The sequence below is a fragment of the Pontimicrobium sp. MEBiC06410 genome, from assembly GCF_053601615.1.
Genome location: NZ_JBSHNT010000142.1, coordinates 1 through 57478, shown reverse-complemented (window position 1 = coordinate 57478; position 57478 = coordinate 1). Strand labels below are relative to the sequence as shown.

At 30.5% G+C, this 57478-nt stretch carries 46 protein-coding genes and 6 tRNA genes; 25 read left to right on the top strand and 27 right to left on the bottom strand.

The window, feature by feature from the left end; translation table 11 throughout:
- The first annotated feature begins 485 nt into the window (after window positions 1-485).
- From ACVC08_RS04655 to ACVC08_RS04590, 14 genes are all read left to right on the top strand, one after another.
- Entirely contained in the window at window positions 486-1169 is a 684-nt protein-coding gene (locus tag ACVC08_RS04655) for a hypothetical protein (protein WP_452601169.1), read from the top strand.
- A complete protein-coding gene (locus ACVC08_RS04650; RefSeq protein WP_452601168.1) occupies window positions 1166-1717 on the top strand; it encodes an exonuclease domain-containing protein in 552 nt (183 codons plus the stop codon). The genes ACVC08_RS04655 and ACVC08_RS04650 overlap by 4 nt, the downstream gene beginning before the upstream one ends.
- Window positions 1718-1865: 148 nt before the next feature.
- Window positions 1866-2615 (top strand): nucleotidyltransferase domain-containing protein, encoded by a 750-nt coding sequence (locus ACVC08_RS04645; RefSeq protein ID WP_452601167.1) that lies wholly within the window; start codon window positions 1866-1868, stop codon window positions 2613-2615.
- On the top strand, window positions 2616-3686 hold the full coding sequence (locus ACVC08_RS04640) for a nucleotidyltransferase domain-containing protein (RefSeq protein ID WP_452601166.1): 1071 nt from the start codon (window positions 2616-2618) through the stop codon (window positions 3684-3686).
- Window positions 3687-4361: 675 nt separating this feature from the next.
- Window positions 4362-4435, top strand: a tRNA-Leu gene (locus ACVC08_RS04635).
- A 206-nt stretch (window positions 4436-4641) separates the two neighbouring features.
- Window positions 4642-4709 (top strand) — tRNA-His (locus ACVC08_RS04630).
- 40 nt (window positions 4710-4749) lie between these two features.
- Entirely contained in the window at window positions 4750-5748 is a 999-nt protein-coding gene (locus tag ACVC08_RS04625) for an RNA ligase, Rnl2 family (RefSeq protein WP_452601165.1), read from the top strand.
- Between the two features lie 169 nt (window positions 5749-5917).
- Window positions 5918-6622 (top strand): hypothetical protein, encoded by a 705-nt coding sequence (locus ACVC08_RS04620; RefSeq protein WP_452601164.1) that lies wholly within the window; start codon window positions 5918-5920, stop codon window positions 6620-6622.
- Between the two features lie 8 nt (window positions 6623-6630).
- Window positions 6631-8046 carry an SDR family oxidoreductase gene (locus tag ACVC08_RS04615; RefSeq protein ID WP_452601163.1) on the top strand — a complete coding sequence of 472 codons (1416 nt, stop codon included), beginning with the start codon at window positions 6631-6633 and terminating at the stop codon, window positions 8044-8046.
- Between the two features lie 10 nt (window positions 8047-8056).
- Window positions 8057-8130 (top strand) — tRNA-OTHER (locus tag ACVC08_RS04610).
- Between the two features lie 21 nt (window positions 8131-8151).
- Window positions 8152-8224: transfer RNA gene (locus ACVC08_RS04605), tRNA-Cys, on the top strand.
- 95 nt (window positions 8225-8319) lie between these two features.
- Window positions 8320-8391 (top strand) — tRNA-Asp (locus ACVC08_RS04600).
- Between the two features lie 11 nt (window positions 8392-8402).
- Window positions 8403-8474, top strand: a tRNA-Asp gene (locus tag ACVC08_RS04595).
- 26 nt (window positions 8475-8500) lie between these two features.
- Window positions 8501-9217 (top strand): DUF434 domain-containing protein, encoded by a 717-nt coding sequence (locus ACVC08_RS04590; protein ID WP_452601162.1) that lies wholly within the window; start codon window positions 8501-8503, stop codon window positions 9215-9217.
- 1 nt (window position 9218) lies between these two features.
- Here ACVC08_RS04590 and ACVC08_RS04585 read toward each other — a convergent pair whose 3' ends face one another.
- The 12 genes from ACVC08_RS04585 to pdxA all read right to left on the bottom strand — a co-directional run bounded on the left by ACVC08_RS04585 (window position 9219) and on the right by pdxA (window position 22694).
- Window positions 9219-10709, bottom strand: coding sequence for a hypothetical protein (locus ACVC08_RS04585; protein WP_452601161.1), 1491 nt, complete (start codon window positions 10707-10709; stop codon window positions 9219-9221).
- Window positions 10710-10727: 18 nt separating this feature from the next.
- The gene (locus ACVC08_RS04580) at window positions 10728-11186 is read right to left on the bottom strand and encodes a 3-oxoacyl-ACP synthase (protein WP_452601160.1); all 459 of its coding nucleotides are present in this window, start codon (window positions 11184-11186) and stop codon (window positions 10728-10730) included.
- Entirely contained in the window at window positions 11183-11860 is a 678-nt protein-coding gene (gene mtgA, locus ACVC08_RS04575) for a monofunctional biosynthetic peptidoglycan transglycosylase (protein ID WP_452601159.1), read from the bottom strand. The genes ACVC08_RS04580 and mtgA overlap by 4 nt, the downstream gene beginning before the upstream one ends.
- Window positions 11860-12972 carry an NAD(P)/FAD-dependent oxidoreductase gene (locus ACVC08_RS04570; protein ID WP_452601158.1) on the bottom strand — a complete coding sequence of 371 codons (1113 nt, stop codon included), beginning with the start codon at window positions 12970-12972 and terminating at the stop codon, window positions 11860-11862. Before ACVC08_RS04570 ends, mtgA begins: the two co-directional genes overlap by 1 nt.
- A gap of 325 nt (window positions 12973-13297) precedes the next feature.
- Window positions 13298-16117: a M4 family metallopeptidase gene (locus ACVC08_RS04565; protein WP_452601157.1), complete on the bottom strand. Its 2820-nt coding sequence runs from the start codon at window positions 16115-16117 to the stop codon at window positions 13298-13300.
- Between the two features lie 134 nt (window positions 16118-16251).
- On the bottom strand, window positions 16252-16752 hold the full coding sequence (locus tag ACVC08_RS04560) for a helix-turn-helix domain-containing protein (protein WP_452597417.1): 501 nt from the start codon (window positions 16750-16752) through the stop codon (window positions 16252-16254).
- A 902-nt stretch (window positions 16753-17654) separates the two neighbouring features.
- Window positions 17655-19010 (bottom strand): acetyl-CoA carboxylase biotin carboxylase subunit, encoded by a 1356-nt coding sequence (gene accC, locus ACVC08_RS04555; RefSeq protein ID WP_452597418.1) that lies wholly within the window; start codon window positions 19008-19010, stop codon window positions 17655-17657.
- Between the two features lie 95 nt (window positions 19011-19105).
- Window positions 19106-19588, bottom strand: coding sequence for an acetyl-CoA carboxylase biotin carboxyl carrier protein (gene accB, locus ACVC08_RS04550; protein ID WP_452601156.1), 483 nt, complete (start codon window positions 19586-19588; stop codon window positions 19106-19108).
- Window positions 19589-19624: 36 nt separating this feature from the next.
- Window positions 19625-20620: a beta-ketoacyl-ACP synthase III gene (locus ACVC08_RS04545; protein WP_452597420.1), complete on the bottom strand. Its 996-nt coding sequence runs from the start codon at window positions 20618-20620 to the stop codon at window positions 19625-19627.
- Window positions 20621-20798: 178 nt separating this feature from the next.
- Complete coding sequence (rpmF, locus tag ACVC08_RS04540; protein WP_452597421.1) at window positions 20799-21002, bottom strand: 50S ribosomal protein L32; 204 nt, start codon at window positions 21000-21002, stop codon at window positions 20799-20801.
- Between the two features lie 9 nt (window positions 21003-21011).
- Window positions 21012-21551, bottom strand: coding sequence for a YceD family protein (locus ACVC08_RS04535; RefSeq protein WP_452601155.1), 540 nt, complete (start codon window positions 21549-21551; stop codon window positions 21012-21014).
- Window positions 21552-21638: 87 nt separating this feature from the next.
- Entirely contained in the window at window positions 21639-22694 is a 1056-nt protein-coding gene (pdxA, locus tag ACVC08_RS04530; RefSeq protein ID WP_452597423.1) for a 4-hydroxythreonine-4-phosphate dehydrogenase PdxA, read from the bottom strand.
- A 66-nt stretch (window positions 22695-22760) separates the two neighbouring features.
- Between pdxA and ACVC08_RS04525 the strand changes: the two genes are divergently transcribed.
- Window positions 22761-23351, top strand: a complete 591-nt coding sequence (locus tag ACVC08_RS04525) for a riboflavin synthase (protein ID WP_452597424.1) — start codon at window positions 22761-22763, stop codon at window positions 23349-23351.
- On the opposite strand, the gene ACVC08_RS04520 is transcribed toward ACVC08_RS04525, so the two are convergent.
- From ACVC08_RS04520 to ACVC08_RS04510, 3 genes are all read right to left on the bottom strand, one after another.
- A complete protein-coding gene (locus tag ACVC08_RS04520; protein WP_452597425.1) occupies window positions 23348-23554 on the bottom strand; it encodes a hypothetical protein in 207 nt (68 codons plus the stop codon). The two genes, ACVC08_RS04525 and ACVC08_RS04520, sit on opposite strands and share 4 nt — an antisense overlap.
- A gap of 261 nt (window positions 23555-23815) precedes the next feature.
- Window positions 23816-24268, bottom strand: coding sequence for a 6-pyruvoyl trahydropterin synthase family protein (locus ACVC08_RS04515; RefSeq protein WP_452597426.1), 453 nt, complete (start codon window positions 24266-24268; stop codon window positions 23816-23818).
- 135 nt (window positions 24269-24403) lie between these two features.
- The gene (locus tag ACVC08_RS04510; RefSeq protein WP_452601154.1) at window positions 24404-25738 is read right to left on the bottom strand and encodes an MATE family efflux transporter; all 1335 of its coding nucleotides are present in this window, start codon (window positions 25736-25738) and stop codon (window positions 24404-24406) included.
- Between the two features lie 130 nt (window positions 25739-25868).
- Here ACVC08_RS04510 and ACVC08_RS04505 point away from each other — a divergent pair, with 130 nt between their 5' ends.
- Both ACVC08_RS04505 and ACVC08_RS04500 read left to right on the top strand, forming a co-directional pair.
- Complete coding sequence (locus tag ACVC08_RS04505; RefSeq protein WP_452601153.1) at window positions 25869-26666, top strand: universal stress protein; 798 nt, start codon at window positions 25869-25871, stop codon at window positions 26664-26666.
- Window positions 26667-26848: 182 nt separating this feature from the next.
- The gene (locus ACVC08_RS04500) at window positions 26849-29185 is read left to right on the top strand and encodes a 7TM diverse intracellular signaling domain-containing protein (RefSeq protein ID WP_452601152.1); all 2337 of its coding nucleotides are present in this window, start codon (window positions 26849-26851) and stop codon (window positions 29183-29185) included.
- 7 nt (window positions 29186-29192) lie between these two features.
- On the opposite strand, the gene ACVC08_RS04495 is transcribed toward ACVC08_RS04500, so the two are convergent.
- From ACVC08_RS04495 to ACVC08_RS04475, 5 genes are all read right to left on the bottom strand, one after another.
- Window positions 29193-30029, bottom strand: a complete 837-nt coding sequence (locus ACVC08_RS04495) for an alpha/beta hydrolase family protein (protein WP_452601151.1) — start codon at window positions 30027-30029, stop codon at window positions 29193-29195.
- A 2-nt stretch (window positions 30030-30031) separates the two neighbouring features.
- The gene (locus tag ACVC08_RS04490; RefSeq protein WP_452601150.1) at window positions 30032-32788 is read right to left on the bottom strand and encodes a PD-(D/E)XK nuclease family protein; all 2757 of its coding nucleotides are present in this window, start codon (window positions 32786-32788) and stop codon (window positions 30032-30034) included.
- A 72-nt stretch (window positions 32789-32860) separates the two neighbouring features.
- Window positions 32861-34294, bottom strand: coding sequence for an OmpA family protein (locus ACVC08_RS04485; RefSeq protein ID WP_452601149.1), 1434 nt, complete (start codon window positions 34292-34294; stop codon window positions 32861-32863).
- Window positions 34295-34417: 123 nt separating this feature from the next.
- Entirely contained in the window at window positions 34418-35611 is a 1194-nt protein-coding gene (gene kbl / locus ACVC08_RS04480; RefSeq protein WP_452601148.1) for a glycine C-acetyltransferase, read from the bottom strand.
- A gap of 87 nt (window positions 35612-35698) precedes the next feature.
- The gene (locus ACVC08_RS04475; RefSeq protein ID WP_452601147.1) at window positions 35699-38848 is read right to left on the bottom strand and encodes a UvrD-helicase domain-containing protein; all 3150 of its coding nucleotides are present in this window, start codon (window positions 38846-38848) and stop codon (window positions 35699-35701) included.
- A 125-nt stretch (window positions 38849-38973) separates the two neighbouring features.
- Here ACVC08_RS04475 and ACVC08_RS04470 point away from each other — a divergent pair, with 125 nt between their 5' ends.
- Window positions 38974-39582: a superoxide dismutase gene (locus ACVC08_RS04470; protein ID WP_452597435.1), complete on the top strand. Its 609-nt coding sequence runs from the start codon at window positions 38974-38976 to the stop codon at window positions 39580-39582.
- A 510-nt stretch (window positions 39583-40092) separates the two neighbouring features.
- Here the strand turns inward: ACVC08_RS04470 and ACVC08_RS04465 are convergent.
- Window positions 40093-41991, bottom strand: coding sequence for an amidophosphoribosyltransferase (locus ACVC08_RS04465; protein ID WP_452597436.1), 1899 nt, complete (start codon window positions 41989-41991; stop codon window positions 40093-40095).
- Window positions 41992-42092: 101 nt separating this feature from the next.
- Window positions 42093-43019: a PfkB family carbohydrate kinase gene (locus ACVC08_RS04460; protein ID WP_452597437.1), complete on the bottom strand. Its 927-nt coding sequence runs from the start codon at window positions 43017-43019 to the stop codon at window positions 42093-42095.
- Window positions 43020-43189: 170 nt separating this feature from the next.
- On the opposite strand from ACVC08_RS04460, the gene ACVC08_RS04455 reads away from it, so the two are divergent.
- The 3 genes from ACVC08_RS04455 to ACVC08_RS04445 all read left to right on the top strand — a co-directional run bounded on the left by ACVC08_RS04455 (window position 43190) and on the right by ACVC08_RS04445 (window position 45701).
- A complete protein-coding gene (locus tag ACVC08_RS04455) occupies window positions 43190-44161 on the top strand; it encodes a sensor histidine kinase (protein WP_452601146.1) in 972 nt (323 codons plus the stop codon).
- 114 nt (window positions 44162-44275) lie between these two features.
- Complete coding sequence (locus ACVC08_RS04450) at window positions 44276-44968, top strand: LytR/AlgR family response regulator transcription factor (RefSeq protein WP_452601145.1); 693 nt, start codon at window positions 44276-44278, stop codon at window positions 44966-44968.
- A 34-nt stretch (window positions 44969-45002) separates the two neighbouring features.
- Window positions 45003-45701: a hypothetical protein gene (locus ACVC08_RS04445; protein WP_452601144.1), complete on the top strand. Its 699-nt coding sequence runs from the start codon at window positions 45003-45005 to the stop codon at window positions 45699-45701.
- A 102-nt stretch (window positions 45702-45803) separates the two neighbouring features.
- Here the strand turns inward: ACVC08_RS04445 and ACVC08_RS04440 are convergent, their stop codons facing one another.
- A complete protein-coding gene (locus ACVC08_RS04440) occupies window positions 45804-47897 on the bottom strand; it encodes a S46 family peptidase (protein WP_452601143.1) in 2094 nt (697 codons plus the stop codon).
- Between the two features lie 205 nt (window positions 47898-48102).
- On the opposite strand from ACVC08_RS04440, the gene ACVC08_RS04435 reads away from it, so the two are divergent.
- Together ACVC08_RS04435 and ACVC08_RS04430 are read left to right on the top strand one after the other, a co-directional pair.
- Window positions 48103-49251 carry a methionine aminotransferase gene (locus ACVC08_RS04435; RefSeq protein ID WP_452601142.1) on the top strand — a complete coding sequence of 383 codons (1149 nt, stop codon included), beginning with the start codon at window positions 48103-48105 and terminating at the stop codon, window positions 49249-49251.
- Between the two features lie 17 nt (window positions 49252-49268).
- A complete protein-coding gene (locus ACVC08_RS04430; RefSeq protein WP_452601141.1) occupies window positions 49269-50051 on the top strand; it encodes a nitrilase family protein in 783 nt (260 codons plus the stop codon).
- Here ACVC08_RS04430 and ACVC08_RS04425 read toward each other — a convergent pair.
- Window positions 50035-51651: an Ig-like domain-containing domain gene (locus ACVC08_RS04425; protein WP_452601140.1), complete on the bottom strand. Its 1617-nt coding sequence runs from the start codon at window positions 51649-51651 to the stop codon at window positions 50035-50037. The genes ACVC08_RS04430 and ACVC08_RS04425 overlap by 17 nt on opposite strands.
- 114 nt (window positions 51652-51765) lie before the next feature.
- Complete coding sequence (locus ACVC08_RS04420; RefSeq protein ID WP_452601139.1) at window positions 51766-52443, bottom strand: ComF family protein; 678 nt, start codon at window positions 52441-52443, stop codon at window positions 51766-51768.
- Between the two features lie 170 nt (window positions 52444-52613).
- Here ACVC08_RS04420 and ACVC08_RS04415 point away from each other — a divergent pair, with 170 nt between their 5' ends.
- Both ACVC08_RS04415 and ACVC08_RS04410 read left to right on the top strand, forming a co-directional pair.
- Window positions 52614-53477 carry a hypothetical protein gene (locus ACVC08_RS04415; protein WP_452601138.1) on the top strand — a complete coding sequence of 288 codons (864 nt, stop codon included), beginning with the start codon at window positions 52614-52616 and terminating at the stop codon, window positions 53475-53477.
- Between the two features lie 64 nt (window positions 53478-53541).
- Window positions 53542-55083 carry a glycine--tRNA ligase gene (locus ACVC08_RS04410; RefSeq protein WP_452601137.1) on the top strand — a complete coding sequence of 514 codons (1542 nt, stop codon included), beginning with the start codon at window positions 53542-53544 and terminating at the stop codon, window positions 55081-55083.
- Between the two features lie 92 nt (window positions 55084-55175).
- Here ACVC08_RS04410 and ACVC08_RS04405 read toward each other — a convergent pair whose 3' ends face one another.
- Window positions 55176-57065, bottom strand: coding sequence for an OmpA family protein (locus tag ACVC08_RS04405; protein WP_452601136.1), 1890 nt, complete (start codon window positions 57063-57065; stop codon window positions 55176-55178).
- Between the two features lie 13 nt (window positions 57066-57078).
- A partial coding sequence (locus ACVC08_RS04400; RefSeq protein WP_452600935.1) for a type IX secretion system membrane protein PorP/SprF occupies window positions 57079-57478 on the bottom strand: 400 nt, incomplete at its 5' end.

The window sequence follows — 57478 nt, the reverse complement described above, 5'->3', positions numbered from 1 at the left end:
ATTGAAACTTGGTATAATAGAAAAAGATTACACACGGCTTTAGGCTTAAAATCTATTGAAGAATTTGAAACAGAAATGAACAATCAAAAATTAGCAGCATAATCTCTCTTCTTTTTGTCCAGTTTTTTGTTGCAAGTCCATCGGAACTTGATAGAATTAAATCTAACAAAAAGTTAAAGGAATTAATTAAGATTAATAATGGAAAACTCTACTTTATTTATGCTGAATATAATAACTATGATTTTTTAGAATATTTTGAAAACAATTATAAAGAAGTTGAGTGCATAAAAATAAACAGCCAAAGAGCTCAAAATGCTTTAATAGAATACTTAATTAAAAGTAGTAGTAATAAAAGTTATCCAAGACTAGCTAAAATTCAAGATGATAATGTAATTTCTAAAGAGCATTATAATTCATTTAAGCATCATTATAAAAGAAATAATTTCTTTCATTGCTTAACCAATCAATTAATAATTTAAATAGAAATGACTTCTATATTAACGAGAACGACTGAAAACCTATATAGTGTTTTTAAATCCTATGTTGTTAAAGAAGGTTTAAGAGAACGAGCTTGCGATTGTTGTGTCACTAATGAAGAAATAAGATTGTTGCTATCTAAGCCTTTAAAAGAATTAAGTTATAATGAAATAGGTCCTTTTTTTCGTTCAGCGATCTCAACTTTTGGCTATGTAGAAGATTTTAAACATTTTTTGCCTAGAATTTTAGAGTTAATGCAAGACCCTAATTGTTATGTGTTAGGCGATTTTTCAACCTTCGAAAAATTAAACTATAGCGAATGGAAAAATTGGAATATAGATGAAATTGAAGCCATTGAAGCCTATTTTCAAGAATTATTAATAGATGTTTTAAATAATAATTTAGATACAATAGAAGATTATATCGAATTAAATTTAAAGTATACAAATTTTAATAAGCTATGTAAAATACTGGCAAATACCAATTCAAAAAAGTTAATCGATAGCATAGTAGAAGCTACATTAAACAGTCATTATTATAAGGTAGATGATAGACTTTTTAACTTTTTTTCAAGTCAAACAATGTTAGATAAATTAGAAAATGAGTTTTTTAAAGAAAAAGACAAGGCCTATGCTAGTAGAATATCTATTGCACATAACATATTAGAAACTCATCAAAATAAAAACAAATGAATTACAATAAATATATAATAGTCATAGACTTAGAAGCTACCTGTTGGAACGGGAAAGTCCCTAAAGGGCAAGTTAGCGAAATTATAGAAATAGGAATCTGTATATTAAATACAGAAACAGGAGACATTACTAAAAACGAGGGTATATTAATAAAACCAGAACGCTCAGAAGTGAGTCCGTTTTGTACAGAATTAACAACGATAACACAAACATTATTAGATAAAGAAGGAGTTACGTTTAGTGAAGCTTGCACTCAATTAAGAGAAAATTATCAAGCGCATCATTACATATGGGCAAGTTACGGAGCATACGATTTAAATGTTATGAAACAACAGTGTAAAGTTCGTAATATAGATTATCCTTTATCTCAAAATCATATAAACGTAAAAACATTATTTTCTGAAGTTAAAGCATTAAGAGGTAAAGTAGGAATGAAAGGTGCTTTAGGCATTTTAAATATTCCTTTAAAAGGCACTCACCATAGAGGTGTTGATGATGCAAATAATATTGCTAAAATTTTATATTGGTGTATAAAAAATAAAGAATAATAACAGAAGGTTTTTACCCTAGTTAATTAATAGAGTTGTAAATTGTTGTTTTCTTTGTTACTTTTAGCCTAAGATTATTCCTTCATTGTAGTGTGAAATTACAATTTAATAAGAAGGCAAATCTTTTTTAATCATAGTCAGTCCCCAAATGATGAAAACTAAAATTATAGAAAAACTTTCGGAAATAGAGAAAGAAAAAAACATAGAAATACTATTCGCAATAGAATCTGGAAGTAGAGCCTGGGGTTTTGCTTCACCAGATTCCGACTACGATGTACGTTTTGTTTACAGACATCCTAAAGATTGGTATTTAAATTTATGGGAAGGTAAAGATACTATAGAATTTACTACAGAAGATAACCTTGATGGAGCAGGCTGGGACTTAAAAAAAGCCATAAAGTTAATGACTAAGTCTAATGCTTCAATTATAGAATGGCTCTTTTCTCCTATAGTTTATCGTGCAAATGATGCTTTTTTAAAAGATATGCAAACATTGGCAGAACATAGTTTTAATCCAATAGCAGGGTTTTATCACTACCATAGTATGAGCAAAAGTTTCTTAGAAAAAGTATCTCGAGAAAATGTAAGCTTAAAAAGTTTTTTCTATGCATTACGAGCAGCATTATCTGCAATGTGGATTGTAAAGCGTAAAACCGCTCCGCCAGTTTTGTTTTCAGAATTACTAGATTTAATAGATAATAATACTATAAAAGAAATAGAAGCTTTAATAGAATTGAAATCGCAATACAGTGAAGCCTTTCAGGTAAAGCAAAACCAAAGACTTTTTATCTTTTTAAAATACACTATTTTAGATAATGACGAAAAAGGAAAAAAACTAATTAATTGCCAGTACAATCCAGAAGATTTTAATAATTTATTTCTTAAATACCTTAAGTAATTGACATTAGAAGAACTTAAAACGTCTGGGCATATTATTTTTGAATGCATTGGCGGTAGTCGTGCTTATGGACTAGAAACAGAAACATCAGATACAGATATTAGAGGTGTTTTTATATTGCCAAAAGCACAATTTTATAGCTTAGATTATATAGGGCAAATTAATAATGAAACAAATGATATTGCTTATTATGAGCTACGAAAGTTTATAGAATTACTAGCAAAGAATAATCCTAATATTTTAGAGTTATTGAATATGCCAGAAGCATGTATTTTATACAAACACCCTATATATGATGAAATTAAACAAAGTGTTTTTTTATCTAAACTATGTAAAAATAGTTTTGCTAATTATGCATTTACGCAAATAAAGAAAGCAAGAGGGTTAAATAAAAAAATTGTAAACCCCGTAGAAAAAGAACGAAAAACTATTGAAGACTTTTGCTATGTAAGAACAGAAAAACAATCAATTTCTTTAAAAGAGTTTTTAAAGGATAATCAATTAGAAGCTTCAAAATGCGGGTTGGTTAAAATACCACATATGAAAAATTGTTATAATATTTTTTATAGCCTATCCATACGTTATAATGGAATATCTAGAGAACAAGCAAATGAAGTATGTTTAAGTTCTGTACCTAAAGCAGAGAAACCTATAGCCTTATTATATTTTAATGTAGAAGGGTATTCTAGCTATTGTAAAAAATATAAAGACTATTGGGCCTGGGTTAACAATAGAAATGAGGAACGATATAAAAATAATATCTCACACAGTAAAAACTACGATGCTAAGAACATGATGCATACATTTAGGCAATTGCATATGGCAAAAGAGATAGGAGAAACAAAAACGATTAATGTAAAACGAAATGATCGTGATTTTCTGTTATCTATTAAAAAAGCAGATTTCGAATATGATACATTAGTAAGCAAAGCAGAAGCAATGAAGGTAGAATTAGAGACTATTTACAATACTTCAACCTTACAAGAATATCCAAGCTTAGAAACTGTAAATGCCTTATTAGTAGGTTTAAGAGAACAATTTTATAAGGAAAAAGAGTTGCAATTAAAATAATAATAGCATATTTGTAACACCAAATAAATGGTATAAAATAAAATGACAATACAAAAATTACATAGTATTAATATAAAAGGAGCTGGACTCTATACTTTTGTTCAAGATTTAAGGGACGAAACAGGATGCTGTATAATTTTTAGAAGGAATAAAATGTAATAAAAACCTTAAATAACTATAATATATAAGCGTCCAATTAAAATTGGACGCTTTTTTTATGAAAATTTTTTTGAAAACATGTCAAGTATTTAAAAACAGTAGAATAGAATAATTAAAACAAGAAACAATTGAGAGACAGTCTATTGTGAAAAATGTTAAATCCCTGCGTAAAGCGGACAGGAATTGTAGTATCTATTTTTAAATATAAATAACTAATAATCAATATATTAAATAGTTTTTTTCTTGCGTAATTAAAAAAACAAATACATCTTTGCATCGTTGAAAAAACAATAATAAATTAAAAATAATGAAACATTTAATAAGACATAATCAAAAACTTAATAGTAGTCATGATCTGTTTAGAATTACAGGGCAGTTAAGTAAGGATGTACAATTATTTTTGAAACAATGGGAGGATGAGTATATATAATTAAAATAATATATAACGTTTTAAACGTAGCACCTCCCCAAAGAGGTGCTTTTTTTATGAAATAGATTTTATAAAAACTACAAAATGCAGAAATGGCGGAACTGGCATACGCGCTTGATTTAGAGTCAAGATTTTGAGAGTTCGAATCTCTCTTTCTGTACTATAATCCACTAGCCCAATTGCAAGAGATTGGTAAGAAAAAACAATTGTTTTTTCGAAGGTACCGAACGAAGTTCTGGTTTATGCCCCGTTCAGTCTTGGTTCTAAACACGAAGTATTCACGAGTACAACTTTAAAATAATAAAAAGAAGCGAGCTAATCCTATCAGGTCATCAAAATTTAATAATGAATTAATAAAACAATATGATGGCTTTAGCTTATTTGGTAAAGTACTTCACTGTGAATGAAGAGAACAGGGTTCGAGCCCCGAAGTCACCCTGAAAGTAAATTAGTAATTAATAAAAATTAGAAATCATGTTTAAAAAATACAATACTATAGAAAACACGTACCGTGAAAAAGAAATAGAGCAAATCTACCTACATGGATATGATAAAGAAACCTATGTGGTACAAGAAAAAGTACATGGAGCCAACTTTTCTTTTATTACTAATGGTAAAACAATACAAGTAGCAAAACGAAGTGGTTTAATTGTAGAAGGAGAAAATTTTAGTAATTACGAGCATGTATTAGACACGTATTCCGAAGCTATAAAAACATTATTTGGATTGGTAAAAATAGATTACCCAGAAACAGAAATAGTTACCATTTTCGGGGAATTGTATGGAGGTAGTTATGAGCATCCAGATGTTGAAAAAATAAAAGGAATGGTAAGAGTACAAAAAGGTGTGTTTTACAGTCCAGAAAACGACTTTTATGCGTTTGATATCTGTATTAATCAAATAAAATACCTAGATGTACCTATAGCCAATACATATTTTGAAGCAGTAGAATTATTTTATGCAAAAACGCTATTTCAAGGCACGTTACAAAAATGTTTAGACTACCCTAATATTTTTCAGTCTAAAATTCCAACATGGTTAAAGCTACCAGAGATTAAAGGTAATATTTGTGAAGGTGTAATTATTAAACCTCGAGTAAGTAAGCATTTTAGAAATGGACAACGTGTTATTTTTAAAAATAAAAATGAAAAATGGTCCGAACGCTCACATTCAAAAAATAAAGTTGCTAGAGAAGTAAAAGTATTTTCAGAATTAGAAAAAGAAACTGTTAATTACCTTTTAAGTTATGTAAGTGAAAATAGATTAATGAATGTGCAAAGCAAACTAGGAGAATTTTCATTAAAACAAATGGGGAAAACAATCGGGCTATTTGCACAAGATGCACTTGTAGATTTTAAAAAAGATTACGAGTCGCAATGGGAAGTTATAGAAAAAGAAAGTCAAAAACGAATGACTAAAATGCTTAATAAAGAAGCAGCGAATATGGTCAAGCAAATTTTTCTATACAGATAATAGAAGTAATATTTGTTATTGAGTACAGTCGAAAAGAACTTTAATATAGTATAATTTTCGGCTGTATTTAAATAAAAATAATTATTACGCAAAAAGAATGCGTAATAGAATGTAATATTTGTGCTGTAATTAATTAATGATTACTTTGTTTATAATAAATACTGGGTTAATGCATAATATTAAAACAATACTTTTAACACAAATATTAATAGATTCAGAACCTCACTACTCTCTAGATTGGTTAGCTATACATAGTCCATTCTTTCAAAAAGAATATTTGGAAAAGTTGGCAATAAACCTTGTTAAATGCCATGTTGAAGGTGTATTAGAAACATTGCCACATCCTCATTTTAATGAAGAAGTAACACCATTACTACATGATACCTTTTCAAGATTCATACCTTCATTAAAACAAATACAAGAGCATGATTATAATTCAAATGCTATAACTCAAAAAGCAATAGCAAAAACAATAGAAACAATAGCATTTAAAGATGTTTTATTACTAATGGGACAACGCATAACCTCTGCAACTGTGCAAACAATACAAGGGTTACCATTATTAAGAGAAGAAGTATTAGCTAGTTGTTTCAAACCCTATAATAAACATATAAGTGTAGCGGTAAGAGCTTGGGAAAAACATATAGATAGAACCGAAGATTCCTTTTGGGGTGAAATACAAGGTAAGCCCGAAGAAAAAGAAGAAAAAGCAAGAGTATTAATTAATACACTAATAGACAAACATACGTGGTGGAATGTATTTTACCATTACAAACACGAATTAGTATACGAAATTAGAGTAGCAACTGGACACGGCATGCGCTGGAGTATTAAAGACAAGACATTAATAGGTTTTTTAGAACCCTTTTTATAATATTAAAAATGAATACATTTAAATCATATAATTTCACTCAAGAAGAATGGGAGCATTGTATAAAGGTTTTAACCGAACTTAAAAAAGATCCGTTTCAAAATCCAGACAACCCATTATTATCTGGGTTAATAACTAAAATATATAAAACAGCAAAAAAGAGTAAATCTAAAGAATTATACAGAGTACATAGAAATCTAAAAGCAAATGACCCTAAAGAAATTTTTGACACCCCAAAAGCTGAGGATATAAAGGCTGTTAAAAATACTATGATTTCTAAAAATGCATTAGAAAACATAACGCTTTATGCCGATGATGATAAGAAAAATGGAGGTAGTTATAAAACGTTAAACAAAGCTAAAGGCTGTTATTGTTGTAATGTAAAGTTTAATAAGTTACATTTTTTTTATAACCGATTGTGTCCTAGCTGCGCAGAAGCCAATTACGAGCAACGTTTTAAAACTTTAGATTTAAAAAATAGAAACGTAATATTAACAGGAGGGCGTGTAAAAGTAGGATATGCAACAGCCTTAAAGCTATTAAGAGCAGAAGCTAATGTTATGTTGACTACTCGTTTTCCTGCATCGGCATTAGACAACTTTAAAAAAGAGACCGATTATAATTTATGGAAACATAAACTTACTATTTATGGATTAGACTTAAGAAATTTAAAAGCCGTAGAACGTTTTATAGTGTATTATAAGTCTAAATACAATACACTAGATATTTTAATAAATAATGCAGCGCAAACCATAAAGTACGATGATAATTATTATTTGCCAATAGTAGAGAAAGAGAAACAATTAGTTTTACAGTATACAAACGAAAAATGCTTAATACCTAATGAAACGTCTGTAATTGAAGACGTAAAACTATTAGCTAATACGTCTCAAAATAATCATTTCGAGATGAATAGATTTGGGCAACCAATAGATGTAAGAACCAAAACAAGTTGGAACTCTACATTAGAAGAAGTATCTATGTATGAGTTGTTAGAGGTTAATTTAATCAATCAAATATCCCCTTATTTTATGATTAAAGAATTTACACCGTTATTTAAAAACTCAAGTTTTAATAAGCGTTTTATAATAAATGTAACCTCTTCAGAAGGTATTTTTAGTTATAGTAAAAAAACAATTTTTCACCCGCATACTAATATGACAAAAGCAGCATTAAATATGCTAACAAAAACATCTGGAGCAGATTACGAAAAAGACGCTATTTATATGTATGCAGTAGATGTAGGTTGGATTTCTACTGGAGCAAAAGAAGTATTACGTAAAAAACAGTTTGAAGAAGGCTATATACCACCTTTAGATTCTGTAGATGGAGCAGCAAGAATAATACACCCTATTATTGAAGCTATAAATGGAAATACTATATTAGTTGGAACTTTATTAAAGAATTATGAAATAAACCCTTGGTAAAATATTGTAAAGCGCGTTAGCTCAGTTAGAAGAGTACAAGTTACTCAGATACAGTGCCCGTGAGTTCAAATCTCACACGCGCTTTACTTTTTAAATGATAAAATGGGAATGGTGGTTAAAATATGGAAAACGACAGTCTGCAAAACTGTAGATGCAAGTTCGAGTCTTGCTCATTCCCCAAAAAGAAAGCACTAAGATAACTGGAAATCGTCAGCCACCACATGTTGAAATATTGGTTCAAATCCATTGTGCTTTCCTAATAATAATATACATGGAGTAGTAGTTCAAAGGAAGAATGCCTGCCTATCAAGCAGGAGGGTGCAAGTTCGAGTCTTGCCTACTCCAACACATTGAAGAAAGTAATAGTTTAATTGGAAAAACACCTGCCTGTCACGCAGGAGATGTGAGTTCGACCCTCATTTACTTTCCTTTTCAATAAAAGATAATAGTTGTCATGAGTAATCTTAAAAATAGAGGCAAGGAGGGAAGAGACGATTTGCTTTTTGGAACACCAAAAATGCAAGACAAAATTAAAGAAGCCATTACAGATATGTGTTACTTACTATCTAGAGGATATGCTCAAAAATCGTCAATACAGCTAGTTGGTAATAAATATCGCCTTAATGCGCGACAGCAACAAGCTGTACAAGGCATGAGTGCTTCTAAACAACAAATAAAAAAACGTCAATCTACTTGCGTTACTTTAAATACTTTAAAAGGACAAGATATAATTATAGATGGTTTTAATTTGATTATTATATTAGAGAGTGCTTTGTCTCAAGCTTATATTTTTAAAGGATTAGATAATTGTTATCGCGATTTATCTGGTGTATACGGTACTTATAAACGTGTACAGCAAACAGAGCAAGCCTTATTATTAATAGGTTCTGTATTAAAGCAAGCTGAGGTTAATAGTGTTCTTTGGGTATTAGATAAACCAGTATCTAATAGTGGAAGGCTTAAAACCAGATTACGAGAATTAGCAGAGCAAGAACAATATAATTGGAACATTATTTTAGAAAATAACCCCGATAAATACTTAGCCGAGAGTGCTTCTGTTATAGTAACCTCAGATGCTTGGATATTAGATCGCGCTGAGACATGGTGTAATATAGCAGGGTATCTTATAGAGCAAACTATAAACAATGTATATGTTGTTAATAGTAACTAACTTATCCTAACTTTTCTTTAATCTCTTTTGCAGACCTTAAAGGGGTATAAATAGTTGGAGACAAATAGTCTTTTACTTTCTTCTCATAGCGTCTAGCTAATTTTTTATTATTGATCTCATCTGCTAAAAAGTATAAGTAGTTATATAAAATATACTTATGTGGGCTGTTAGTTTTTAAAGCCTTAATTTGAGGTTCGTATGTATTGAAATAAGCCGTTATTTGTTCTGTATAATCCTTATTTTGTTCATTATAATTAACTTGTTCAATAAGCCATTTAGCTTTTAAGATACTTTCTATAAACAGAGACTTATTTTCATACTCTTTAATAAATGTATTTACTTCATCTTCATCGCCTAGCCATTTAGGGAGAATAACATCTAAATAACCTAGGTAAGCCATCGTATGATCTGGTTTAGCAGAAATACAATACAAGAAAGCATTCTTAGCGGCAGTTTTTTCACTTAAACCTTTGTTGGCTCGAATTAATAAATTATTAGCTTCGACTTTTAAAGGCCCTTGTACCTGATTTAAAGTCGTATTAGCTTGGTTTAATAATTCATGAAAACCTAAAGCACTTTCCATACTTGTCTCATCTGCATAGGCGTAACCACGAGCTTCCCAAGCATCATATAGTAATCGATTACCTTTAACAACTTGAAATAAAGGAGATCTGCCATCTATTGTATTCCATTGGTTTATATGCTTATCGTTAAGCATTAACGCTAAAGCATCAATAGCTTGTGTTTGTTCATCTGTAGATAGTAGGCTTAATCTGTTTAAAGCGGTATCGTATTTTTTCTGAATAACTAACTTTACAATCTTTTTTATAGCCTTGTTGCCAAAGCTATAATCTATGCCTGTATACTGGTTAAACCACTTGTTTAAAAGACTTCTAGGAATGAAAGATAGTAGTATAATTAATACTATTATGCTAGCGATACAAATAAACATTAAATAGTTTGTAGATGACGTTGGAGGAGTATCTATTTCTAATTGTAAAAACGAATCAGAAAAGCTAAACCCATTAGCTTCATAAAATTCACGTTCACCATTTAATAATTTAGACGCTATGTCTTTTTTAAAGTAGTTTTGTGACAGATTAATTTTTGAGTTATATAAGTTAGTTTTTAATACACTACTATCTTTAGTACTGTTATCATTAATTAGAGCAATAATTTTTTGGGGGTTATTTTTGCTAACTAGAGGCAAATAAAAGTGACTTATTTTATCTTTTTTGAAAACCTTTTTAACTGCAAAAGGATAGTTGTTATCTATTTTGTAATCTGAAAGCAGTATATATTTATCTAAATCTGTTGTCTGTAATAAGTTCTCTGCTTTTATAGGCTCTAACACTCTAGCTTTTGAAGCAAATAATACATCTCCGCTAAACTCATAAATGGCGAAAATGAGAATAGCTAGCGCAACAAAACGTTTAATAAAAAAAAGATTTTTAGTAAAAGATATAATTTTAAAAAGGATATTTAATAGCACAGTTTATAGTTTTATTGTTTAATGAATAGCGGTTATTGTAAAAGATTGGGTTCTAAAGGATATGGTATCATTAATAGTTTTTCCAAGCAATAATTTCGCAATAGGAGTTATAGGTGAAATAGCATAAAATTCGGTATTGTCTACCTTAACAACACCTGCACTTATAGCTATATAATAATTAGCTTTTGATGTGTATACAACACTTCCTAAATGAATTTTATCAGAAGGGTTCTCAATACTTATTCTTGATAAGTTTTCTTTAATTTTAATTATTTCTGCTAATTGATTACCTACTTTTTCACGCTCTAATTGTAGCATAGCACGACCCGTTTCATGTTTATCTCCTGCACTACTTTTTGTTTCAGATAAAAGTGATTGTTGTATTTCTTGCATTGTATTTTTTACCGTTAATAATCGGTTATCTACAAAGGCTAAACATTGTTTATAAAGCGCTTCTTTTATTGAAAGCTGATTCATTTTTTCTTATCAAATTTTAATGCTCCAAAGTACTGCATTTGTTTTACAATCCACTGTTTCCGGTTCTGAATATAATTAGTTGCAGGTGTTGCTTTGTAATGTTTTGGTTTAGGTAAAATAGCAGCAATGGCCGCTGCTTCGTATTGTGTTAGTTTGGCTGCTGGCTTTTTAAACCAATATTGCGCTGCAGCTTCTGCTCCAAAAATGCCATTTCCCATTTCTATACTGTTAAGGTAAACTTCTAAAATGCGCTCTTTAGACCAAGTTAATTCTATTAAAAAAGTAAAGTAAGTTTCTAAACCTTTACGTAGCCAACTACGTTCTGGCCATAAAAATACATTTTTAGCAGTTTGTTGACTTATGGTACTAGCCCCTTTAATACGTTTTCCTTTCTTATTGTTTTCGTAGGCCTTTTCTATAGCTTTTAAATCGAAACCATTATGTTTTAAAAAAAACTGATCTTCACTACAAATAACAGCTAATTGTAGTTGTTTTGAAATTGATTTTAAAGGAACCCAACTGTGCTTTTGTTTTATTTTAGTATTCTCAGTTTTTTGAATAATCATTAAAGGAGTTGTAGGAACAGGAACCCATTTAAAGAGTAATACAATAGTAAAAGAAAAAACAACTAGCCAAAAGAAGAGTTTAACAAAGAAACGAAATAACTTTTTCATTATATCAAATCGGCTAATTCTTTCCCAACCAAACTACCAATAGCTACTCCCATGCCTCCTAAGCGAACACCGCAATATATTGAGTTAGATACTTGTTTTACTAGAGCCTTTTTTTGCTCGCCAACACCCATTATTCCGCTCCATTTGTGGTCTATTTCAAAAGGAGTATTGGGCAAAATAGTGTTCTTTAAAAGTGATTCTAATTTGTTTTGTATTAAATCTGTTTGTTCCAATGTTGTAGTTTCTTCTGTCTTAAAATCTAAATGTCTTCCACCTCCAAATAGTATTCTATTGTCTATATTTCTAAAATAATAATAACCCCTATCTAAATGGAAAGTCCCTTTAATATGTAGGTTTTTAATTGGCTTTGTAATTAAAACTTGAGCTCTAGCTGGTTTTACAGATTCTTCTAATAATTGAGAAGTAAAGCCATTGGTAGCAATTAAAAGTTTTGTAGTTGTGAGTTCAAAATTGTTTGTTTTTAACTTTACAGTATTAGTCTCTTCAGTAAAGGATTCAACGGTACAGTTATTTAGAATTTTAACACCTTTAGATTGTACTTTTAGTAATAAAGCCTCCATCATTTTTCCAGTATCAATTTGTCCTTCAAACTTATTAAAAGCGTATTTGCTCTTTATATTTTTAAATAGGAAACTATTCTCTTTTAGAGAGAAAACAGTATCGTTAAAAATAGGCTTTAAAAGGGTGTTGATAGTATTTAGCTTAGATAAACAACTGTCATAAAAAGCATTATCTTCTTTTAAGAACAACTCATAACCTCCTAATGTTTTATAGTCTATAATCTTATCTCCTAATGTCTGCCTCAATAGTTGAAGTCCATTAACTCGTTTTTTTACTAATTCTAAAACGTCTTCTTCACTATGATTATTGAGGTCGTCTATTAATTCGCTTAAGCTTCCAAAGCATGCAAATCCTGCGTTTTTTGTACTTGCGCCTTGAGGAAGCATCCCTTTTTCTAGTATTAAAATATTAGCTTTAGGAAAACGTTCTTTTAATTGTAAAGCACAATTAAGTCCTACAATACCACTACCAATTATTGTAAAATCTACATTAGTAAGCCAACTCTTTTTTTCCCAATAGGATAAATTCATAGATATAGTATTCGTTTATTTTATAAATAGGATATAAAATATGAGAATACAAAATAGTGAAAAAGTTGTTGTATAAAAAAACTCTGAAAGTACTTTAGGATTTTTTAAAATTGAATTACAGATTATTTAACCGTAATCTTTTTAGTTACATATTTTGCTTGATTAGTATATACTTTTTAGATTATACATTGCCTAAAGCAATTCTTTAGGTATTAAAAAATACGAAAAGGACTTATATTAAAAGCTCCATTTTATATTAAAATGGAGCTTTTGCTAATACTCAAAAATGGAGTGTAATTAGATTGTTATTTATTAAAGGGGCAAATTAATTTTTTATGAGTTTTTTAGATATTTCACCTCCTATATTTATTATATAAATCCCAGATTCTAATTTAGAAATGTCTAATGTGCTAGAGTGTATGCCTTTACCTACACTCAATTGTTTATTTAGCATGGTTCTTCCATTAATATCATAAATAATAACAGATATTTGTTCTTTTGTTGCTCCGTTTGTAGAAAGAGTTATATAATCTGAAGCAGGATTTGGATATATAGATATTAAACCACTATTAATAACTGAACCAGTTGTAGGTGCAACTGAAGAGCTGAAACCACTAAAGCAAGGTCCTAAATAAACCCACTGGTAGAAAATATTCATTTGATATAATCCTCCTAAATAAATTACTTTAGATCCCGGTTGATATGGAATTCCTGGTTGATATATTGGAACTCCACTACAAGGTCCTGTAACTCCAGTAGTTGTGAATGATATGACCGAAGAGTATGGAGATTCTTGAGAAGTTCCTCCTCCAGAAGTACCACATGGTCCGAGATTTATCCATCCTGATGGTGTTGCTTCGTATAAAGAGCCTTGAAAAGTTACCTTAGAACCGAAAGGATAAAATGTACCAGGTTGGTATTCGGCTACTCCAGTACATGGATCATTCCCTTGACCTTCAGTAGGGCAATTATATTTTAATCTTACATTATAAGTTGTATTAGGAGATAAACCAGTTAATCCTTTAGAATTGCCAGAAGCCGATACACTTGAGTAGTTTGAAGCAGATGTTGCTTTGTATTCTAATGTATAATTTGATACTCCAGAAATAGAGTTCCAATTAATAGTAGCCGATGATGTTGAAATATTTGTACTAGATACTCCGTTAACAGGGTTGCAACTTCCAGAACCTCCACCATCTGTAGCTGTAAATGAAATTACTGTTGAGTATGGCGACTCTTCTCCTGTAGTACATGTGTATTTTAATCTCACATCGTAAGAAACATCAGTAGTAACAGATAAGCTATAAGAAGTTCCAGAAACATTTACACTTGTATAGTTTGCTGCTGTAGAAGTTTTGTATTCTAATATATAATCTGAAATCCCAGAAACAGCATTCCAATTAATCGTTGCTGAAGATGTTGTAACGTTAGAGCTGTTTACTCCTGTAACTGCTCCACAGGTGTTGGATGTTTCGCATGCAGACCCTGAATATTTTGCACCAATACCAACGGCATTCATAGCGTCGGTAACTGTTTTTACTTCACAAGAATTTTGCCCATATAAATCTTTTGCAGCATTTATAACTGCGTTTCTCGCTGCATTATAATTAGAGTTATTAGATAAATAATAAACTAATGCTCTGTAAGCAATTTGCCCAGCTTTATCAATACCAATACCATCTACCGAATAGGAAGTGTTATTGTCATTAGTACCGTTACCGCCTTGTGAGGTTAAATAAAACCAATAATTCATTACACCACTATTAGTATGAACTCCGCCATTATCAGCGCTAGAGTTTGTTGAAGCCCATAATGAACCTTGATAAGTGTCTGGTTGATTGTATGTTTTTGGATTTGAAAGTGATCTTTTTATAGAAATTTTGTCTCCTAAAGTCCATACGTTGTTGTCTACACTATTAAAAGCATAATATTCTGCATAAGATCCAAATATATCTGCAAAAGATTCATTTAAAGCACCAGACTCACCTTGGTATACAAGTCCAGCACTAGTTCCTATAACTCCATGAGTTATTTCATGACTTACTACATCTAAGGGGGTTAGAGGAGCACCTCCATTAGTTCCATTTCCAAAATAGCCTTGAGTGCCTATCCAAAAAGCATTGTTAGTAGAACCTTGACCGCCACCATTTACAAATAGCCCTATATTACTTCCATTGCCATCATAACTATTCCTGTTAAATGTATTTTTATACATGTCCCATGTTTGTTCTGCTCCCCAGTAAGCCGCCATATAATAGGCTTGGTTTCCAGAAAAATTAAATGATGTCGAATTACTTGAATACAAAGTACCATTCATAGTTTGTCCTTGTTGTGTTGGTAGACTGGCACCATTCATGTTTCGTAGCGATATTCTTCTATTACCATTTTGTTGAGTAACATATCCATTACCACTATTACTTACGGTGATGGTCCTAGTTCCATGATGTCCAGTATTTGCTGTACCTTCTACATCTGCAGAATGCATTTTTTGCTCTATAAATAGTGTTTCTCCATTGATAGCATCTATGTAAACTAGTTTACGATCTAAAGGAGCAGCAGAAAACATATCAAATTTATAAGCTAGTCTTAACTCGCTAGATTTAAGACTGTTATTTTTAGTTATATAAACTAACTTCCCTTTGTTGTTAATTTCTTCACCCATAAATACTTTTTTGCCTCTGTCATTTAAAGTAGCTACTTCCCAAGCATACTTTTTGGCTCTTACTATTTGTTTTGCCTTGACCATAGCTCCTTCAGAATTTAAACTTGCTCTTTTTTGAGGAACTCCAGATGGAATATTTTTAAACCAATCTCCATTAGCAGTAGTAATGAGGTTATTTTTTACATGTATTGAATAGGTACTGTAAGCAACAGGAATATTATTAATGGTTTGTTGTAGCCTGTAGTGAGTGTATCCTAGATGATCTGCTTCTTGATCTAATAGGATAAAACCTTCAAACGATTTTGTTTTTAAAATAGTTTTGAGGCAATTATCTGGCGATATAAATCGTACAGCATCTTTATTGAATTTTACAAAACGAGGGTGCATTTCCTCATCGCCTTCTTGAACAATTTTAAATTTCTCCTGCCCATAAATAGAAAGAGAAAATAAAACGAGTAATAATACTTGTAATAGTTTTTTCATGTGTTTATATTTTAGTTTGATTAAACCAAAAGAACAAATTAAAGTGTCTTAAAACCAAGAAGTACTAGTCTACAATGTTGAAATGAGACGTTTATTAATCAAAATGAGACTGTTTAAATACTATGCATTACATATCATTCGTTTTGTTTTATATAATCTGAAGGTGATACTCCCAACCGCTCCTTAAAGTTTTTATAAAAAGTTGCTTTAGAATTAAATCCAACTTCTTTTGCAATAGTTATAATACTATATTTTTTATAAGAGTCACTTAAAAGCATTTTTTTTACTTCTTCTATCCTATAATTATTAATATAACTATTAAAGTTTTCATAGCCTGCTGCTTTTAGTGATTTAGAAATTTTATTACTTGAAATTTTTGTGAGTTTAGAAAGTGTTTTTAATGTAATATTGGGGTTTAAGTATAACCTTTCATCACTTATATAGCTCTCTACTTTATTAAAGATTTCTATTAACTCACTATTAATAGGAGCATTGTTCTTGAGACCTTGAGAACTATTCGTGATTTTTACATAATTGTTTATATTAATTTGTATAACACTTGCTATACTTAAATAGTAGAGTAAGACTATATTAAGAAAATATAATATATATAGCGTTTGTTTATTTGGAGGCAATAAGAAAAATGTTAAGAATGTAAAGACATTAAAAATAATACAGGATACACAAAATACTGTTACCCAATTTAATGACTTGTTTTTAGTGTTCGTATAGAATAAAGGTAAAAACTTTCTATGGAGATTAGTAACATGTATTATTTTTATGCATATAAAAATATTGAAGCCAATAGAAAGTATAGTATAGACTTTTAGAATATTTTTAATTGATTGGTTACTGATATAATTTTCATCGATATAAACAATAATAAAAATAATTAAAAAAAATAAAAACTCTATTGCAGAAGGAATTAGATAGAGTTCTATTTTTTTTAATTTATATCTTGAAAGCTTTACTACATATAGTAAAAGTAAAGGCGTTGTTAATAGGTTAAATTTTAACGGATTTACAAAAATTAACTTGGAAGGGTTGTTTGTAAATAAAAAATAAAAAATTATTTCAATAAGCATTGTTATAAAAAATAAGCCGAGGTACTTATTTATTTTTATTTTTTTTGATTTGTAAAAGAAAAAAATTAGTATAACTATAAACGTTTGTACGCCACTTATAAAATAAAAAGCGTCTAAAATCTTAATCATGTTATTAGGAAAATATAATTTAAAGGGGATTCGTTATATTTTTTGAATTTTATGTATAAAAAATGTTATTTTTTTAACAATATATCTATTATGGCGGTTGTTTTATGTGAAGTGTATTCATAAATAGTTAAAATTCAATACTAATATAGTTAAAATATATGTTTAGAAAAGTTTTTTTAATTTCTACTTATTGGTTATGTTCTTGTTTACCTATAATATTTTAATGTGATGTGACATAAGGATGAAAACGTATTAAATAAAAAAAGCCTAAACAATATTTATATTGTTTAGGCTTTGAAATAGTTATTTATGTCTATAATTAATTAGGCATCATCTACATTTTTTTGAATAACAAAATCTTCCATGAATTTAGTAGTATAATTCCCTGCTAAATAATCTGGATGCTCCATTAATTGTCTATGGAAAGGAATTGTTGTTTTTATTCCTTCTATAACGAACTCATCTAGAGCACGCTTCATTTTGTTTATAGCTTCTTCTCTGGTTTGCGCAGTTGTAATTAACTTTGCAATCATAGAATCGTAGTTTGGTGGTATAGAGTATCCTGCATAAACATGAGTATCTAAACGTACACCATGGCCGCCTGGAGCATGTAATGTTGTTATTTTTCCTGGAGACGGTCTAAAATCGTTAAAAGGATCTTCTGCATTAATTCTACATTCTATAGAATGTAAATTTGGTGTATAGTTTTTACCAGAGATTGGCACTCCAGCTGCAACTAATATTTGCTCACGTATTAAATCGAAATCTATTACCTGCTCAGTAATTGGATGTTCTACTTGTATACGCGTATTCATTTCCATAAAGTAGAAATTTCTATGCTTATCTACTAAAAACTCTACTGTACCTGCGCCTTCATATTTAATGAACTCTGCTGCTTTTACTGCGGCTTCTCCCATTTTAGTTCGTAACTCATCGGTCATGAATGGAGATGGTACTTCTTCGGTTAATTTTTGGTGGCGTCTTTGTACAGAACAATCACGCTCAGATAAATGACATGCTTTACCGTTAGAATCTCCTACTACTTGAATTTCAATATGTCTTGGCTCTTCAATAAGTTTTTCCATGTACATATCGTCATTTCCAAAAGCGGCTTTAGACTCTTGTCTTGCAGAATCCCAAGCATCTTTTAAATCTTCAGGTTTCCATACGGCACGCATTCCTTTTCCACCACCACCAGCAGATGCTTTTAGCATTACAGGGTACCCTGTTTCTACAGCTAGTTTTTCGCATTCTTCAAACGATTCTATTACACCTTCACTTCCTGGTACACATGGTACTCCAGCAGCTTTCATAGTGGCTTTTGCATTGGCTTTATCTCCCATTTTATCAATCATTTCAGCCGAAGCTCCAATGAATTTGATTTCATGTTCATCGCAAATTTGTGAAAACTTTGCATTTTCTGATAAAAAACCGTATCCTGGGTGTATTGCGTCTGCATTTGTGATTTCTGCAGCTGCAATAATATTAGACATTTTTAAGTAAGATTCACTACTTGGGGCAGGTCCTATACAAACCGCTTCGTCAGCAAATTTTACGTGTAGACTTTCGGCATCTGCTGTAGAGTATACTGCTACCGTTTTTATGCCCATTTCTTTACAGGTTCTAATAACACGAAGTGCTATTTCTCCTCTGTTTGCTACTAATATTTTTTTAAACATATCTTTATGAGTTTAAGAGTTTATGGGTTTAATTGTTTAGGCATTTTGTAGGTATTAACTACTGTTGCTTAAAACGTAAAACTTTAAACTTCAAATTAAGATGGATCTACTAAAAATAATGGTTGGTCAAATTCTACAGGAGAAGCATCATCCACTAATATTTTAACAACTTTACCTGATACTTCAGACTCTATTTCGTTAAATAATTTCATAGCTTCTATAATACATAATACATCTCCTTCAGCTATTGTTTGCCCTACTTCTACAAATAAAGGCTTGTCTGGTGAAGGTTTTCTATAGAAAGTACCAATTATTGGAGATTTTACTGTGATGTATTTAGAGTCTTCGGCTGGGGCTGCTTTTTCTACTACTGGTGTAGTTGCAACGGCAGGTTGTGCTTGCGCTGGCATAGCCATTTGTGGCATTTGAGCTGCCATTGGCATTTGTTGAACAATAGTCGTTTCTGTATCTGAACCTGTTTTTATAGTTATTTTAACATCATCGGTTTCTAGTTTTACTTCACTAGCGCCAGACTTAGCTACAAATTTGATTAAGTTTTGAATGTCTTTTAAATCCATAATTAAAATGTATTAAATTTTAGTTTAGTTGGTTTATTATGAGTTATAAGCCCATTTTAAATAAATTGAACCCCAAGTGAATCCGCCTCCAAAAGCAGCAAATATTAAATTATCTCCTTTTTTTAGTTGCGATTCGTAATCACTTAAAAGTAATGGTAGTGTAGCCGATGTGGTATTACCATATTTATGAATATTCATCATTACTTTCTTGTGGTCTAGTTCTATACGATTTGCCGTAGCATCAATAATTCTTTTGTTTGCTTGGTGTGCTACTAACCAAGCAACATCATCTTTTGTTAAATTATTACGTTCTAAAATTTTAACGGCTACATCTGCCATGTTAGAAACTGCATTTTTAAATACTGTTCTTCCATCTTGAAAAACATAATGTTCTTCATTAGCTAATGCTTCGGCCGTCATAGGGTACGATGATCCTCCTACTTTGGCTTGTAGAAATTCTCTACCTACGCCATCGCTTCTTAAATACTCGTCTTGTAAACCTAATTGTTCTTCATTAGGTTCAAACAAAACAGCTCCTGCACCATCTCCAAAAATAATGCATGTTGCTCTATCTTTAGGATTAATCATAGAAGAATTTTTATCTGCACCTATTAAAAGGACTTTTTTGTATTTCCCTGATTCTATATATCGTGAAGCTGTAGACATACCAAATAAGAAACTTGAACATGCAGCTTCTAAATCGAAAGAAAAAGCATTTACGGCACCTATTTGAGTCGCAGTATATGCAGCTGTAGAAGCAGCTTTCATATCTGGAGTTGCGGTAGCAACTATAACTAACTCTATGTCTTCTGGGTTTGTTCCGCTTTTACGTAATAAGTCTTTAGCGGCTTTAATGGCCATGTACGAAGTACCTAAGCCTTCACCTTTAAGGATTCTACGCTCCTTAATACCGGTTCTAGTAGTAATCCATTCATCATTGGTATCTACAATCGTTTCAAGTATTTGATTGGTCAATACATATTCTGGTACATAGGCACCTACAGCTGTAATCGCTGCCGAAATTTTACTCATACTTTTTAAGTTAATTTGACCAAATAATGTTCAAACTCGTCCAAAAAAGGCGAAATTTTGATAAAACTAATGATTTTTAGTCAATATTACACAAATTAAGCTGTTTTTAACGCAAAGAAAAAAATATCATAAAAAAAACGCTCACAAGTGAGCGTTTTTCTATATGCATGCATAGTAGTTATGCTAAATTTTCTTCAGTTGCCGAGTTGTCAATTAATACTTGACCTCTGTAATATAGTTTACCTTCGAACCAGTGAGCTCTGTGATATAAATGAGCTTCTCCAGTTGTTGGACAAGTTGCAATTTGTGGCGCTACAGCTTTGTAGTGAGTTCTTCTCTTATCTCTTCTTGTTTTAGAGATTTTTCTTTTAGGATGTGCCATTTTATAATTTTATTTATCCGTTAATAGTTTCTTTAATGTATTCCAACGAGGGTCTATGTCCTCTTTGTTTTCTTCTATATCCTTTGCTTTAGGACTTAATTCTTCTAATTTTTCAAGTATTTCTGAGTTTAATGTTCCATCTTCTACTCCTGGATGTATATATTTAGACGGCATTGCTAAAACAATTAACTCATAAATGTACTGCTGGATATTAATTTCGTATTCTCCATGAGGGATAATAAGAATATCAATATTTTCATCGTTATACTCTTCTCCAAATTTTACAACTAAATCAAAAGTACTTTCTACGAATTGATTATAGGGCTCATTTGTTAAATCGCAATTAACATTTACTACTCCAGATATTTCAAAGTGTAGCTCTAGTAATGTCGATTTTTTTTCTAGTATAATGTCAACGTTTACATCGCTGTCGTTAAACTCTTCATACTCAAAATGTTCAAAGAACGCTTTCTTTATCTTATAATCAAAATGATGTTTTCCTATTTTTAATCCAACAAATGGAATTGTAAATTCTTTCAAACGCTTCATTATCACATCTATTTTGAGCCTGCAAATATACAAATTTTTATTAACTAGACCGTTTTATATACTTTTTTTTGTTAACACCTGTAATCTTTATTTTTCGTAACGTTTACGTTTTGAGATTGCTAAAGGGTTTTTATTAATTAATTGATATTCCTTTCTGCATTCATATATATGTATAGCAGAAAATATAGCTTCTTTAAAAGAGCCAACATCTGCTGTTCCTTTACCTGCTATTTCGTATGCAGTACCATGATCTGGAGAGGTTCTAACATGGCTTAATCCTGCGGTATAGTTTACCCCTTGCCCAAACGATAGCGTTTTAAATGGTATTAAACCTTGATCGTGATACGAAGCTATTATGGCGTCGAAGTTTTTATAATTGTTAGAACCAAAAAAGCTATCTGCAGCGTACGGACCAAAGACTAATTTTCCTTCTTCTTTTATTTTATGAAGTGTTGGTCTCATAATATCATCATCTTCATTACCTATTACTCCATTATCTCCTGTATGTGGGTTTATGCCTAGCATGGCTATTTTTGGTTTGCTAATCCTAAAATCTTGTTTTAAAGAGTTGTAAACGGTTTCTACTTTTTCTTCAATTAATTCTGGTGTTATGTGATTTGAAATGTCTTTTACAGGAACATGATCTGTAAGTAAGCCTACTCGTAATGTATCTGTTACCATAAACATTAAGCTATTACCATTTAATTCTTTTGCTAAATAATCTGTATGCCCAGGAAATTTAAATGTTTCTGATTGTATATTATGTTTGTTTATTGGTGCTGTAACCAATACATCTATGTTTCCTTCTTTTAATGCTTTAGTTGCTTCTTTTAGAGATTTAATAGCATATTCTCCTATTTTAGAATCTTCTTTTCCAAAATTGATAATAACATTTTCTTTCCAAGAGTTTAATACATTTATTTTACCATGTACTATTTGGTTTGTATTATGTATGCTATTTAAATTAATATTTAGCTTAAAATGATTTTTTACAAAACTCATTGTTTTTATAGATGCAAAAATAACTGGAGTGCAGAATTCTAACATTCTATTATCTTCAAAAATTTTTAATACAATTTCAGCGCCTATTCCGTTTAAGTCACCTATGGATATTCCAACGATAATATTTTCTTCTTTCCTCATTAATTATGATAACTTTTGTTTGTAATTTTACATCGACAAATTTAACTAAATATTACGTTTAAGACTATGTTTACAGGAATTATTGAAACCGTTGGAGTGGTAAAGGATTTAAAAAAGGATTTAGATAATCTACATATTACAATAAATAGCTCGATTACTTCAGAGTTAAAAATAGATCAAAGTGTAGCACACAATGGTGTTTGTTTAACTGTTGTGAGTATTTCTGATTCTAATTATGTTGTTACTGCAATAAAAGAAACTTTAGATAAAACTGCTATAGGGGCTCTTAAAGTTAATGACCGTGTTAATTTGGAGCGTGCCATGAAATTGGGAGATAGACTAGATGGGCATATTGTACAAGGACATGTAGATCAAGTTGCAACTTGTGTAGGTGTAGAAGAAACTGCGGGTAGTTGGTTGTTTACTTTTAATTATGACAGTTCGTTAAACAATATAACTATAGAAAAAGGTTCTATTACTGTTAATGGAGTTAGTTTAACTGTTGTGAATTCTCAACGAGATACTTTTAGTGTTGCTATAATACCGTATACATACGAGCATACTAACTTTAAAACATTTAAAGAAGGAACAGTTGTAAACTTAGAGTTTGATGTTATTGGAAAATACGTTGCTAGACTAAACGCCCTAAAATATTAAATACTAGCTTTCTTTTTTCTGAATTTATATATTTTATAAATACCATATAAAAATCCTAAAATAACTAGAATCAAAATATTAGTATCTATTGGAAGACCAACAGGACTTGGCGGCGGCTGAGGCGGCGGCGGGGTTTGGGCGGAGCATACAAAACTTATTAATACAAATAAGAATGAGGCAAATGTTTTTTTATTTTGTATCATAATTTCAAGTGGTAAATGTATAAAAAATTGTGTCTTTACAAAACTTTTTAAATCATTTTTTTGCAATAAACGCCTATTAAATGCATAAAATATCGACGAAGTACTGTTTTTATCAGGTTTCACAGAAATATATTTTTTTTCAAAAAGATATGTTAAAATGAATTTATCGTAGCTTATTGGCGGTAAAAATGTAAACTAATTAGGTTTTAGTTTAATTTATTGTGCTTTTTGTCGTTTTACAATTAAGTTGCTATATTTTTGTTAAGAATTTTCACTTGCATACCATTCTGCATAAGATGTTGCTGTTTCTTGTAGTTTTAAAGAGTGTAATTTAATGCTGCTAGGTAAACGTCTTTTTATTTTTGAAGCAAAATCTAGAACCATCATTTCGCTAGTAGGCTGATAGTCTACCAATAACACATTATGTCCACGGTCTTTAAGTTCTTTTGCTAATTCTATATGAGGTGTGTTCTTGTTAAAAACCGTAGCATGGTCAAAAACATTTACAATTTCTTCTTTTACAATTTTTTTTAAATCGCCAAAATCTATAACCATCCCAAATTTTACATTGGTGTTATCCTTTATTGGTTGTCCAATAACCGTTACAGAAAGCTTATAACTATGTCCATGAACATTTTTACATTTTCCATCATAACCGTAAAGTGCATGACCAGTTTCAAAAGAAAATTGTTTTGTAATACGAATATTTCCCATTATCTACGTCTGCTTTTTATTCTATTTACTACATAAATAACGATTAAAGCAAAGCCCAAGAGAATAAACATACCTTGTCCTCCTAAAAAATTTAAAACATCCATTGTATTATAATTAATATATTCAGGAGCAAAGTTACTCGTTTTGAGATAGCGGCAAAAATTCTTTTCTAAATTTTATAATTAATGGTAGTCCTCTAGCTATAATCCATAGTGTAAAAGCAATAAAAACAGCATGAAGCTTTAAATTGAAGTAATCTAAAATTAATAAAACAGGAATGAAGACTAATAAGGTAGATATTAATAGTAAATTTCTAAGATCTTTCATTTTTCCTAAACCTTTAAAAACACCATCAAAAATAAAAGCAAGTGCACAAAATGGTTGCATGGCGAGTACAATCCAGAAAACGTTATAAAATTCTTTTAAAACTGCTTCGTCTTTATTAAAAATTAGCCCTATTGGGTAGTAGAATATAAATCCAATTAAAGCCATTAATAAGCCTACTAATATGCCATATTTTATAAGTTGATTACTAAGTGTTATAAGCTTGTTATAATTTAGCTCTCCCAATAATTTACCTGATAAAATATTGCCTGCACTAGCATAGCCATCTATTATAAAGGCTCCTAAAAACCAAAGATTAATAGCTATTGTATATGCCGCAATGTACTCTGGCCCATAAGCAGTAGCATATTTTGTGGCAAAAAACAATGCAGCATTTAGAGCTAATGTTCTCACAAACAAGTTACCAATCATAATTAAAAAACGCTTAATCTCTTTGTTAAAAGGAAATGTTATGCGTAGTGGAATAGTTGTTTTTTTTATTAAAAAGTAAGCTGAAAAAAGAGCCATTATAAATTGTGCAATTACACTAGCATAAGCTGCACCTTTAATATGCATTGGAGGAATACTATCTAAAAACCCATAAACTAATATATAATCCAGTATAATGTTTATTACAGCACCTATTATTGCTATAAGCATTGGGTAATAGGTGTTTTGTAATCCTCTAAATGTTCCAAAAACTGCAATAGTAAATAATGTAAAAGGAAAACCAAATACTCTAATTTTATAATATTCGGAAGTATAATCTAGAATAGTCCCTGAAGCATTATATAGTTTAAAAATACTCTCTGTAAATGGGTAGGTACTTAGTATTGTTAAAAGGCTTAAAGATGTAATTATAAATATAGCTTGACCTGGAAGGTTTTTTACAGCCTCTAACTTGTTAGCACCTAAATATTGCGAGACTATTGATGATATAGCGCTTCTGGTTTGTCCAAATACCCAAATAAGCATAGACATAAATGTAGATACTATACCTACAGCTGCTAAAGACTCTGTAGGGTTTAAGTCTACATTCCCTATTATTGCGGCATCAGTTAAAGATAATATAGGTTCTGATACTCCTGATATTAATGCAGGAATAGCCAACTTATTTATATGTTTTAAACTAATATTTGTACTCAAAATATTATAAATATTCTGGCGAATATCGTGAAATAATACTGATTTTATTTACTATTTAAGTCGGTTTAAATGTGTTCAGATTAAAAAAACTGTATTTTTGTAGTGTTACATTGATTACCTTATTTTAATTATGAAGAATATTTTAGTACCAGTTGGTTCATCTAAGAATGCAAAAAGCCATTTACAATACGCTGTAGATTTTGCAAGATATACAGGAGCAAAATTATATGTTGTACAAGTTTATAATGTGTATACAAAAGCGGGCACTATGATTAAAATAGATCATATTCTAGAAAGAGAAAGTAAAGCTTTTTTAGATGAACATATTGCAAAAATTGATACTACAGGTGTTCAAGTAATAGCTAAAACATTTAAAGGGAAACTGGTAAATACTGTAGAGCTAGTTTGTAAGTCTTTAGATATTGATTTGATAGTATTAGAACCACGAACAAATTCTATAAAAGATGAAGTGTTTTTAGGAAAAACTTCAGGAAAAATAATAAAACAAACAGATATTCCTGCGCTAATTGTTCCAGAAGGTTATGGTTTTAAACCTATTAATTCTATTTTAATGGCTATTAAATCTGCTATTATAAAAAAAGAAGGCGTTTTAGAACCTTTAGACATTATTAAAAAAGATTTTAAATCAAAGATTAATTTACTTTTAGTAAAAACACCATTTTATAAGGACAACGATTTTAATGTAGATAATGATTTAAAAGCATTAGTTGAAACAATTACTGAAACAGAAAACGCAACTACTTTTCAGGGGGTGTTAGAACATTATAAAGACCATAACCCAGACTTATTATGTGTTGTAAGACGTAATCGTGGTTTTTTTGGTAAACTTTGGGAAAAAAACGTTATTCTTAAAAAAGACTTTTACGTTTCTACTATACCTGTTTTAGTGTTGAGTGGTCTAAAATAAAAAAGATAAGCGAGGCTTTTATTTAGTCTGTTAATGCATTTATTTGATAGTTATTCTGCTATTGGTTATTACCAAATGGTGTCCATTTTTTTACATTAAGTCCTTTGTAAAACCATCCCTATAGTTTTTACGTAAGTAAATTGTATCTTTAGTGGACAACCTAATCTAGACTTAATATATTTATGCGCTTTCTTTTATTTATAATTGCGTTAAGCTACTCTTTAACTAATGCGCAAAATGTAGCTTTTAACCCAGAAGGAAGTAAAGGAGAGCTTTATGAATATGCTTCTTTTTTTAAGACGTCTAAGGTGTTAACCATTCAAGATGTTATTGGTAACCCTAATCTTAAATTTAATACTATCGATTCTAATAACCAGAGTGTCGGTTTTACTACGGATAGTTATTGGATACATTTTGTTTTAGAGAATTCATCATTAGAGCCTAAAACATATTACTTAAAAACCGCTAGGCCAATTACAGATATAGCAACACTATTTCAAGTTAAGGATAGTAATATACAGGTGTTTAAGAGCGGAGATCAAATTCCCTTTTCTAAAAGACAGGTTAAACACCGGCAGACTATTTTTAAATTTACCATACCAAAACAAGTTAAACAACAATTTTATTTGCATTTAAAGAGTGATGGAGAAACTTTAAATCTGCCTCTTAATTTATATACAGAAGATGCTTTTTGGAAAGAAAACTATAGTCAACAGTTATTTCTTGGTGTATTTTATGGGCTCTTGTTTTTAGCAGTGCTTGTTTATTTCTTTTTTTATACTAGTCTTTCTAAAAAGACATTCTTGTATTATAGTATTTATGTACTTTCAATAGCCTTTTTACAATCTGCTTTAGATGGTTTTTTGTTTCAATATGTATTTTCTAATGGTGGTTATTTTAATGATAGAATTGTTTTAATTACGGCTTTATTTTCAAACTTTTTTTTATTAAAATACTGTGAACATTTTTTAAAAATAAAAATAAGAACAACCATTATACATTATGGGTTTAAATTAATATATAGTATCATCATCATTTTAGGTATTTTGTTATTTATTAATGATAAAACAAAAGCATTAGTATACCCTATTAGTAATGTAAATGGCTTGTTAAGTCTTATTTTAATTTTGGGAGTATTGTTTTATATGCGTTATAAACGTATCCAGATTGATACCTTTTTCTCTATTGGAATTTTCTTTTTAGTTATTGGGCTTCTTGGGTTTGTTATGAATAATTTGAGCTTATTACCCAATAATTTTATTATTTTAAATAGTGCTAAATTCGGGATTGGTCTCGAAGTGGTTTTTTTATCGTTATCTATGACAAATCTTATACGCGATTTACGATTAGAAAAGGAAGAGTCGCAAAAACTAGCATTAAACAAATCTGAAGAAGTTAGCGAACTTAAAAGTTTTTTTATGTCTAATATGAGTCATGAACTGCGTACGCCTATAAACGCAATTATGGGAATTGCAGATGACCAACTAGATAAAAATAAAGACGAAGAAAGTTATAAAAACTTTGAAATAATTAAACAAGCCTCTATTAGTTTATTAAGTAATATAAATGACATATTGGATTTTGAAAAAATTGAAAAAGGCCAATTAAAATTAAGAATGCAGCCTTTTAACCCTCGAAACGCAATTAAACAAATTAGCGATAATTGGAAAATAGCAGCAAAACGTAAAGGGCTTCAATATGTTTTAAATGTTTCAGAAAATATCCCAAAATCTGTTATGGGAGATGGAGAACGTTTTACACAAATTATAAATAATATATTGAGTAATGCTGTTAAATTTACAGTTTATGGTAAAATTGAGTTTACTGTTATATGTACATATAAAGAAAATAACACACACCATTTTACATTACAAGTTATAGACACTGGAGTGGGAATTAGTGATGATAAAAAAAACCGATTGTTTGACAGTTTTGCACAAATGCGCTTAAATAATACCAGACGCTTTGGAGGAATAGGTTTAGGATTAAGTATTGTTAAACATTTGGTGGAGCTTTTTAAAGGCAATATAGTAATAGATAGTAATGAAGGTTTTGGTACAAAAGTGACTATAGATTTCAACTTAGAAGAGTTCATTGATGAAAATAAAAATAAGTACGAAAAGAGTAATGTAAATACTGTGTGTAAAGTTCTAGTGGTTGAGGATAATGTTATGAATCAGCTCATTATAAAGCGTATTTTAAAATCGTCTAAATTAGTAGAAATTACAGTTGCTTCTAATGGAAAGAAAGCTTTAGAGGTATTAAAAAAAGAAACGTTTGATATTATTTTAATGGATTTGCAAATGCCAATTATGGATGGATACGAAGCTGCTTCGGTAATAAGAAATAGTACTATTAGTACTATCTCTAAAGATATTCCAATTATTGCGGTTACAGCAGATACTACAGAGTTTGCTAGAGATAAGGTGTTTAATATTGGTATGAATGATTACATAACAAAACCTATAAACAAAACGCTGTTACTTAATAAAATTGAGAGTTACAGAAAAACAAGTTAGCATTAACTTAAATGAAGTTGATACTTTTTTTAATGGCAATATTTAAAGCTTCTGGAATGCTGTTACTATTCCATGGATGTTTAGAGTTAAAAACATGATTACAATTTTGTATAGGAAACAATTCGCTTTTAGGATTCCAGTCTTTTAAGGTTTCAGCTTCTTTATAAAATACAGAAGGGTCGTCTTTTCCATGAATTATTAAATGAGGGATGGTTGTTTTTTTTTCGCATTTTTCAATATTTAATCGTTCTTCATTAGCAATGAAATCTTCATAAAACTGATAATTATGTGGCATTTGTTGTTTTGTTCTTCCATTTAAAATATACTTTACACCATTTTTTTTCCAAGTGTCTAAATCACCAATGGTTGCTGTACGTTTTCCAAAATTGCATACACTTGCCCATGTAATTAACTTTGTAATTCTCGAATCTTCACTGGCTTTTATAATGGAAATTCCGCCTCCTCGCGAATGACCAATTAAAGTAATATTATTACAGTCTATTTCACTTTTGAGTTGGTTTTCGTTAGATAATAAAAAATTAAGAATACTATCTAAGTCATCTAGTTCTTTAGAATAATTATTTTCTCCAAAGGCTTTTAAATCTGGAAAATCTATAGGGTTTTCTATGGTACCACCATTGTGCGAGAAGTTAAACTTTACAAAAAAGAAATTTGCTTTAGAAAAAGATTCTGCAACTAAATCCCAACAGCCCCAATCTTTAAAACCTTTGTAGCCATGGCAAAAAATAACTAACGGTTTTTGTTTGTTATTTTTACTAAAAAAGGCATCCCATAGTATAGGTTTTTTATGTTTTCTATCTAAAACTGTATTTTTTAATATCATAATTATACTTCTTTTTCGATAAAGTTTATATTGGGGTTACAAATTTCAATAATTACTTTTTTTAGTTCCTGTAAAAATGAATTTAAAGTATTTTCGGTAATCAATGTTTCTTTTTTACCACCTCTAGCTTGTTGTTTTTTTGTGAATTTTAAAAATCCTGAACTTAAGTTTTTAAACGAGATAATACCAGCTTCAATTGGAAACTCTAGCGTTTTAGATTCACTAAGCATATAGGCATAAGTAAGTATTTGAAAACTTTTACTGTACTTTTTGTAGTCGGTTGTTATATCTTCCCAATTTAGTATTTCTACTTGGTTTTGTAGTACTTTACCTGTCTTATAATCTATAATCCTTGTAATTCCATTATAATTATCTACGCGGTCTACAGTGCCTCTTATTTTTACTTCAAAATTTAGCTCAGTTATTGGAATTGTCATACTATTCTCAGCCTCTAACGCAAGTACTGTTATGTTATTCCCTTTTTTTAGATCTTCGATTTCTAGATTTATAAAGTTTAATACATAACGCTTTGCTATTTCAAAAACAATTAAGTTTTTACCCTTAGTCATATCTCCATCCACATATTCTTTACTAAAATGATGTATAATAGTTTTATCTATTTTTAATTTCATCTTTTTTAGAGAATCTACTGTAAGTGGTATGTTTATATACGGCTTATAGAGGTCTTCGAGTGTATTATGTACAACAGTTCCCATAGTATTTGCTGCTACGGTTTCTTCAACTTCATCTAAATCTTTTAATCCTAATAATTTTTGATAGTAAAAATCTATAGGGTTTCTTATGTAATTGGTTAAAGAAGATGGAGAAAACCCTCGTCCTGCTATTTGTTTTAATTGCTTTAAAACGGTTTCTGTTTTTTCTATTTGTTTTAATTCTGTTTTAAAACTAGGTACAGAAGGCGTAATTATTTTATGTTGTATTTTGTGGCTATTTTCTAATTCTAGTTGATTTATAAACCTACTTTTTTCTCCACCAGTTAAAACATCTATTTCTGTATTGTACAATATATAAATAGTTTTAGCTCGTTGTAATAGTCTGTAAAAATGATAGGTATACACAGCATCTTTTTCTTTATATGTAGGTAAGTTATTTTCAATCTTTACATCAAAAGGGATAAAAGAATTGTTTGTTTTTCCAGAAGGTAAAACACCTTCATTTACAGATGTTATTATTACAGTTTCAAAATCTAGCACACGAGATTCTAACATTCCCATGATTTGTAAACCCTGTAAGGGTTCTCCTTGAAAATCTAAAGTCTCAGAACTTAAAAGTTCTTTATATATGCTATATAGCGCAGATATATCATTAATATGCCTAAAGCCATCATTTAACCTCTGTAATTCATTAAATAAAGTATTAAAACGAAATAAGTATTCTAAAGAAAGAGTATTAGACTCTTTATCTACAGAAAGTTCTGTTTTTATTACATTAATGATTTTAAAACTATTTGCAATTGCTATGTGTGCATTATCTTTCCAGTTAGAAAATAGTAGATTAATTAAGTCATGATGTGTCTTGGAATGTTTTTTTATATCTGAAATTGTTAAATATACTAAGTTGTTTTTTTGAATATTTTCAATAATAATAGAGGCTGCATTTATAGTTTTAGTAGAAAATAATGGTTTTATAAATTGATGTGAAAGTATACTTATAACATCTTTATAATAGTAATTTTCTACACCCTTTTTTTGAATGGTAAACAATAACTCAAATAAAGAGGCCAGGGGTATAGAGTTTAAAGGAAACCCCATAGTTATATTAAGAGCTTCTACATTTTTGGGGATAGAATTTATAATAGGAATTAATAAACTCTCTTCTCCTAGTACTACTGCTGTATTTTTTAAAGAAGGATTGTTTTTAGAAATTGTTTTAAGGAGACTTCCAACGGTTTTTGCTTGTCCTATATTTTTAGGGATACCATATATAGAAATGTTTTTATCTTTAGTATAATGGTTTGTTACCCAGTTAAAGGGATGCTTGTTAAAATGTTTCCAATTTGTTTTGTGTTTTCTTGTAAATAGAGCGGCATCATGTATTGGGTTGTTTAGAAACGCTTCATCTATATCCCAAAATATTTCGGCCATTTCATTTTGAAGTAGCTCTTGTATAATTGTTTCTTCGGCAGTGTTTAAGGCATTGAAACCTAAAAAAATATGTTTAGTATTTGGCTTACTTGCTAGGTAAGATTGGATCTTTTCTACAGCTTCCCTGTATATTAAACCTTGGTATCCTATTTTTTTATTGATTAAGGATTTAGTGTAATGGTTATAATATATTTTTAATTTATCCCAGAATTTTAAATAGTTAAGTACAACCTTTGTTTTATTGTCTTCTAAAGACCAATGTTCAAGTTCTTTAATAGCACTTAAGTATTCAAAAATATTATTTTGCGGGATAAGGTACCGGTCTATTTCGTTAAAGTCTTGTAATAATATTTGAGCCCATTTAGAGAATGTTTCAAAAGTATCTCTTTCTGTTTTTGGGGTTAAAGTAATATAACTGTTGTAAAACTCAAATAGCAACTCTGTGTTAGATACTGTTTTAAGCTGGGCTAATTCTTCTACAAATTCTTCAATACTAATAATTTTAGGAGAAAATATAGTTTTATTTACTACTTGAGATAATTCTTGTCTTAAAAAGACACCAGCTCGTTTACTAGGAAGAATAAAGGTTAGGAGAGATATATTCTCTCCTTTTTCATTTAAGTGATTTAAAACATCGTAAATAAAACTCTTCATTGTATAAAAATAAAAAACGCTTCGGTTAACCGAAGCGTTTTTTGTAACTTATTTTATGTGTTTTTTGTAAACTTATTTTTTAAGTTTTACTTCTACACGTCTGTTGTTTTTTCTACCAGCTCTAGTCTTGTTAGATTCGATTGGGTAATCTTCTCCAAATCCAATAGCTGTTAATCTACTTGGGTCGATTCCGTTTTGTACTAGGTAAGCCATAACCGCGTTAGCTCTAGAATCAGATAATCTTTGGTTAGTAGTTTTGCTACCTACACTATCAGTGTGACCTTCAATTGTGAAGTTAGACTTAGGGTAATCTTTTAAGATTCCTGTGATAGCTTGTAATACTGGGTAAGTTTTTTCTTTGAAAGAAGATTTTCCAGTATCAAATAAGATAGTTTTAGCATAAGAGTTTAAAGTAGCGATTACTTCAGGAGTAGGCTCAACGATTTCAGGACAACCATTGTTAGCAACAGTTCCAACTTCGTTAACACACTTATCATCTTTGTCTAATACTCCGTCACCATCTGTATCTGGCCAAGGACATCCTTGGTTATCAGCTGGTCCAGCTTCGTTAACACATTTATCATCACCATCAGCAACACCATCGTTATCAGCATCAGGACATCCAGCTAAAGCTTTAAGACCTTTTACTGTAGGACATTTATCGCTAGCGTCTACAACTCCGTCACCATCTGTATCAGGACATCCGTTGAATTCAGGTAAACCTGCTACGTTAGGACAGCTATCTTTACTATCTTCGATTCCATCACCATCTGTATCAGGACATCCGTTGAAAGCTTCTAAACCAAATACGTCAACACAAGCATCATTTTTATCGAAGATTCCATCACCATCTGTATCTTTTCCTCCAAATCTTACAGAGAAACCAGCAGCGTGTTGAAAGTGCTTAACACCATCGTCAGAGAAAGCATGCTTATAAGTCGTACGAGCATATAAACCAACATTATCAGTAAACCAGTAAGTTAATCCTAAAGAACCGTTTAAAGTTCCAGCACCTAAGTTACTTCTTCTTCCTGCATTGTTGTTATTGTATGGTCCTTCTTCAATCCAAGTGTAACCACCACCAATACCGATAGCTGGGTCAAACTTTTTAGATTTTATTAAGTTAGCTAAACTATAAGAAACACGAGCATCTACAGCATAATAGTTTAAATCATTTACAGCAACATCTACATCTCCAGCTAAAGTTTCGAACTGTCCCCACTTTTCAATTTTATTTAGAGACCCTCCAACAGAAACAGTAAAGTTATCCCCTATGTATCTTGATACGTTTATTGTAGATAAAGAAGGAAGAATGTTCCAGTGATCTTTTGCGTTAAAAAATTCATCGAAGTAATCTCCTTGTGGAGCATCTTCACCAACAGGGTATACATCTACGGCGTTAATTCCGAAGCTGATAGCCCATGGGTTATCTTGGTTTTGTGCATTCACATTACTAAAACTTACTATAAGTACTAGTGCGAATAATAATCTGCTAAGATTTTTCATATTCAAAAATTTAATTTTTAAGTGTTAATTAGAGCAAAAATAAGTTGTTAAACGTTATTAACAAAGACAAATATATAAAAATATTGATAACAGTTGCTATTTGTGGCTTATAATGGAATGGTTTTAAATAACTTTTAATGTTTTGCCGACTTTAGTAAATGCTTCTATGGCTTTGTCAAGATGTTCTTTTTCGTGTGCTGCAGAAAGTTGTACTCTTATTCTTGCTTTGTCTTTTGGAACAACTGGATAAAAGAATCCTATAACATAAATACCTTCTTCTAATAGCATGTTTGCCATTGTTTGAGAAAGTTTTGCATCGTAAAGCATAACAGGTACAATTGCAGAATCTCCATCTACTATATCAAAGCCAGCAGCTTTCATTCCTTTTTTAAAGTAATCTGTATTAAACTCTAGCTTGTCTCTTAGTGCAGTATCGTTAGCTAACATATCGAAAACCTTAATTGAAGCACCAACTATTGCTGGAGCTAGAGAGTTAGAGAATAAATACGGTCTAGAGCGTTGACGTAAAATTTCTATGACTTCTTTTTTAGCAGTGGTGTAACCTCCCATGGCTCCTCCCATTGCTTTTCCTAATGTTCCAGTAATAATATCTATTCTTCCTAAAACCCCTTTTTCTTCTAATGTACCACGGCCAGTTTTACCTATAAAACCAGTAGCATGGCATTCATCTATCATAACTAAAGCATCATACTTGTCCGCTAAATCACATATTTTGTCAAGGGATGCTACAATACCATCCATAGAAAAGACACCATCTGTAACTATAATTTTAAAACGAGCCCCATTTTCGTTAGCTTCTATTAGTCTAGCTTCTAACTCTTCCATATTATTATTTGCATAACGATAACGTGCAGCTTTACATAAACGCACACCATCAATTATAGAGGCATGATTTAAAGAGTCTGAAATAATAGCATCTTCTTTTCCTAGTAAAGGTTCAAAAACACCCCCATTGGCATCAAAAGCAGCTGCATATAATATGGTGTCTTCTGTACCATAGAAATCGGCTATTTTTTGCTCTAACTCTTTATGAATGTCTTGTGTGCCACATATAAAACGTACCGACGACATACCAAAACCATGTGTGTCCATTGCGTTTTGCGCAGCTTTAATAACTTCTGGGTGAGAGGATAGCCCTAGGTAGTTGTTAGCGCAAAAGTTTAAAACAGTTTGCCCAGTAGTTAAAGTAATTTCAGCGCCTTGTGGAGAAGTAATAATACGCTCTTCTTTAAAAAGGCCGTTATCTTTTATCGTTTGAATTTCGTTTTGTAAATGCTCTTTTATATTGCCGTACATAATGTGTTATTTTTATTGCAAATTTAATATGTTTTTTGTGTTAGTTATGGAAACTAACTTCTTTTTTATTCTTTTAAATAGGGGTAACTAATAGTTAAGTATTTTAATGTCTTCATTTATATAAATTAACACTTTGTCTAGGACTGCTATATTCATATCTTCTAAAACATCTTGATAGTCTTGTAATTGATGTTGGTATTTTGGGTTATGTAAACCAGTTTTATAATCTATTATAACTGCTTGGTTTTTATTATTTATTACTAAACGATCTGGCCTTAAAATGTTTCCAGATTTAGTAATAATATCGCGTTCATTATATATAGTATGAGTTGCGTTAAAGTAATTTTTAAGTTTTGGATGTTCTACTATCTGTAGTATAGTAATTTTAAGAGCTTCTGCTTGTTCAGTATTAATAGTTCCTGAGTTAATAAAATCATTAATTACAAAATCAATATCTTCTTTTGTGTTTATATGTGCCATAATATCGTGAATAAGATTTCCTTTTTCTATCGCATTTTGTTGTTCTGTATCCCATAGGTATCCAGAGTTTGAAATTACTTTTATATTATGGTCCTTTTTAGCCGTTGTAATAAATTCTTTTTGCTCAATAGTGTTATTACTGTTGTCTTGAGTTTGTTGTGTTCTTTTTGGGTTTCCGAAATTATAATTTAATTGTCCCTCTTGCCATTTTCCTGTTTGTATTAAAAAATTAATTAATAGCCCCGAATATGTTTTTGAATTAACAACTCCTTTTTGCGAAATGTCTTTTTTACCTATAACATACAATTGTTCTATTGGTCTAGTTAATGCAACATATAATAGGTTTAAATTATCTAACTCTAATTCTGCCTGATGTTTTTTGTGAATGCGCAATCCTTCATTATCATAAAACTCGAAATCTTTAGTGTAATTAAGTAGTGTGTATGAAAAACCATTGTATTTATCTTTATCTATTTTATACCATTCTTTAGGCTCTATTTCATTATAAATATCTAATTGAGCATAAGGGAATATAACTACAGGGAATTCTAATCCTTTAGATTTATGAATGGTCATTATCTGTACTGCATCTTGATTTTGAGGAGATACAATACTTAAATTGTCTTTCTTTTTATTAAAATAGTCTAGAAAACCTAAAGCATCTGATATGTGTTTTTGAGAATACTCTAAAACGATATCTAAATAAAATTGAATGTAAGCATTAGAGCTTTTAACAAGTTTAAAAACTCTAACAATAGTTTCTGCTACATCGTATAAAGGTTCTTGTATAAGTGTTTTGGGGTTAATATTAATATCGAACTGTTTAAAACTTTCAAATAGCTCGTTTAGCCCTAAATGAATATGCTTTATGAAATACTCATGTTTGTCTTGTATGTTATAAGTCTCAGCTAAATAATCTAAAACGTAGATTTTAGAATCTTTATCTTTTGAGTTTAATAGCAAGTTTAATATACTATTTATAAAGCGAACTTCTGGTGCATTATTAATTAGCATCGTTTCAGACGATGTTATTTTTAAACCTTCATTACTTAAAAACTCAGCAATGGCAATGCCTTCTTTTTTCTTTCTAACGAGTATGCAGATGTCTTTTAGTTCGTATCCATTTTCTATACAAGAGTTAATGGTGTCTAGAACTTGTTGAGAATACTTGTTATTAATATTATCTTCTTTGTCGAAATCTATAAAATTTAAATCGACATAGCCTTTATTCTCTATAAACAGTTTTTGACCTGCATTTTCATAGAGTTTAGCATAATCAAGATCACTAAAGGAGACAGACGATAGGTATTTAAAAAAGTCATTATTAAAATTAACGATATTTTTAAAACTCCTATAATTACTCTCCAATCTAACATTGTACGGTGTAATATGAAATGGGCTTAAACCATTACTTAAGTCTATAAACTGTTCTGCCTTTCCGCCACGCCATCTGTATATTGCTTGCTTAGGATCACCCACTAGCATTGTGGTCCCTTTTTCCCCTTTTAAGTTTTCACCAATAAGGGTGTTGTCTACCAATGGAATTAAATTTTCCCACTGCATTTGTGAAGTATCTTGAAACTCGTCTATAAAATAATGACGAAATTTCTCTCCCATTCGTTCATATATAAAAGGCGTAGGTTGGTCTTTTATTTCTTCGCTAATAATACTATTAAATTCTGAAATTAGCATTTTATTCTGGTCGGCCTTGATAATGTTTAACTCATTATTAATGGCATTTAAAACAGATAACGGTGTTATGTTTTTATAAAAAGCTTTTAAAAATTTAAGATGAAAAACAGCTGACTTAGTGTCTTGATAATACGTGCCTATTTGTGGCAATATAGAATCAATTACACTTGCTTTAGAAGGATCTGATGTTTTGTTATAAATTTTTTGGCCTTCAGCAATGTTACTTTCTAATTGATTAGCATATAACCCAAAAAAGTTAAGTTCTTTTGCTTTCTTAAAATGATTGGGAAGTGTCCCTCTAGAAAAATCTGAAAATTCTAAGCCATTATTTTGTATAAGCTGTAATGCACCTTCTGCTGTGTCTATAACTATTTGCTCTGCTTTTTTTATTTGCTCAATTAGTTGTTGTTTTAACGTTTTAAAATCTTCAAGCGTTTTATCTTCTAAAGTTTTTACATAGTCTAAATCATTTTCATTAATTAATAGCGAAGCAATAGCATTAAAATCTCTAGAAACATCCCAACTTTTATCGTCATCGGCTTTTTCTAAAGCAAAATCTATTAGCACCTTTGTTAAGGTTTCATCGCTACCAGCCTTTGCAATCAAGCTGTCTACGGCTTCGTTAAGTAAGGCATTAACATCTAATTCTACTTCAAAATTTAAGGGTAGTTTTAAATCATGAGCAAAGGTTCGTATAAGCCTGTGGTTAAATCCATCTATAGTAGAAATATCGAAAGCTGCATAATTATGTAAGATACTATTAAGAACGTCTTGAGACTTATTATGTAGTTTTTGAGGCGAAATAGGTAACTCTTCGCAAATAGCTTTAAACATACTATTTGGCGTTTCTATAATAGCAGTATTAGAAAACAGTTTTAGCATTTCCAGAATACGAGCTTTCATTTCACCAACCGCTTTATTAGTAAATGTAATTGCTAAAATATGTTTGAATTGTTCTTTTTTATTTGAAGCAAATAGTATTTTAAGATATTCTTTTACTAGTGTAAATGTTTTTCCGCTTCCAGCAGAAGCGTCATAAACACTAAAAGAATGGTCTTTGGACATAAGAGTTTAAATTTTGAGACAAGATAAAAACAATCAATGATTTCATAACTATTTATTATTTTTTATTGAGTTCTTTTATCCGTAAATTTGATCAAATTTAAATTAACAACATAAAATTTTTTATTATGGCTTTTGAATTACCAAAATTAAAATACGCGTATGATGCATTAGAACCAAATATTGATGCACGTACAATGGAAATACATCACTCTAAACACCATAACGGTTATACAACAAAGTTAAATGCTGCTATTGAAGGCACTGAATTAGAAGGACAGTCTATTGAAGCTATTCTTACCAATTTAGATATGGATAACAAAGCAGTAAGAAATAATGGTGGTGGGTTCTATAACCACTCATTATTTTGGGAAGTGATGAATCCTGAAGGAAAAGGACGTTTATCTGGAGAATTAAAAGATGCTATAGAAGCTGCTTTTGGTTCTGTTGACGCTTTTAAAGATGCTTTTAGTAAAGCTGCAGCAACACAGTTTGGATCTGGGTGGGCATGGTTATGTGTGCATAAAGGAGGAAAGGTAGAAGTGTGTTCTACACCAAACCAAGATAATCCATTAATGCCAGGCGTAACTTGTGGCGGAACACCAATTTTAGGTTTAGATGTATGGGAACATGCTTATTACTTAAATTACCAAAACAGAAGACCAGATTATATTAATGCATTTTTTAATGTTATTAATTGGAATGAAGTAGAAAGACGCTATGCAGAAGCTAAGTAATTTTTAATTACAGTTTTATATAAAAAAGCAGGCTTATTTTAAGCCTGCTTTTTTGTATTCTATATTAAATAAAAAAGCTGGACGAGAGTCCAGCTTTTTTGCCCCAAATCTACCATGAACTTAACCTACTTATGTTATGGTAAGTTCAAATATAATCAAGAGTTAGGTGAGTTGCGCCTTTTTTTAGATTAAAGGTTTTAAAAATCGATTAAATGTATTTAAGTGCCCTTAAAAGCCTTTTAGTGATGCTATTAGAGTATAAGTTGAAAATAAAAAAGATGAACTCTCGTTCATCTTTTTTGTCCCAAATCTACCATGACTTAACCTACTTATGTAATGGTATACTATTATAACTTTAAAGTGCTACATTTATTGTTTAAATACTTGACTATTTTTAATAGTAAAATATAATACTATGTATAGTGTTGTTTTTTAGTGAGGTATAAAAAAGCTGAATTGATTAATTCAGCTTTTTAATTATTATAAGTACTATATGTTATTGTTTAATTTTTAATAGGCTCTTTCTTTGTTGCCTTCGTAAAAATTTATAAAAGCTCTGTTTACAACTCTATTACCTCCAACAGTAGGGTAATCTCCTGTAAAGTACCAGTCTCCTAAATTATCTGGACAAGCTTTATGTAGGTTTTCTACAGGTTGGAAAATAATATCTACTTCTGCATTAACCGTTTCATCGCTTAATAATACAGCAATTTTTTTAGAAATTTGTTCTGGTGTAAATTGGTCGTAAATCTCTTTTACAAAGTTTTTAACATCTTTGTCTTCTAAGTCTATCTGTGCTTTACACTTTTTATAGACTTCTTCAACAAGGTTATATTTATTGTTATCTTTTAATAATGCTAATGCCGCATTGAAGGCGACTAAAGTTTCTAAGTTAGCCATATCTATACCATAGCAATCTGGATAACGAATTTGCGGAGCAGAGGAGACAACTACAATTTTTTTAGGGTGTAGTCTATCCATCATTTTAATAATACTCTTTTTAAGCGTGGTACCACGAACAATACTATCGTCTATTATTACTAAATTGTCTGTAGGTTTAATAACGCCGTAGGTAACATCGTATACGTGGGCAACTAAATCGTCACGACTGCTATCTTCTGTAATAAAGGTTCTTAGTTTAGCATCTTTAATAGCTATTTTTTCAATACGTGGCCTTTCAGATAAAATATCAATAACGGTTTCGGCACTCAAGCCTCCTTTACCATCTAAAATGGCTTGTGTTTTTTTCTCATTAAGGTGAGCTTCTACAGTTTCTATCATTCCAAAGAAAGAGGTTTCGGCTGTATTAGGTATGTATGAAAAAACAGTGTTTTTAGTATCGTTATTAATAGATTTTAAAACTTGTGGCATTAATAATTTCCCTAGTTCTTTTCGTTCTTGGTAAATTTCTGCATCACTTCCACGAGAAAAATAAATACGTTCAAAAGAACAGGCTTTACGCTCTAAAGGTTCTAGTATTTTCTTAATAGAAACTTCTCCAGATTTTTTTGTTATGATTGCATGGCCTGGATCTAGCTCTTTAACATCATTAAATTCTACATTAAAAACCGTTTGTATTACGGGGCGTTCTGATGCAATTACAACTACTTCATCATCTTTATAATAATAAGCTGGGCGAATTCCTGCTGGATCACGTAGTACAAAAGAATCACCATGTCCCAGTAAACCAGCCATTGCATAACCACCATCCCAGTTTTTAGCGGCACGCTTTAATATTTTAGCAACATTTAAACGTTCTGCAATTAATGGAGAGCATTCGTTTTTATTGTAACCTTCTTTTTTTAGTTTTTTATAGATTTTACTTACAGAATCGTCTAAGAAGTGACCAATTTTTTCCATTATAGTAATGGTGTCGGTATACTCTTTTGGGTGTTGTCCTAAATCTATTAAGTTTTTAAATAGCTCTTTAACATTGGTCATGTTAAAGTTTCCTGCCATAATAAGGTTTCTGTGCATCCAATTATTTTGTCTTAAAAATGGATGTACACTTTCTACACTATTTTTTCCAAAAGTTCCATAACGTACGTGACCTAAAAAAACCTCTCCTATGTACGGAATGTTCTTTTTTTGTAACGCTACATCATCATTATATTCTGGGTGATCTGTAAGTTCTTTATTTATTCGTTCGTTAATTTGAGCGAAAATGTCTTGTATTGGTTGTTGTTGTATAGAACGAACTCTACTTATATAACGTTCTCCTGGTTTTGTATCTAATTTTATACTTGCAAAACCAGCACCATCTTGTCCACGATTGTGCTGTTTTTCCATTAATAGATACATTTTGTTTACCCCATAAAAAGCGCTTCCGTATTTTTCTTTATAGAATTCTAATGGCTTTAGTAGTCTAACCATTGCAATACCGCACTCATGCTTTAAAATGTCACTCATTGTTTAGTTGTTGTAGTCGTTGTATTTTTATTAATTCTGTTTTACAGAAAAGGCAAATATATATTTAATAAAAAACGCGCTCAAATTTTGAGCGCGTTAGTTTATGTTAATTTAATATCGAATTGTGTTAAATCCTTAAATTGTTGTAGACGTTTATAAACTTCGTCTTTAGTTAAGCTTTCCATACGCTCTGTTCCAAATTTTTCAACGCAAAAGGATGCTAATGTTGAGCCATAGATTACTGCATTTTTCATGTTTTCAAAAGAGATGTCTCCTGTTTTTGCAATATAACCTGCAAAACCTCCTGCAAAAGTGTCGCCAGCTCCCGTAGGATCAAATACCTCTTCTAAAGGTAAGGCTGGTGCATAGAATACATTATCATCATGAAATAATAAAGCACCATGTTCTCCTTTTTTAATCACAACATACTTAGGTCCCATAGTATGAATTTTACGTGCTGCCACTACTAAAGAATATTCTCCAGTTAATTGTCTAGCTTCTTCATCGTTTATAGTAATTACATCTACGTTTTTAATAACATTTAATAAATCGTCTAATGCAATATCCATCCAAAAATTCATAGTATCCAAAATTGCTAATTTTGGCTTTGTATTCATTTGGTCTAATACACCTTGCTGTACTATTGGGTGTAAGTTTCCTAGCATTACTATCTCTGCATCTTTATAGCTATCTGGAACTACTGGGTTAAAGTGTTCTAATACATTAAGTTCTGTAACTAATGTATCGCGAGAGTTCATATCGTTATGGTATTTACCACTCCAAAAAAAGGTTTTTCCTTCTTTTACAATTTCTACTCCAGAAATATCTAAGTTTTTATTTGTTAAAAGGTCTAAATGCTCTTGTGGGAAATCTCCACCTACAACAGAAACTAATGCTGCATCTACATTAAAATTAGATGCAGATAAACCAATATAAGTGGCTGCACCACCAAGTATTTTATCTGTTTTGCCAAAAGGGGTTTCAATAGCATCAAACGCTACTGTACCAACTACTACTAATTTGCTCATAAAATGAATTCTAAATTCTGTGCAAATATAAGTTTTTTTAATATTTCGTTATTATTAATGTAATATTTGATGGCGTTTTTATTTTATATGCTGTTTGTATACTTAACTAGTGGTTTTATACATTAATTTTGAAGGTTTAAGTACTTCTTGCTATTTTCGGGTTTTATATTATGACTTTTTTAAAAAAACATACTTCACAAATTTTGGTGCACCTTTTGTTTTGGGCACTTTTTGTTATTGTGTCTTTGTTTCTGTTTTCTAAATATTACTGGAGAGAAAATCCGTTTTTGCAATATGCATCTATTTTAGTAGTTATTGTATATGTAAATAACTTGGTGTTACTACCATTTTTTGTTAAGAAGCGTCTCTATGCTCTTTATATATTTGTATTTGCTGCTATTTCTTTTTTTGCAACACAATTGTATTGTAATGTTTTTGCGCAATGTGGTTGTTCTATTATGAAGTGTTTAAGTGATTACTTATGGCAAACATTGGTGCCTTTAATATTTTTCTCTTTTGTTTGGGTATTGTACCGCTTTATAGATAAGCAAGAAGAAGTAGAACGTATTAAGAAAGAACATACCGAAATGGAGCTTAAGTTTTTAAAATCTCAAATAAATCCGCATGTTTTATTTAATAATTTAAATACCATTTACTCGTATGCCATAGAAAAACCAAACGAGGTGCCTGATCTTATTTTAATGCTATCGGATAATTTAAAACACGTATTGTACGAAAGTAATGCCGAAACTATTTCGTTAGAAAAAGAACTTCAGTTTCTAGATAATTATATCAAGTTTCAGAAATTACGAACCGAAGGTGTAAAACAGATTTTTTATGCAACCGAAATAGAATCTAAACATAACGTTATTGCGCCTTTATTACTCATTACTATTATTGAAAATGCTTTTAAGCATAGTACTTTAAATAGTGATATTTCTATTTCTATTAAAGAACAAGATGCTGTTTTAGTTTGTACTTGCTCTAACGATTATAAAAAAGATAGTGTTACAACCGAAGACTTTAATATTGGGCTGCAAAACTTAGAAAAGCGATTGCAATTGATGTATAATAATAGGTATGAGTTTACTATTGTTAAAGGAGAACAATTTGTAGTCACCTTAAAACTGAATTTAAAATAGAATAAGTCACTTCGAGTAATTTTCTATAGAAAATTGTATCGAGAAGTAATTTAGAATTTTAAGTTTATATATTGAATTAAATATTTTTTGATCTCAAAATTTATAAGAAAATCTATGACTTGTATAATAATAGAAGATGAAATTCCTGCTCAGAATATATTGAAAAACTATTTGAGTAAGTTACCTAGTATGGAACTTAAAGGTGTTTTTAAAGCAGCAATAGAAGCCAATACTTTTTTAAATACAGATACTGTAGATGTGGTGTTTTTAGATATTAACCTACCCGATATAACTGGAATAGATTTTATAAAAACGATTAAAAATCCACCAGCTATAATAATGACAACGGCTTATCCTGATTATGCTGTGTCTAGTTTTGAATTGGATACTATTGTAGATTACTTAGTGAAGCCGTTTTCTTTCGACAGGTTTTTAAAAGGCATAAACAAAGCCAAGGAGCGTATTGTAAAACCCGAGAATACTTCTACAGCGAAAAAAGAAATGATTTTCCTTAATGTAGATAAAACGCTACATAAAATTGTATTACAAGATATTTTGTATTTAGAATCTGATAGAAATTATATTACGGTTGTTACTAAAACACAAAAATTGTCTTATATCGATTCGCTTAAAAACTGGAAAGAGAAGCTACCTGAACATGAATTTATACAGATACATAAATCATATATTATTAATAGTAAGTGTGTAGATAAAATAGCAGGTAACGAATTGTATATAAATACAAATAGATTGCCAATAGGAAGAACTTATAAACAGGAACTACTACAACGTTTACAAATTGTTTAAAAATTACTGGAATACTTTTTGATAATTCTTTGTCATGAAAAATTTCAGCTTTTTAAATATCGGGTCTATTATTTTAACTGTTTTTCTAACTGTATTTGTTACTTCTGTACAAGAATCTCAGGAAAGGATAATTTATAAATCTTTACCAAAAATAAAAAAGGGATATAGTACGGCTAATTTAGGAAACGAAAACCATAGACTAAAAAGTACTAGATATAATATAGGATATATAGGTGCTTTAATTCCTGAAATTAGATGGGATAATTCTTATGCAAGATCGCATGCATATATTGTTGATATTGATAATTATGAAAAGGAAGGTTTAAAAATTGTAGTGGACACAACTCAAATTATATATAAACTTTCAGAAGGTGATTCTGCAAGTAAGTCCCATCCTGTTTTTATTTATAACTCATCGTATAAAAACTATATTGTAGGTTTAGGGACTATTTTATATATGCATTTAGAAGCTAAAAATAGAAAAGGAGAGTGGAAACCAATAGAAAAGCAATGGGGATATTTCTGCGGAACAGGGATTTACACTCATATTTTAAAACCAAATAATATCTGCGTATCTTCAGTATATAAATACTCCGGAAACTTTAAAACTAAATTAAGGCTAAAACATTTAGGTAATTATTCTAACGAGTTCGAAGGTTATGTTAATCTTGATGAATTTGGAGAGTATGATACAAAAGAAAACGGTTATAGAGTTGTTAAAAACCCTAAGTAAGTTAAACTACAAAGAAAACCTTTACTGTTCATAAAGGCTTCTTTTAAATATAAAAATATTGTAATAATACTTAATGAGATTCCTGCCTGCACAGGAACGATACTATTTCTTCTTAGGGTGTACTAACTTCATTTCATCAATTAAATGCGTAGCTCCAGCGTATTTGTCTATAATAAATAATACGTAACGTAAATCTACCATAATGTTTCGGCAAATCTCTGGGTCGTAATTCATATCGCTCATAGTACCTTCCCATACACGATCGAAATTTAAACCTATTAAATTTCCTTCAGCATCAATAGCTGGGCTTCCAGAGTTTCCTCCTGTGGTATGGTTTGTTCCTATAAAACATACTGGTACTTTTCCGTTAGCATCTGCATATTGACCATAGTCTTTAGTGGCATATAAATCACGTAATTTAGCAGGAACATCAAATTCGTAATCGCCAGCAATGTACTTTTCCATAATACCATCTAAGTAGCTTACAGGTTGGTAGTACACGGCATCTCTTGGCGAATAGCCTTTAACTTGACCGTAAGTAACACGCAACGTACTGTTAGCATCTGGAAAATAACGTGCATCTGGTAAAGCTTCCATTAAGGCTTTCATGTATTGTTTTTGAAGCGCAGTGATGGGTGCATTTTTCTGTTGAAACTCTGCATCTATTTTGCTCATAAATGCCTCTATTAAAGGTTTTGCATATTTATAAGCTGCATCTTTATTAAGACGTTTTAAAACGTCTTTAGGTTTACCTTCTAATAATTTTAATGCAGATTCTAAGTTAGTAAATGCAGTATTTTCATAAATAGAGGCATCTACAGTATTTGTGTAAAAAGGCATTACTGCTTTATATACCTCTCTATCTACCTGTACATCATAATTTTTATGAATACCTTTTAATCTTGAAATTAAAGAAGCCTTAGCATTTTCAAAATTTTGAATATTTGCATTAGTCGCCATTTCCATTTGGAAGGCTCTAAACGTCATTTGCATTAACTCATTTGTTACTAAAAAGACCTCTATAAAGTTTCTTCTTTTAATATTTATATCGGCGAAATCTTTATATAATTTATCAAATTCTGGTAGTATATTACCGTATTTAGATTCTAAGCCTTTTGTTTTTAGTGCTTTTGTGTACTCTGCTTCAAATGCTTTTCTTTTAGCAACAGCATTACTTTTTTCAATACCTAGATTTTCTCCTATCCATTTTTTCCATGCATTTGCAATTCTAGCTTGTTTAGAAGCGTACTTAATTCTTACTGCATCGCTAGTTTTCATTTTAGCATCAATGACTTTTAATGCCGCTTCACGAATGGCAATATTACTTGGGTTAAACTCTTTGGTTATGTGTTCTATTGCAACAGCAGGGAGGTATTCGTTTGTTCTACCAGGAAACCCAAATACTAAAGTAAAATCACCTTCTTCTATACCATCTAAAGAGACTGGTAAGTAGTGTTTTGGTTTGTAAGGTTTATTGGTTTTAGAATATTTTGCTGGACGATTGTTTTCGTCTGCATAAATTCTAAACATAGAAAAATCTCCTGTGTGTCTTGGAAATACCCAATTGTCTGTGTCGCTACCAAATTTGCCAATACTTGTTGGAGGGGCACCAACCAAACGTATATCTTCAAAACGTTCTGTAATAAATAAAAAGTACTGATTGCCTTTGTAAAAGGCTTTTACTTTTGTGTTTTGCCAAGCTTCCTTTTCGGCTTGTTTTTGTATTGTATTACTATTTTTGTCTATAATAGATTGTTTTTCTGTCTCCGACATGTTATCTGTTATTCCAGAAAACACACGATCTGTAATATCCTCAATGCTTACAATGAACTCAACATACAAATTTTCGTTTGGCAATTCTTCATCTAAATTCATGGCCCAAAAACCATCTTTTAAATAATCGTTTTCTAAAGAAGAGTGTGATTGAATTTGCCCAAAACCACAGTGGTGGTTTGTTAGTATTAATCCTTTATCTGAAATAATTTCGCTTGTACAACCTCCATTAAAGTGGCCAATAGCATCTTTTAAACTAGAATTGTTAACATCATAAATGTCTTTTGCTGAGAGTTTACTACCAAGCGAGGTCATTTCATCTTCGTTCATACCTTCTAATAACGAAGGGATCCACATACCACCTTGTTGTGCAGAGACTTGCAAAGTGATAAAAAGCACTAAAAGCGTTTTTAATAATTTCATAATAAGTTAGGTCTTTGTTTGGGATGTGTCCTTTATATATTCATCATAAAGCTACCCCAAAGATAAAAAACAAGATTTTAAATCATAGTTTTTTAGCTGTTTATTGTTTTAAAGAGTATTAAACTTTTTTCAATTGGTTAAAAAATACTATTTTTCATTACATTAAAAAAGGAGTTTATAAAACTAGACTATTTCAAAATTATACATGAAGCACATTTCAAAATTACCAACTGTTGGGACTACTATATTTACAAAAATGAGTGCTTTGGCGAATAAGCATAACGCTATTAATTTATCTCAAGGTTTTCCAAATTTTAAAAGCGATAAGCTGCTTATAGATTTAGTAAGTAATGCTATGCAATCTGGTTATAATCAATACGCGCCAATGGCTGGTAGTTTAGATTTACGTGAAGCTATTGCTACAAAATTTATGAACCTGTATAATACTAGTTACCATCCAGAAAGTGAAATAACTGTAACTGCTGGTGCAACACAAGCTATTTATACTATTATATCTGCATTTGTAAGAACAGGTGATGAGGTTATTATTTTTAAACCAGCTTATGATTGTTATGAGCCAGCTATTACAGTTAATGGAGGGAAAACTATAGCTGTACAATTAGAGGCGCCAAATTATAGTGTAGACTGGAAATTAGTAAAGCAAAAAATAACAGATAAAACGAAATTAATTATTGTAAATACGCCTCATAACCCTAGTGGCACTATATTTTCTGAAGCAGACATGCTTGAATTAGAAAAAATAACAGAAGGTACAAATATTATAGTATTAAGCGATGAAGTCTATGAACATATTGTGTTTGATAAAAAAGAACACCAAAGTGCTTGCTTGTTTAAAGGGTTAAAATCTAGAAGTTTTATAACCGCATCTTTTGGTAAAACTTTTCATAATACAGGGTGGAAGATAGGATATTGTTGTGCTCCGAAAGTATTAATGGATGAGTTTAAAAAAGTACATCAATTTAATGTGTTCTCGGTTAATCACCCTATGCAAAAGGGTCTGGCAGCGTATTTAAAAACACCTAGCCATTATACCGAATTATCAGATTTCTTTCAAGAAAAACGAGACTTGTTTTTAAGTTTAATAAAAGACTCTAGTTTTCAATTTAAGCCTTCAGGAGGGACTTATTTTCAAGTGTTAGATTATTCTAAAATAACAGAGGAGTACGATGTAGACTTTGCAAATAGATTAACAATAGATTATAAAATAGCATCTATACCATTATCTGTATTTAACGATAATGGTATAGATAATAAAGTTCTTCGTTTTTGTTTTGCAAAAACTAATGAGACTTTAAAACAAGCCGCAGAGATATTAAATACAATAGAGTTTTAAAATTAATTATTTTAAATATGCAAGAAACATTAAAAGTAGCAATAATTCAATCTAATTTAGTGTGGGAAAACCCAATACAGAATAGACTAAATTTTGTAGATAAAATAAATAGTATTACTGAGACTATAGATGTTGTTGTTTTACCAGAAATGTTCACTTCTGGTTTTACAATGAATGCAGAAGTTGTAGCAGAAACGATGGATGGAGAGACAGTAAATTTGTTAAAAGAATTAGCATTTAAAAAGCAAATAGCAATTACTGGAAGTCTTGTTATTAAAGAGGACAATAAGTATTATAATAGGCTAGTTTTTATTAAGCCAGATGGCACTCTTGAAAGTTACAATAAGCGCCATGGGTTTAGTTTAGCAGGGGAACACAAAGTCTTTACGTCTGGTACCCAAAAGCTAATTGTTAATTACAAAGGGTGGGCTATTTGCCCTTTAATTTGTTACGATTTGCGTTTTCCAGTTTGGGCGCGTAATACAGAAAATTACGATGTTGTTTTGTATGTTGCCAACTGGCCCAAACCAAGAATCTCAGCTTGGGATGCTTTATTAAAAGCAAGAGCTATAGAAAACATGAGTTATACTATTGGTGTTAATAGAGTAGGCCTTGACGCTAAAAACTATGAGTATTCTGGACATTCTGCTGTTTATAATGTTTTAGGAGAACAGATAACTTCTATAGCGCCTAATAAGGAACAAATAGAAATTGTAACACTATCTAAAACACACATAGAAAAACATAGAAGACACCTAGGGTTTTTAAATGATATGGATACTTTTAATCTAAAAGTGTAAATGGTATTATTTCTTCAAAACCAGCTTTAGCTTCATAAGGCTCTTTTGCATAACTTACACGTTCTGGTTGTATCCCTTTTAAATAGTTTCCAGAGTCGTAAACCCCATTTTTATTGGTATCGTAAATAACTCTAAGGTAATATTTGCTAGGTTGAATATCGTTAAAATCAACAGGTTTTGGTTCTGTTAAGTAATTTTCAAATTTAACGACTCCTTTATCATCGGTTAATTGCACAATAACTGGGTACAACGCATTGTTTAGCACAATTCGTGCATTACCAAAACTGTTTTTAGATATAGTTCTAAGACTATAGTTTAAAGTATCATTTTTGTTTTCAAAAAAATCAGTTACCGCTTCAGGAAGCATTTGTATTTTATACCTGTTATCCTCGGTTTTATTAAATAAGAAATTGTATTTATTATTTAAACTATCGTAAGAAGCCGTGTAGGCTACAGCAGTAGAATCTTTGTCTATAATACTTATTTTACTTTTGTCTAAATTTATAAAAGGGATATTACCTTGTATACTAAAAGGTTCATTAAACCTTATACTTCCTGTTGGATAAGGTTTTATAATTAAAGAGTCTCTTAAATTATCTTTTATTCTTACTTTAAAAGTGTCGATCACACTTTTATTAACCACTCGGTACAGTAAGGAGTCTACCTCTAGTTTTGGAGTGTAAAAGTAATTTAATGTATCTGTTTTGGGGTCTTTAAAGTAGCGTGATTTATAGTCGCTAGGAACTTTAGAAATCACTTTTATTTTTATGTTTTCATAATCACCTTGAAACCCAAAAGCAATTTTTTCTCCAGAAACTAAATAGGGTTTAGACGCTTTATAGTCTATAGCTTCTTTAAATAGCTTTAAATTATATAGTTTATCCGTTGAATCTTGCTTGACTTCTATTGGTGTTTCATAAAAACCAATTTTATCAGAGCGTTGTTGAAATTTATTATCAGAATTTTTGTCTTTTAAGGCACGAAGATAGTATTTACCCGCTTTGATATTTTCAATAGTAAAATTTGTAGTACTATCTAAAGTGTTAGTAATGTATTTTGGTGTCTCTTTGTATATTATAGAATCATTATATGTAGAGTCTGCCTCATATAATACTACAGATACAAATTGGTCTGTAGAATACTCTAGGGCATCCTTTACACTTCCTTTTACAGTTAAGGAATCTATATAACTTCCTGTAGACAAAACATATCTAAAGTATTTAAAAGGGTTTTCTTCGTTATTGTCTACAATGCTGTTTCCAAAATTAAAGGCATATGTTGTGTTGGGTTGTAATGTATCGTAAATTTTAATTTTTATGTATTTGTTAGCCCCGCTTATAGGTGTAATTTCTGGAGATGTAGACATTGGTGGTGAAATAATAAGCTGTTTAGATAATTCTTTAAGCTTAACATATTCATTAAAATAAATTACAATTTCATCTCCTTTAAAATTAGTAGTATAATTTTCTGGTATTGATTTTACAATTTGTGGAGGTGTTACATCTTTTGGACCACCTGTAGGTGAGCCTCTGTTAGCACAGTTTACCAAAACCAAGGCAATAACAACTATAAAAAGAAGATTAATAATTTTATTCTGCATATTTTTTCTCTTTACCATCTAAAAATGACTACTTGGCAAATTAACAATTTATTTGCGTACTAACGAAACACTATGCGCCTTTAGTATTGAGCTTTATAAAGAATTTAACGTTAGTTAAGCAATAGCCATGGTTGCAATACTAATTTTTACACTGTCTGCTTTGTTAAGCTCCAAAATACAGGCTTCTAATGTAGCTCCTGTTGTTATAATATCATCTACTAAAAGAATATGTTTATTTGCAATACGGTCTAGATTCTCTGTAGAAAAAACTTCTGTATTGTTGTTCCATCTGGCAAATCTTTTTTTAGTAACTTGAGAGGATGTGTTAGTTACTTTTATTAAAACATCGTCTATATACTCTGCATTTAAAGCTTCGGTTATTTTTATTCCAAATTTAGAAACCTGATTATAACCGCGTGTTCTTTTTTTATTTTTATGTAATGGAACTGGAACTACTATATCTACAGTCTTGTAGTGCTCAATCTCTTTAAGCTCTTCACCCAGCCAAGTTCCTAAAAATAGCCCTATGTTTTCTTGTCCTTTGTATTTTAACCTGTGTATTAACTGTTGTACAATCCCTTTTTTTTCAAATCTAAATAAAGCTGTAGCTTGTTCAATTTTAACGCGTCCGTAAAAAATCTTTTTAACAGTATCATCATTAGCTTTATGAAAATTAGTAATGGGTAAATTATGTCTACAATCTGTACAAATGTACTTTTCGTTATCTCCTAAATATTGAGAACAACAAGTACAAGTTTTTGGAAAGAAAACATTAAGAATTGATGAGAGCATTAATGATTATTAGTTTTCTTATTAAATGTACAAAAATGAAATGGGATTTAATGATATCATAATAAAATTAGTATTAATAAGTTTTTTAACAATTATTTTATCATTTTGTCGATTAAACAAGTTGGTATAAGCTTATTTTGCTAGTTTAGTCGCAACATAACATAATTAGAATGATAGTTAACCCTCAATTTTTTAACTACAGATTGATTATTGGTTCATTGGTTATAGTAATTGTTAGTTTGGTTACTTTGGGGTATTTAAAATATAATACACTAAAAAAGAATCAGGAATTTATAACACAAGAAAATAAACTTGTGGAAAATGAATTGTCTGAAATGATTTCAAGTTACGAAAAGATGGTTGTAGAAAACCAAAATATAAATGTAGAACTTGAAAAAACGAAGCAAAAAATTAGTAGAATCTTAGATTCTGTTAAAACACTAGAATCAAATGTATCCTTAATATCTAGTTACAAAAAGCAAATAGAAGACTTTAAAGCAGAGCATAAAGAAATAACGTCTATTGTTAATGATTTAAAATCTGAAAATATAACGGTAAATAAGAAAGAAAAGTTAAAGAATAATGTACAAAAAAAGTTAGGCTCTAATAGTGAAAATTATACTAAAGTAGAGTCGCCCAAATCTAGTTTAACTGTTTCTAGCTTTACGGCAGAAGCTGTAAAACGTGTAACTAGAAAAAGAATTATTAAAACCAAATACGCTAATAATGCTAAACAAATACATGTTTGCTTTACATTAGAAGATAGTACGTTTACACAAGAAGAATATAAAGATATATATATTCAAATTTTAAACCCTAAGAATAATATTATAGCAGATAAAGGTGTTGTAAATTTTGGAAAATCATCTTTAATATATACAGAAAAACTAGGTATTGATTATGATAATAAAACTAAAAAAGTGTGTTCTTTAATAAAAACAGACGCTAGTGATGCGTTAGTTAAAGGAACTTATTTTGTTAGCATATATCATAAAGCTGTTCGTTTAGGTAATACAACCATTGAATTAAAGTAAAATACTCTCACAATTTTTACAAAACCGCTCTATTTGTTTGGAGCGGTTTTTATATTTTTGCGCTATGGCAAATCAAGACGATAAATTTAAAAAAGTAATATCACACGCTAAGGAATATGGGTACATATTTCAAAGTAGTGAAATATACGACGGATTAAGTGCAGTATACGATTACGCACAAAACGGAGTCGAGTTAAAAAAGAACATAAGAGATTATTGGTGGAGAGCCATGGTACAGATGAATGACAATATTGTAGGATTAGATTCTGCTATATTTATGCATCCTACTACTTGGAAAGCTTCTGGGCATGTTGATGCCTTTAATGATCCATTAATAGACAATAAAGATTCTAAAAAACGCTATCGAGCAGATGTATTGGTTGAAGATTATTGTTTAAAGATTGAAACAAAAATTGAAAAAGAAGTTAAAAAGGCGGCTAAACGTTTTGGAGACGCTTTTAATAAAGCTGAATTTGTTTCAACAAACCCTCGTGTTTTAGGATATCAAGAAAAAATAGATACAATATTATCTCGATTAGGGAGCTCTTTGGAAAACGAAGATTTAGCAGATGTAAAGGCGCTAATTGAAGAATTAGAAATAGCAGACCCATTAACAGGAAGTAAAAACTGGACGGATGTTAAGCAGTTTAACTTAATGTTTGGTACTAAGTTAGGAGCTTCTGCCGAAAGTGCTATGGATTTATATCTAAGGCCAGAAACTGCTCAAGGTATTTTTGTAAACTTCTTGAATGTTCAAAAAAGTGGACGAATGAAATTGCCTTTTGGTATTGCACAAACAGGAAAAGCGTTTAGAAACGAAATTGTAGCAAGACAATTTATTTTTAGAATGCGCGAATTTGAGCAAATGGAAATGCAATTTTTTATTAAACCAGGAACACAAAGTGAATGGTTTAAGCATTGGAAAGAAGCTAGAATGAAATGGCATTTATCTTTAGGCTTAGGCGAAGATAATTATAGATTCCATGACCATGAAAAATTAGCACATTATGCTGATGCGGCAACAGATATAGAGTTTAAATTTCCGTTTGGATTTAAAGAATTAGAAGGGGTCCATTCGCGTACAGATTTCGATTTAAAAGCGCACGAAGAACATTCAGGCAAAAAGCTACAGTATTTCGATCATGAAGAAAACAAAAGCTACACACCTTATGTTTTAGAAACGTCTATAGGTTTAGATCGTATGTTTTTAGCAATATTTTCTAATGCACTTACAGATGAGCAATTAGAGGATGGAACTACTCGAACTGTATTGCGTTTACCTGCTGTTTTAGCACCTTATAAAGTAGCAGTTTTACCATTAATTAAAAGAGATGGATTACCCGAAGTTGCTAAAAAGATTGTAGAAGATTTAAAATGGGACTTTAATGTGGCTTACGATGAAAAAGATGCTGTAGGTAGACGTTATCGTCGTCAAGATGCAAATGGAACACCGTATTGTATTACTGTAGATCATGAAAGTTTAGAAGATAACACTGTTACTATTAGACATAGAGATACTATGGAACAAAAACGTGTTAAAATAGAAGATATAAGAGCAATTATTAAACAAGAGGTAGATGTACGTACTTGGTTAATGAAAATGTAGATTACAGCGCTTTATATAATAAAATAAAAAACCAGCTTCAAAAAAATAAATGAAGCTGGTTTTTTATTTAAAATACTTTTAAAAGTAAAAAATTAGTTAGTTTTTTGGGCCACCATAATTATAAATTCCGAACGGCGATTGGCTTGATGTTGTTTTTCTGTACATTTATTACCACATTTATATAATGGCTCACTTTCTCCCATGCCTTCTCCAGAAATTCTTGAAGCATCAATACCTCTAGAAATAATATACTCTACAGTAGATTTCGCTCTTTTACCAGATAGTTTTTTATTATAAATAGCTTTACCACGACTGTCTGTATGCGATTTTGCATTAATAACCATATTAGGATAGTTCTTCATTATTAAAACTAACTTATCCAGTTCTAATGCACCTTGACTAGTAATATCCGCTTTATTATAATCGAAATAAATAGGCTCTAAAAGAACACGGTCTGCAACAATAATCTTTTGTATAGGATCTAGTTTAAATTCTATATTAAGAGTTTCTTCTTGAGTTCCAGGCGCATTTAAAGTATTGTTTTCGTAAGTTTCAGCAGTTGCTGCAAGATTAATAGTACTACCACATTCTACATTAAACAGAATTTGTCCTTTAGCATTACTAGTTTTAGAAGTAATAATCTTACCATTATCATCTAATAAAGTAACTATTGCATTTGCTATAAGTATACCGGTTTCAGAATTTTTTACAGTAATTGTAGTCTCTACATTGCATAGAGGTTGCATTTTTTTAATAGCATATATATCATCGCTTCCTTTTCCTCCAGATCTGTTTGAGGATACAAAGCCATCTCCTGATGCGTTTATAGTAAATGCAAAATCATCTGAATTACTATTTATTGGAGCTCCTACATTACGTAACGGAGATAGTTTTTTATTAGTTTCTGTTATAAAAAACACATCTAAACCTCCAAGACCTAAGTGACCATTTGAAGAGAAGTATAATGTGTTGTTCTCACTAATAAACGGGAACATTTCTTGCCCTTTAGTATTAATTATATTTCCTAAGTTTACAGGTTTACCTAATGCTCCATTATTCTTTATTGTAGCTTTATAAATATCAAACCCACCATAACCACCAGACATGTCCGAAGCAAAGTATAAGGTTTTACCATCTCTACTTATAGAAGGGTTTTTAATAGAGTAGCTCTTTTTGTTTATTGGTAATGCTTTTGCTTTACCCCATTTGTCTCCTTTTTTGGTCGCTTTAAATAAATGTAAAACACTAAATTTTGTGTTTGAACCAGCACTCTTATCAAAAAAACTTTCTCTAGAAAAATACATTGTTTTACCATCTGGACTAAAAGTGACTAATCCTTCATGGTATTTGGTATTTATATTGTTGTTTAACAAGGTTTCATTACTATATGCACCGTTATTAACAGTATAGCTATAAATGTCTAAATAAGGCTGTTTATTCCAGCCATAATTATTCCTTGAGTTATTTCTAGCTGAGGTCATATAAAGTTTTTTGTCTAAAACCATACCTCCAAAGTCTGAAGCTTTCGAGTTAATAGCTAAATTTTTAATGGTAACTTTATTTGGTCTGGCTAAAATTTTATCCAAATAATTAGGGTTTGCTATAAACGCTTTTGCTCTAGTGTCTTTTGGGGCAGAAGCTGCAAATTCATTCATTTGAGTATTTGATGCTTGGTACTTACCATTTGCTTTAAGCATTTGTGCATACCTATAAATGGTTTCTGGATCTTTAGAGTTTTCTAAAGCTTTAGCATACCAACGTTCTGCTTCAACAGTGTTGAAAATATTATAATTGGCTTCAGCTAAACGCCTATATACGTAAGCATCAGCTTTTCCATTTTTAACGAGTTTATTGTAAGCTGCTATAGCATTTACAAATTCAAGTTTATCAAAATACTTGTCAGCTGTTTTGGTGGCTTTATTTTGAGCCACCAATATACAGCTGCTTAAGCAGATTAATACTACTACTAGTATATTTTTCATATTATTTCAGTAATTAGAAATAACGTGGTGAACGAGAGACTTTCTTAGGTAAGAAAATATCGAAGTTTATAAATATCTCATGAGACGAGTTTGTAACAACATTTAAGTCTGACTGTATACTATCGTAAGCATAGCCAATTCTTAAATTAGGAGATATCATAAAGTTTATCATACCACTAAATGAGTCTTCTAAACGGTAACCTGCTCCTATTTCTACTACATTGTACATAAATAGGTTTAAGTTAACATCGTAACTTACTGGAGCATCAAAAGCTAACTTTGCTAATGCATGAGGCTTTAACTTAAAGTTTTCTGATAAATCAAAGACATAACCTGCTGCTGCAAAGAAATGCTCTCTCTCAGACCCTATTTTTGTTCCATTTAAGTCTAAATGCACACCATTTAATATATTT

What these genes read in the sequence shown, in the direction of transcription:
- ACVC08_RS04515 (WP_452597426.1), bottom strand. Translation starts at nt 24,268, where the DNA reads ATGGGAAATATTCGTATTACAAAACAATTTTCTTTTGAAACTGGTCAT.
- ACVC08_RS04565 (WP_452601157.1), bottom strand. Translation starts at nt 16,117, where the DNA reads ATGAAAAAACTATTACAAGTATTATTACTCGTTTTATTTTCTCTTTCT.
- ACVC08_RS04580 (WP_452601160.1), bottom strand. Translation starts at nt 11,186, where the DNA reads ATGAATCAGCTTTCAATAAAAGAAGCGCTTTATAAACAATGTTTAGCC.
- ACVC08_RS04495 (WP_452601151.1), bottom strand. Translation starts at nt 30,029, where the DNA reads ATGATATTAAAAAATACAGTTTTAGATAGAAAACATAAAAAACCTATA.
- ACVC08_RS04655 (WP_452601169.1), top strand. Translation starts at nt 486, where the DNA reads ATGACTTCTATATTAACGAGAACGACTGAAAACCTATATAGTGTTTTT.
- ACVC08_RS04505 (WP_452601153.1), top strand. Translation starts at nt 25,869, where the DNA reads ATGAAGAATATTTTAGTACCAGTTGGTTCATCTAAGAATGCAAAAAGC.
- ACVC08_RS04520 (WP_452597425.1), bottom strand. Translation starts at nt 23,554, where the DNA reads ATGATACAAAATAAAAAAACATTTGCCTCATTCTTATTTGTATTAATA.
- ACVC08_RS04490 (WP_452601150.1), bottom strand. Translation starts at nt 32,788, where the DNA reads ATGAAGAGTTTTATTTACGATGTTTTAAATCACTTAAATGAAAAAGGA.
- ACVC08_RS04485 (WP_452601149.1), bottom strand. Translation starts at nt 34,294, where the DNA reads ATGAAAAATCTTAGCAGATTATTATTCGCACTAGTACTTATAGTAAGT.
- ACVC08_RS04460 (WP_452597437.1), bottom strand. Translation starts at nt 43,019, where the DNA reads ATGAGCAAATTAGTAGTAGTTGGTACAGTAGCGTTTGATGCTATTGAA.
- ACVC08_RS04620 (WP_452601164.1), top strand. Translation starts at nt 5,918, where the DNA reads ATGCATAATATTAAAACAATACTTTTAACACAAATATTAATAGATTCA.
- ACVC08_RS04645 (WP_452601167.1), top strand. Translation starts at nt 1,866, where the DNA reads ATGATGAAAACTAAAATTATAGAAAAACTTTCGGAAATAGAGAAAGAA.
- accC (WP_452597418.1), bottom strand. Translation starts at nt 19,010, where the DNA reads ATGTTTAAAAAAATATTAGTAGCAAACAGAGGAGAAATAGCACTTCGT.
- ACVC08_RS04430 (WP_452601141.1), top strand. Translation starts at nt 49,269, where the DNA reads ATGCAAGAAACATTAAAAGTAGCAATAATTCAATCTAATTTAGTGTGG.
- ACVC08_RS04650 (WP_452601168.1), top strand. Translation starts at nt 1,166, where the DNA reads ATGAATTACAATAAATATATAATAGTCATAGACTTAGAAGCTACCTGT.
- rpmF (WP_452597421.1), bottom strand. Translation starts at nt 21,002, where the DNA reads ATGGCACATCCTAAAAGAAAAATCTCTAAAACAAGAAGAGATAAGAGA.
- ACVC08_RS04440 (WP_452601143.1), bottom strand. Translation starts at nt 47,897, where the DNA reads ATGAAATTATTAAAAACGCTTTTAGTGCTTTTTATCACTTTGCAAGTC.
- ACVC08_RS04465 (WP_452597436.1), bottom strand. Translation starts at nt 41,991, where the DNA reads ATGAGTGACATTTTAAAGCATGAGTGCGGTATTGCAATGGTTAGACTA.
- mtgA (WP_452601159.1), bottom strand. Translation starts at nt 11,860, where the DNA reads ATGAAAAAGTTATTTCGTTTCTTTGTTAAACTCTTCTTTTGGCTAGTT.
- ACVC08_RS04445 (WP_452601144.1), top strand. Translation starts at nt 45,003, where the DNA reads ATGAAAAATTTCAGCTTTTTAAATATCGGGTCTATTATTTTAACTGTT.
- ACVC08_RS04625 (WP_452601165.1), top strand. Translation starts at nt 4,750, where the DNA reads ATGTTTAAAAAATACAATACTATAGAAAACACGTACCGTGAAAAAGAA.
- ACVC08_RS04435 (WP_452601142.1), top strand. Translation starts at nt 48,103, where the DNA reads ATGAAGCACATTTCAAAATTACCAACTGTTGGGACTACTATATTTACA.
- ACVC08_RS04470 (WP_452597435.1), top strand. Translation starts at nt 38,974, where the DNA reads ATGGCTTTTGAATTACCAAAATTAAAATACGCGTATGATGCATTAGAA.
- ACVC08_RS04405 (WP_452601136.1), bottom strand. Translation starts at nt 57,065, where the DNA reads ATGAAAAATATACTAGTAGTAGTATTAATCTGCTTAAGCAGCTGTATA.
- ACVC08_RS04590 (WP_452601162.1), top strand. Translation starts at nt 8,501, where the DNA reads ATGAGTAATCTTAAAAATAGAGGCAAGGAGGGAAGAGACGATTTGCTT.
- pdxA (WP_452597423.1), bottom strand. Translation starts at nt 22,694, where the DNA reads ATGAGGAAAGAAGAAAATATTATCGTTGGAATATCCATAGGTGACTTA.
- ACVC08_RS04420 (WP_452601139.1), bottom strand. Translation starts at nt 52,443, where the DNA reads ATGCTCTCATCAATTCTTAATGTTTTCTTTCCAAAAACTTGTACTTGT.
- ACVC08_RS04455 (WP_452601146.1), top strand. Translation starts at nt 43,190, where the DNA reads ATGACTTTTTTAAAAAAACATACTTCACAAATTTTGGTGCACCTTTTG.
- accB (WP_452601156.1), bottom strand. Translation starts at nt 19,588, where the DNA reads ATGGATTTAAAAGACATTCAAAACTTAATCAAATTTGTAGCTAAGTCT.
- ACVC08_RS04415 (WP_452601138.1), top strand. Translation starts at nt 52,614, where the DNA reads ATGATAGTTAACCCTCAATTTTTTAACTACAGATTGATTATTGGTTCA.
- ACVC08_RS04425 (WP_452601140.1), bottom strand. Translation starts at nt 51,651, where the DNA reads ATGCAGAATAAAATTATTAATCTTCTTTTTATAGTTGTTATTGCCTTG.
- kbl (WP_452601148.1), bottom strand. Translation starts at nt 35,611, where the DNA reads ATGTACGGCAATATAAAAGAGCATTTACAAAACGAAATTCAAACGATA.
- ACVC08_RS04545 (WP_452597420.1), bottom strand. Translation starts at nt 20,620, where the DNA reads ATGAGTAAAATTTCGGCAGCGATTACAGCTGTAGGTGCCTATGTACCA.
- ACVC08_RS04450 (WP_452601145.1), top strand. Translation starts at nt 44,276, where the DNA reads ATGACTTGTATAATAATAGAAGATGAAATTCCTGCTCAGAATATATTG.
- ACVC08_RS04525 (WP_452597424.1), top strand. Translation starts at nt 22,761, where the DNA reads ATGTTTACAGGAATTATTGAAACCGTTGGAGTGGTAAAGGATTTAAAA.
- ACVC08_RS04475 (WP_452601147.1), bottom strand. Translation starts at nt 38,848, where the DNA reads ATGTCCAAAGACCATTCTTTTAGTGTTTATGACGCTTCTGCTGGAAGC.
- ACVC08_RS04500 (WP_452601152.1), top strand. Translation starts at nt 26,849, where the DNA reads ATGCGCTTTCTTTTATTTATAATTGCGTTAAGCTACTCTTTAACTAAT.
- ACVC08_RS04615 (WP_452601163.1), top strand. Translation starts at nt 6,631, where the DNA reads ATGAATACATTTAAATCATATAATTTCACTCAAGAAGAATGGGAGCAT.
- ACVC08_RS04570 (WP_452601158.1), bottom strand. Translation starts at nt 12,972, where the DNA reads ATGAATTTATCCTATTGGGAAAAAAAGAGTTGGCTTACTAATGTAGAT.
- ACVC08_RS04535 (WP_452601155.1), bottom strand. Translation starts at nt 21,551, where the DNA reads ATGAAGCGTTTGAAAGAATTTACAATTCCATTTGTTGGATTAAAAATA.
- ACVC08_RS04410 (WP_452601137.1), top strand. Translation starts at nt 53,542, where the DNA reads ATGGCAAATCAAGACGATAAATTTAAAAAAGTAATATCACACGCTAAG.